This window comes from Rhizobium sp. Root1334 (assembly GCF_001426665.1).
In the GTDB taxonomy this organism is placed as follows: domain Bacteria; phylum Pseudomonadota; class Alphaproteobacteria; order Rhizobiales; family Rhizobiaceae; genus Pararhizobium.
The window spans coordinates 173015-216018 of the sequence record NZ_LMEY01000004.1; the positions used below are offsets into that span (position 1 = coordinate 173015).

37 protein-coding genes are annotated in these 43004 nt (G+C 59.7%); 15 read left to right on the plus strand and 22 right to left on the minus strand.

The annotated features are described in order from the left end of the window. Window positions 1–12 precede the first annotated feature (12 nt). Window positions 13–267 carry a hypothetical protein gene (locus ASD36_RS10085; RefSeq protein WP_060503174.1) on the plus strand — a complete coding sequence of 85 codons (255 nt, stop codon included), beginning with the start codon at window positions 13–15 and terminating at the stop codon, window positions 265–267. Between the two features lie 168 nt (window positions 268–435). Here ASD36_RS10085 and ASD36_RS10090 read toward each other — a convergent pair whose 3' ends face one another. Then, window positions 436–729, minus strand: a complete 294-nt coding sequence (locus ASD36_RS10090) for a hypothetical protein (protein WP_060503123.1) — start codon at window positions 727–729, stop codon at window positions 436–438. Between the two features lie 276 nt (window positions 730–1005). On the opposite strand from ASD36_RS10090, the gene rsgA reads away from it, so the two are divergent. The 8 genes from rsgA (at window position 1006) to ASD36_RS10130 (ending at window position 9939) form a co-directional block, all read left to right on the plus strand. Continuing rightward, window positions 1006–2028 carry a ribosome small subunit-dependent GTPase A gene (rsgA, locus tag ASD36_RS10095; protein ID WP_060503175.1) on the plus strand — a complete coding sequence of 341 codons (1023 nt, stop codon included), beginning with the start codon at window positions 1006–1008 and terminating at the stop codon, window positions 2026–2028. A gap of 152 nt (window positions 2029–2180) precedes the next feature. Continuing rightward, complete coding sequence (locus tag ASD36_RS10100; protein ID WP_060503124.1) at window positions 2181–3227, plus strand: LacI family DNA-binding transcriptional regulator; 1047 nt, start codon at window positions 2181–2183, stop codon at window positions 3225–3227. A 59-nt stretch (window positions 3228–3286) separates the two neighbouring features. After that, a complete protein-coding gene (locus ASD36_RS10105) occupies window positions 3287–4309 on the plus strand; it encodes an ABC transporter substrate-binding protein (protein WP_060503125.1) in 1023 nt (340 codons plus the stop codon). Between the two features lie 294 nt (window positions 4310–4603). Beyond that, window positions 4604–5431: an ABC transporter permease gene (locus ASD36_RS10110; protein WP_060503126.1), complete on the plus strand. Its 828-nt coding sequence runs from the start codon at window positions 4604–4606 to the stop codon at window positions 5429–5431. Beyond that, window positions 5428–6207, plus strand: coding sequence for an ABC transporter permease (locus tag ASD36_RS10115; RefSeq protein ID WP_060503127.1), 780 nt, complete (start codon window positions 5428–5430; stop codon window positions 6205–6207). Before ASD36_RS10110 ends, ASD36_RS10115 begins: the two co-directional genes overlap by 4 nt. After that, a complete protein-coding gene (locus tag ASD36_RS10120; protein ID WP_060503128.1) occupies window positions 6200–7225 on the plus strand; it encodes an ABC transporter ATP-binding protein in 1026 nt (341 codons plus the stop codon). The genes ASD36_RS10115 and ASD36_RS10120 overlap by 8 nt, the downstream gene beginning before the upstream one ends. Window positions 7226–7231: 6 nt before the next feature. Then, a complete protein-coding gene (locus tag ASD36_RS10125) occupies window positions 7232–8155 on the plus strand; it encodes a nucleoside hydrolase (protein WP_060503129.1) in 924 nt (307 codons plus the stop codon). After that, window positions 8152–9939: an adenine deaminase C-terminal domain-containing protein gene (locus ASD36_RS10130; protein ID WP_060503130.1), complete on the plus strand. Its 1788-nt coding sequence runs from the start codon at window positions 8152–8154 to the stop codon at window positions 9937–9939. The genes ASD36_RS10125 and ASD36_RS10130 overlap by 4 nt, the downstream gene beginning before the upstream one ends. A 93-nt stretch (window positions 9940–10032) precedes the next feature. Here the strand turns inward: ASD36_RS10130 and ASD36_RS10135 are convergent, their stop codons facing one another. The 6 genes from ASD36_RS10135 to ASD36_RS10160 form a co-directional block, all read right to left on the minus strand. Continuing rightward, a complete protein-coding gene (locus tag ASD36_RS10135; protein WP_060503131.1) occupies window positions 10033–11760 on the minus strand; it encodes a M14 family metallopeptidase in 1728 nt (575 codons plus the stop codon). A gap of 4 nt (window positions 11761–11764) precedes the next feature. Then, window positions 11765–12613 (minus strand): ABC transporter permease, encoded by an 849-nt coding sequence (locus tag ASD36_RS10140; protein WP_060503132.1) that lies wholly within the window; start codon window positions 12611–12613, stop codon window positions 11765–11767. A 6-nt stretch (window positions 12614–12619) separates the two neighbouring features. Beyond that, window positions 12620–13543 carry an ABC transporter permease gene (locus tag ASD36_RS10145; RefSeq protein WP_060503133.1) on the minus strand — a complete coding sequence of 308 codons (924 nt, stop codon included), beginning with the start codon at window positions 13541–13543 and terminating at the stop codon, window positions 12620–12622. A gap of 67 nt (window positions 13544–13610) precedes the next feature. Next, window positions 13611–15146, minus strand: a complete 1536-nt coding sequence (locus ASD36_RS10150) for an ABC transporter substrate-binding protein (protein WP_060503134.1) — start codon at window positions 15144–15146, stop codon at window positions 13611–13613. 42 nt (window positions 15147–15188) lie between these two features. Continuing rightward, window positions 15189–17015, minus strand: a complete 1827-nt coding sequence (locus ASD36_RS10155; protein ID WP_162246343.1) for an ABC transporter ATP-binding protein — start codon at window positions 17013–17015, stop codon at window positions 15189–15191. Between the two features lie 508 nt (window positions 17016–17523). Beyond that, the gene (locus ASD36_RS10160) at window positions 17524–18696 is read right to left on the minus strand and encodes a M20 aminoacylase family protein (protein WP_060503135.1); all 1173 of its coding nucleotides are present in this window, start codon (window positions 18694–18696) and stop codon (window positions 17524–17526) included. Window positions 18697–18834: 138 nt separating this feature from the next. Between ASD36_RS10160 and ASD36_RS10165 the strand changes: the two genes are divergently transcribed. From ASD36_RS10165 to ASD36_RS10180, 4 genes are all read left to right on the plus strand, one after another. Further along, on the plus strand, window positions 18835–19512 hold the full coding sequence (locus ASD36_RS10165; RefSeq protein ID WP_060503136.1) for a phosphoribosyltransferase: 678 nt from the start codon (window positions 18835–18837) through the stop codon (window positions 19510–19512). Window positions 19513–19895: 383 nt separating this feature from the next. Then, the gene (locus tag ASD36_RS10170) at window positions 19896–21845 is read left to right on the plus strand and encodes a PrkA family serine protein kinase (RefSeq protein ID WP_060503137.1); all 1950 of its coding nucleotides are present in this window, start codon (window positions 19896–19898) and stop codon (window positions 21843–21845) included. A gap of 26 nt (window positions 21846–21871) precedes the next feature. After that, entirely contained in the window at window positions 21872–23185 is a 1314-nt protein-coding gene (locus tag ASD36_RS10175; protein WP_060503138.1) for a YeaH/YhbH family protein, read from the plus strand. 12 nt (window positions 23186–23197) lie between these two features. Beyond that, entirely contained in the window at window positions 23198–24733 is a 1536-nt protein-coding gene (locus tag ASD36_RS10180; protein ID WP_060503139.1) for a SpoVR family protein, read from the plus strand. A 144-nt stretch (window positions 24734–24877) separates the two neighbouring features. Here the strand turns inward: ASD36_RS10180 and ASD36_RS10185 are convergent, their stop codons facing one another. The 10 genes from ASD36_RS10185 to ASD36_RS10230 all read right to left on the minus strand — a co-directional run bounded on the left by ASD36_RS10185 (window position 24878) and on the right by ASD36_RS10230 (window position 35112). Further along, window positions 24878–26137 carry a Zn-dependent hydrolase gene (locus ASD36_RS10185; protein WP_060503140.1) on the minus strand — a complete coding sequence of 420 codons (1260 nt, stop codon included), beginning with the start codon at window positions 26135–26137 and terminating at the stop codon, window positions 24878–24880. Further along, on the minus strand, window positions 26134–26976 hold the full coding sequence (locus ASD36_RS10190; protein WP_060503141.1) for a BtpA/SgcQ family protein: 843 nt from the start codon (window positions 26974–26976) through the stop codon (window positions 26134–26136). Before ASD36_RS10190 ends, ASD36_RS10185 begins: the two co-directional genes overlap by 4 nt. Next, window positions 26973–27887: a ribokinase gene (locus ASD36_RS10195; RefSeq protein ID WP_060503142.1), complete on the minus strand. Its 915-nt coding sequence runs from the start codon at window positions 27885–27887 to the stop codon at window positions 26973–26975. Before ASD36_RS10195 ends, ASD36_RS10190 begins: the two co-directional genes overlap by 4 nt. A gap of 3 nt (window positions 27888–27890) precedes the next feature. Beyond that, entirely contained in the window at window positions 27891–28661 is a 771-nt protein-coding gene (locus ASD36_RS10200; protein WP_060503143.1) for a glutamine amidotransferase, read from the minus strand. A gap of 29 nt (window positions 28662–28690) precedes the next feature. Next, entirely contained in the window at window positions 28691–29779 is a 1089-nt protein-coding gene (locus ASD36_RS10205; RefSeq protein ID WP_060503144.1) for a phosphotriesterase, read from the minus strand. A gap of 1 nt (window position 29780) precedes the next feature. Further along, complete coding sequence (locus ASD36_RS10210; RefSeq protein WP_060503145.1) at window positions 29781–30806, minus strand: ABC transporter permease; 1026 nt, start codon at window positions 30804–30806, stop codon at window positions 29781–29783. Then, on the minus strand, window positions 30803–31600 hold the full coding sequence (locus ASD36_RS10215) for an ATP-binding cassette domain-containing protein (protein ID WP_060503146.1): 798 nt from the start codon (window positions 31598–31600) through the stop codon (window positions 30803–30805). The genes ASD36_RS10210 and ASD36_RS10215 overlap by 4 nt, the downstream gene beginning before the upstream one ends. 79 nt (window positions 31601–31679) lie before the next feature. Next, window positions 31680–32621 carry a substrate-binding domain-containing protein gene (locus ASD36_RS10220; RefSeq protein WP_060503147.1) on the minus strand — a complete coding sequence of 314 codons (942 nt, stop codon included), beginning with the start codon at window positions 32619–32621 and terminating at the stop codon, window positions 31680–31682. Window positions 32622–32748: 127 nt separating this feature from the next. After that, complete coding sequence (locus tag ASD36_RS10225; protein ID WP_060503148.1) at window positions 32749–33369, minus strand: cupin domain-containing protein; 621 nt, start codon at window positions 33367–33369, stop codon at window positions 32749–32751. A 393-nt stretch (window positions 33370–33762) separates the two neighbouring features. After that, window positions 33763–35112, minus strand: a complete 1350-nt coding sequence (locus tag ASD36_RS10230) for an MATE family efflux transporter (protein WP_060510000.1) — start codon at window positions 35110–35112, stop codon at window positions 33763–33765. Window positions 35113–35540: 428 nt separating this feature from the next. Here ASD36_RS10230 and ASD36_RS10235 point away from each other — a divergent pair, with 428 nt between their 5' ends. Continuing rightward, window positions 35541–35942 carry a hypothetical protein gene (locus ASD36_RS10235; RefSeq protein ID WP_060503150.1) on the plus strand — a complete coding sequence of 134 codons (402 nt, stop codon included), beginning with the start codon at window positions 35541–35543 and terminating at the stop codon, window positions 35940–35942. A 190-nt stretch (window positions 35943–36132) separates the two neighbouring features. Here ASD36_RS10235 and ASD36_RS10240 read toward each other — a convergent pair whose 3' ends face one another. From ASD36_RS10240 to ASD36_RS10260, 5 genes are all read right to left on the minus strand, one after another. Beyond that, complete coding sequence (locus ASD36_RS10240; RefSeq protein WP_060503151.1) at window positions 36133–38043, minus strand: sugar phosphate isomerase/epimerase and 4-hydroxyphenylpyruvate domain-containing protein; 1911 nt, start codon at window positions 38041–38043, stop codon at window positions 36133–36135. Next, on the minus strand, window positions 38040–38927 hold the full coding sequence (locus ASD36_RS10245) for a shikimate dehydrogenase (RefSeq protein ID WP_060503152.1): 888 nt from the start codon (window positions 38925–38927) through the stop codon (window positions 38040–38042). The genes ASD36_RS10240 and ASD36_RS10245 overlap by 4 nt, the downstream gene beginning before the upstream one ends. Before the next feature lie 66 nt (window positions 38928–38993). Next, entirely contained in the window at window positions 38994–40007 is a 1014-nt protein-coding gene (locus ASD36_RS10250) for a TRAP transporter substrate-binding protein (RefSeq protein ID WP_060503153.1), read from the minus strand. A 67-nt stretch (window positions 40008–40074) separates the two neighbouring features. Beyond that, a complete protein-coding gene (locus tag ASD36_RS10255) occupies window positions 40075–41355 on the minus strand; it encodes a TRAP transporter large permease subunit (RefSeq protein WP_060503154.1) in 1281 nt (426 codons plus the stop codon). 10 nt (window positions 41356–41365) lie between these two features. Further along, window positions 41366–41926 carry a TRAP transporter small permease gene (locus ASD36_RS10260; RefSeq protein WP_060503177.1) on the minus strand — a complete coding sequence of 187 codons (561 nt, stop codon included), beginning with the start codon at window positions 41924–41926 and terminating at the stop codon, window positions 41366–41368. Between the two features lie 286 nt (window positions 41927–42212). Between ASD36_RS10260 and ASD36_RS10265 the strand changes: the two genes are divergently transcribed. Then, window positions 42213–42851 carry a TetR/AcrR family transcriptional regulator gene (locus ASD36_RS10265; RefSeq protein ID WP_060503155.1) on the plus strand — a complete coding sequence of 213 codons (639 nt, stop codon included), beginning with the start codon at window positions 42213–42215 and terminating at the stop codon, window positions 42849–42851. The last annotated feature ends 153 nt before the right edge of the window (window positions 42852–43004 follow it).

Here is a 43004-nt window from a genome sequence, read left to right on the forward strand (position 1 = left end):
AAAGGAATGAAGATGGCTGCGCGAGATCGCTACTCACGGAAATTGGAATGTTCCCAATGCGGGAACGCGGGTTTTGCGGAGGTTTCGGAAGACGATATGCCGAACCGCAGGACGCGCGGATTTGAAATTGACGCCCTGCCCGTAGGCTTCGAAACCGAATTTGCCTCGAGCAATCCGCGCCGCCACATGATCCGCTGCCGCTGCGGCTACAAATTCAAGTTTGAGCAGACCACCGCTTATGCGCCCGGCGGAGAGCCACGGCATTAAGCTTCGTCAAGAACTGGTCCCTGCCGCCCAACCGTATTGCCTCCGTCAGTGTGATGTTGCGCGCGCCAAAATGAACTGTTGAGCGTGGCCGGGCATGAAACGGAAAAGCCCCATTCTGCAGGTTTGCAGAACGGGGCTTGAAATAGTCGCGGCAGGAGCAGGCGACGTTTACTTGTTGGCCATCAGCCACATCTTGCCGGCCATCGTGATGCCGCGCGGATCGACGGCGACGTCATGGTCGAGATGGCTGCGCTCGAGAAAACCAAGTTCCTCGAGTTCGTTGAGGGTCGTCGTCGTCATGAAGCGGATCTTCTGCGGACGCTCCTTGAACCGGTCGGTCTTTGCGTAGGTGACCGCTGCGTTCTCATGCGTCCATTTTTTGGCCGGCTGCGGGAAGAGGTTTCCTTCCTTCGCGAGTTTCAGCCCCCGGATCTGGACCGGTGTCAATTCGTGCGAAATCATGTTCTGTCCTTGGTAGAAATGGCGAAACGTCAGCGATATGCGCCCTCGGATTGGATGGGAACGCCCGCTTGCGATAGTCGCCGATGCGTAATGAAAAGGGCCAGACCGGCCCGGATGCGCTGTCCCTAGCGGAACTTTGCGGCATTTCCCAGACAAAATTGAAAAGAATGCGGCTGCGAAACGATTGGCACCATCCGGATGCTTCTGGTATCAGCGTCTGAACTTGTTTTGAGAGACGTCATCCATGAACATGACACTGTGCCCGGGAGCGGCTGCGTGACGGAGCGGACAGACGCGGCCTTTCTGGCGTCCCATGGCTGGTCCGATTTTTTTGCCTCCCAGATCGAACGGTCCGAGGCCAGCCTCATTCCGATGCGCATCGCCGAGGTCCACCGTGCCCGACTGAGCGCGCTGTCTGCAGCGGGACCGGTCAGGCTCACTCTGGCGCACAAGACCAATACCGGTGACTTTGCCGTCGGCGACTGGATACTGGCTGATCCCCGCACCCATCTGCTTGTCCGCAGGCTGGAACGCCGGACATTGCTGCAGCGCCGGACCGAAGGCAGGCACGGTCACCAGCTTGGCGCCGCCAATGTCGATACCCTGTTCATCGTCACCTCCTGCAATGCCGATTTCAGTCCGGCACGGCTGGAGCGCTATCTGGCTCTGGCCAATCAGGCGGGAACCAACCCGGTCATCGTGCTGACCAAGGCCGATACGGTCGATGATGCAAGCACCTTCGAAGAGGAGGCGAGAGGCCTGCAGCGCGATCTGGACGTCATCGTTGTCAACGGCCGCTCCGCCGATGCCGCAGCTGTGCTCGCTCCGTGGTGCGGCGCCGGTCAGACTGTCGCACTGGTCGGGTCGTCCGGCGTCGGCAAATCGACCCTGGTCAACACCTTGGCGGGCCTCAGGCACGAAGCAGCGCAGGAGACCGGCGATATCCGCGAAAGCGATGCCAAGGGACGCCACACCACGACGGCCCGGTCGTTGCACGCCATTGCCGGCGGCGGCTGGGTGATCGACACGCCCGGAATGCGCACCCTGCATCTCAGCGACGTGTCCGATGGTATCGACACGCTGTTCTCCGAAATCACCGACCTTGCCCCATCCTGCAAGTTTCGCGACTGCACACATGATCACGAGCCGGGCTGTGCCGTCCAGGCAGCGATCAAGGCAGGCACGCTGCCTGCGGAGCGGCTGGCCCGGTGGCGCAAGCTGCTGGAGGAAAATGTCAGCAACACCCCGGTGCAGACAGGGCCGCGCGGCAACAAAGTCATCCAGAAGAAGAAATACTGAAAGACGAAAGCCTCCGTCTTCAAAACCGGTTGGTTAGCGCGTTTCCCGTAAGAGATGCTTTTCAGCCTGTATCAAGCCACAAAACCGTATCGACAACACGGGAACATTGCTGTAACAGAATTGATTAATCGATTAATCACCCGTTGGATCATATGGCCAACCCGCGCACAGGATCGAACCTAAGCCAGATTGCCGCGACACTCGGCGTGTCCGCCGCAACGGTGTCGAATGCGCTGTCGGGCAAGGGACGTGTCTCGGCCGAACTTGCTGAAAAGATCCGCGCCACCGCTACCCAACTGGGCTACATCCCGAGCCTGACCGGCCGGGCGCTGCGCACCGGCCGCACCGGCGTTCTCGGCCTGGTTCTGCCGAATATCGCCAATCCGCTGTTTCCGCAGATTGCCCAGGCGATCGAGCATGCGGCAAGCACGGCTGGCTACGGCGTCTTGATCGCCGACTCCCGCAGCGACGTCGCCTTGCAGACCGACGCCATCAACCGGCTGATCGAGCGCGACGTCGACGGCATCGTTATCGTCCCCCGGCTCGGCACCCGCATCGCCGACATCGGCTGTCCGGTGGCGGTCATCGACAGCCCTTCCACCCCCGGCAACACGGTTTCGGCCGATCACTGGCAGGGTGGTCAGACGGTCATCGAACACCTCGCTTCGCTGGGACATCGCAAGTTTCTGCTGATCGGCAACAATCCGGCCTCGAATGTGCAGAACGATCGTATCGGCGGCATGAAATCCCGCCTTCCTGCAGACGCTCATGCCGAGGTCTTCTGGATCGAAAAACACGAGCAGGTGCACGGCAAGGGAAGCCTTCTTGGTCTAACAGAACAGGTGGAGAAAGGTTTCACCGCCTTTGCCGCCGTTTCCGATCTGCCGGCGCTCCGGGCCCTGACGGAATTGCAGCGCGCCGGAATCGGCGTGCCCGAACATGTCAGCGTTACCGGGTTTGATGATCTCGTCTGGTCCTCGGTGGTCACGCCCGGCCTGACAACAGTACGTATGGATATGGCCGGGATCGCCGACATCGCCATTGCAGCACTCGTCCGTGTCATCGAGGCCGATCCGGTATCAGGCTCCGGCATCGCACGCACCGTGACGGGCACGGTCGCAGCCGAGCGGGCGAGCGTACCGATGCAGCTGGTGGTCCGGCAGACATCGGCGCCACCGCCGAATATCCACAGTGCATGACCGGTACCACCGCAAGCCCAGATAATATGAGCCAAGAAAACACCAGAAGGAGAACGCCGATGAACAAAATGCTCTTTTCATCAGCCGCCGCGCTGATGCTCACCATGGGCGCTGCCCATGCCCAGGAAAAGACCCTGACAATTTCCGTCTATGCCTTCGCGCAGGACGAGTTCAAGGAGATCGTCTACGATCCCTTCGAAGCCAAATGCGGCTGCAAGCTGGTGGTCGAAACCGGCAACAGCGTCGAGCGCCTCGCCAAGATCGAAGCCAACAAGGCCAATCCGGTCATCGACATGGCCGTGGTTTCCATGGCTGACGCGCTATCTGCCGATCGCAACGGCCTGATCGAGAAGATCGACAACACTAAGCTCAGCAATTTCGGCAAGCTCTACGACATCGCCAAGGATCCGAACGGCGACGGCATGAGTGTCGGCTATACGTTCTATGCAACCTCGATCGTCTACCGCACCGACAAGATGAAGATCGAGTCCTGGGCTGACCTCTTGAAGCCGGAATATGCCGGTCATGTCGCCTTCCCGAACATCACCACCAATCAAGGCCCGCCGTCCCTCTACATGCTCGGCAAGGCGCTTGGCACCGACACGCCGGATCTGAAGGGTTCAATTGAGGCCGTTGGCGCCAAGAAGGACGATATCGTCACCTTCTACGTCAAATCCTCGCAGCTGGTGCAGTTGATGCAGCAGGAAGAAATCTGGGCGGCACCGATCGGCCGCTTCTCCTGGGCTCCCTTCACCAAGCTCGACCTGCCACTCGGCTGGGCGACCCCGAAGGAAGGCCAGACCGGCGGCATGAACGTCATGGTTCTCACCAAGGGCTCGAAGAACCAGGATCTGGCACTCGAATTCATGGATTTCTGGCTCTCCACGGACATCCAGACGAAGCTTGCCGAAAAGCTGGTCGATAGCCCGGCCAACAAGGAAGCCAAGGTTTCCGACGAAGTTGCGGGCAACCTGACCTATGGCGAAGAAACGGCCAACAGCCTGAAACTGATCCCGTCCGCCGTGGCACTCGACAACCGCGATGCGTGGCTGTCCGAGTGGAACGCCAAGGTCGGCCAGTAACCGGTCAACACGAATGCCTCCCAAGGCAAGGGGCGCAGCGGGCGGACTCCGGTTCGCGGGCTGCGTCCCGACTGAACTTGTTGCCCATGGTGGGGTGCTGCTGCCACAGCCCCTCACCCTAACCCTCTCCCCGCTTGCGGGGAGAGGGTATGACGGAGTTTGCCGCTTGTCCTTCTCCCCGTTCTAAGGGGAGAAGGTGGCCAACAGGCCGGATGAGGGGCAGCCACCGAATATGCGTTTTTGGTAATCACCCGCACCGGGGATTCCATTTGAACTTGCTGGAGACGACAAACCATGTTCCAGAACCGGGCAGAAGCATTGGCGCTCGCCCTGCCGGCCGCGATTTTCGCGGGGCTGGTCTTCCTCGTGCCGGTTATCCTCTTGCTGTCGGAAGGTTTTCGATCGGCGGATAGCTGGAGCCTGTCGGCCTATGCGGATTTCTTCTCGCAGCCGTTGAACCGGACGGTCTTTCTACGGACGCTGAAGCTCGGCGCACTCGTCACCGTGGCAGCCGCCGTCATCGGTTATGCGACTGCCTTTGCCATCGTAAGCCTCCCGCCCGGCGCCAAGGGCCGGATGATCGGGCTTGTCGTTCTGCCGCTGATGATTTCGCCGGTCGCCCGCACCTATGCCTGGATCGTCATCCTTGGCCGCACCGGCATCGTCAACCAGGCGCTGATGGCTGTCGGCCTCAGCGACGAACCGATCCGTATCCTCTTCAGCGAAACCGCCGTCTTCATCGGCCTGTTGCAGCTGTTCCTGCCCTTGATGGTGATCTCGCTGATCAGCGCACTGGAAAACCTGCCGAAAGATGTCGTGCCCGCCGCCCGCGTTCTTGGCGCCAACTGGTTCCAGGTGTTCTGGAAAGTCATCCTGCCGCTGACCCGCGAAGGCCTGGTTGTCGGCGGAACGCTGGTCTTCACCGGTTCGATGACCGCCTATATCACGCCTGCCATTCTGGGCGGCTCGAAGGTGCTGATGCTGGAGACGCTGCTCTACCAGCAGGTCACCGTTGCCAACAATTTCGTCTCGGCAAGCGTTATCGCCTTCATCCTGATTGTCATGAGTTTTGCCGCCAATATTCTCCTGAAGCGGATCGCAACGGCGAGGAACAAGCGATGACCCCGAGACTGTTTGCCCCGATTACGCTGCTTCTGGTGCTGATCTTCCTGATCGGCCCGTTCCTGATCATCGTTGCCGCCTCGTTCTCGGCCGGTGATACGCTGGCCTTCCCGCCGCAGGGTTTCTCGTTCAAGTGGATCCTCAAGGTCTTCACCGTCGAGAGTTTTCGCGACAGCTTCGTGATGTCGATGTTCCTGGCGATCGGCGGTACGTTTGCAGCGCTTCTGCTCGGCATTCCCGCCGCCTATGCGATGTCGCGCTACAAGCTGCCGATGTCCGAGACCGTGCGCACCGTCGTGTCGGCACCGATCATCGTGCCGGGCATCATCGTCGGCCTGGCGCTCCTGCGCTATTTCGTCGTACCCATCGGTGTATCGATCACGCTGGCGCTGTTCCTTGCCCATACGGCGCTGATCCTGCCCTATGCAGTGCGTGTCGTCTCGGCCAGCCTCAACAATCTGCGCTCGGATATCGAGGAAGCCGCCGTTCTGCTCGGTTCGTCCCGGCTTGGCGCTTTCTTCCGGGTTGTACTGCCGAACATTCGCGGCGGCATCCTGTCGGCCTTCATTCTCGGCTTCGTGACCAGCTTCAATCAGGTTCCGGTTTCGCTGTTCCTGTCCGGGCCGGGTGTACGCACCCTGCCGATCGACATGCTCGGCTACATGGAGATCGTCTTCGATCCATCGATCGCCGCCCTGTCTTCGCTGCTCGCTTTCCTCTCCATCGGCATCGTCTTCCTCGCCGAACGTTTTCTGGGGTTCTCCCGCTATGTCTGACACATCCTTCCTCACCCTCGACAAACTTTCCCTCGCCTATGGCAAATCGATTGCCGTGAAGGATCTCGATCTCGAGATCCGCAAGGGCGAATTGCTGGCGCTGCTCGGCCCATCCGGCTGCGGCAAGACCACGACCATGCGCTCGATTGCCGGCCTGATGACGCCGGTTGGCGGCCGCATCAGTCTCGATGGCACCGACATCACCCGGGTTGCCGCCAACAAGCGCGCCGTCGGGCTGGTGTTCCAGTCCTATGCGCTGTTCCCACATCTGACGGTGTTCGAAAATGTCGCGTTCGGCTTGAAGCTGAAAGGCATGACTGGGAAAGAACTCGAGGCGAAAGTGGCAGCCGGCCTCAAATCCGTTGGCCTCTCGGCCTTCGCCAGCCGCAAGACCCCGGAGCTTTCCGGTGGCCAGCAACAGCGCGTGGCACTTGCCCGCTCCATGGTCATGGAACCGAAAGTGCTCCTGCTCGACGAACCGCTCTCCAATCTTGATGCGCGCCTGCGGCTGGAAATGCGCACCGAACTGCAGCGCGTCCAGAAGGAAAGCGGCGTGACGATGATCTTCGTCACCCACGATCAGGTCGAGGCCCTGGCGCTCGCCGACCGGATCGTCGTGATGAAGAATGGCGCGATCGAACAGATCGGCACGCCGGAAGAAATCTACAATCACCCGGTCTCCAGCTTCGTCGCCGATTTCGTCGGCTTCGAAAACATCTTCGCCGTCGAAGGTGGCAAGCTGACCACCGAAAATGGCGCTGTCTCCCTCGCCAGGGAACTGCCGGATGTGGCGGGTCTCGCCTGGCGGCCACGCGCAGTCTCTCTCGGTTCCGGCCCATTGACAGGTAGGGTCCGCGGCGTTTCCTTCGCCGGTGGAACGCGCGAATATGTGCTGGAAACACCTCTCGGCATCATCAAGACGGAAGTGGATGCGACCTTGCCCGCCCATGCGCTTGGCGCCACCGTTGCGTTCGACCTGCCGGTTGAAGGTGCTGCCCTCCTCAAGCGTTTCGGATAAGTCATCATGGGTGTCTGGATCGATACGGATATGGGCTTTGACGACATCGCCGCCATTCTGGTGGTGATGCGTGCGGGCATTGCCATCGACGGCATATCGCTGGTGTTCGGCAATACGCCAATGGATCAAGTCCGCCGCAATACGGCGGGTGCTGCCAAGGCTTTCGGCTGGACGGTCCCGATTCATGCCGGACGCAGCCAGCCCGTTCTGGGCGTGCTCGAAACCGCGCAGGCGATTCTCGGCGAAACTGGTATTCCCACTGCCGGACGAACGCTTCCGGATGCCGGTGATGTAGCGGACAACGATGCTTTCTCTGCACTTTGCCGCTGGCTGGAAAACAAGCCCTCGCCACGCCGCATCCTGGCACTTGGGCCGCTGACCAACATCGCCGCCCTTGCCCTGGCACGGCCCGATCTCGCCACCCGCATCGATGAACTCACCTGGATGGGCGGCGGGCTTTCACGCGGCAACCACACGGCATCGGCAGAGTTCAACGCGCTGGCCGACCCGGAAGCCGTCGCCATCGTGCTGTCGCATGGCCTGCCTTTGCGCATGGTCGATCTCGACTTTTGCCGCAAGGTTCTGGCCGCACCCGCCGATATTGAGCCGGTACGGCAGACGGGCGGCGCCAACGCCGCGCTGCTGGCCGATATGCTCGCCGGTTACATCGATATCGGCGTCAGCCGCGGCCGGCCGGCGATGGCAATCTACGATCCCTCCGCTGCTGCTGCCTTTGTCCGCCCCGACCTCGTGACCTTTCAATCCGCCCGGATCGACATGGAGCTTGCCGGCTCACTCACCCGCGGCCGCACCGTGGTGGAAACCCGCGCCAGCCATGGTGTCTTCAATGCCGAATTCGCCGTCGATTGCGATGCGGAGGCAATCAAGGCGATCGTGCTGGACGCGCTGCGCTGGGAGGCCGGTAAATGACAAAACCTGCAGCACCTCAACCCGCCGACCTCAACGAGGCCGGCCTGCGCGCCCGTGCGGTCGCAGCTGCGCGCGGCAATGCCCCGTTCGACACCCTGATCATCAATGGCACTCTGGTCGATATGGTGACCGGCGAGTTGCGGGCGGCGAATATCGGCCTCGTCGGACCGCTGATCGCCAGTGTCCACCCGACAGGAGCGAGGACCGACGCGGCGGAGATCATCGATATCTCCGGCGGTTTTATTTCGCCCGGCCTGATCGACACGCATATGCATATCGAAAGCTCGATGGTGACGCCCGCGACGTATGCCGCTGCTGTTCTGGCCCACGGCGTGACAACGATTGTCTGGGATCCGCACGAGTTCGGCAATGTCCACGGCATTGCCGGAGTGCGTTTCGCCGCCGATGCCGCCAACGCATCGCCGCTGCGCATGATCCTGCTTGCGCCCTCCTGCGTGCCCTCAGCGCCGGGATTGGAGCTGAATGGCGCCGATTTTGATGCCGGCGTGATTGCCGATCTGCTGTCCTGGCCGGAAATCGGCGGCATCGCCGAGGTCATGAACATGCGCGGCGTAATCAACCGCGATCCGCGGATGAGCGCCATCGTCCAGGCAGGCCTTGCCTCGGAAAAACTGATCTGCGGCCACGCGCGCGGACTGAACGGTGGTGATCTTGCCGCCTTCATGGCGGCAGGCGTCAGCTCGGACCACGAGCTGACATCTTCAGCCGACCTGATGGAAAAGCTGCGCGCCGGCATGGCGATCGAGTTGCGCGGTTCCCACGATCATCTGCTGCCGGAGTTCGTTGAAGCCCTGAACCGGCTTGGCCATTTGCCGCAGACACTCACCCTCTGCACCGACGACGTCTTTCCCGACGACCTGGCAGACGGCGGAGGCCTTGACGACGTTGTGCGGCGCCTCGTTCGCTACGGCCTGAAACCGGAATGGGCGCTGCGGGCTGCCACGCTTAATGCCGCACAACGGCTGGGGCGTTCCGATCTTGGGCTGATCGCGGCAGGACGCCGCGCCGATATCGCCGTGTTCGACAATCTCAGCGACTTCAACGCTCGCATCGTCATCGCCAATGGCATTGTTGTTGCCAGGGATGGTGAGATGCTTGCAGATATCGCAGCGTCCGACCCATCGGTGCTTGAGCATTCCATGAAGATATCGCCGCTGACAGCCGATGATTTTCGTGTTGCTTCCAGCGAGACCAAAGTCCGGATCGCCACAATCGACCAACCGCGCTTTACCCGTTGGGGCGAAGCGGAAGCAGAGGTACGGGATGGTTTTGTCGTACCGCCTGAGGGCACGACCCTGATTGCTGTGGCGCATCGCCACGGCCGCAGCGACGGCCGGCCGCGCGTCGGCTTCCTGCGCGGCTGGGGCGAATGGCGCGGCGCATTTGCCAATACCGTTTCCCATGACAGCCACAACCTCACCGTGTTCGGCAGCGATCCGGACGACATGGCGCTTGCCGCCAATGCGGTGATCGCCGCGGGTGGCGGCATGGCCGTCGCATCCAGCGGAGTGGTCAAGGCCATCCTGCCGCTGCCGCTTTCGGGCCTGGTCTCGGATGCGCCGCTCAATGATGTGGCCCGGGATTTCGCGGATGTTCGCGCTGCGATGGACGATATCGTCGACTGGCAGCCGCCCTATCTCGTCTTCAAGGCCTGTTTTGGGGCGACACTTGCCTGCAATGCCGGACCGCACCAGACAGACAGGGGCATTGCCGATGTCGAAACCGGTATGCTTATGGAAAGCCCGATCCTGACCAAGGCATAGTCGCCCGCCGCGACCGCTTCCACCAACTCTTGGCGGCATTTCGGCCGGGCATGAGCAGCCTCATGTCCGACCATGCTTCGCCGTCAGACGGGATCAGCTGACCGAGACGATATCCTGCCAGGCCATATACGCAGACAGGACCAGTTCCATCTGAGCCGTATGACCTGCAATGAACTCTTCGCCGTAGATGGTCTCGTCCGGATATTCGGTGATCAGGGTCATCGGCACAGTGTGGCGATGATCGACTGAAATGAGGCAGGGGAAACCGTTGATAATCCGGAAGCCCGTCTCACCGGCATGAATCTCATAGAGTGCGATCTGCCTGTCGTTATACGCCAGTAGCCCGGGCACCTCTCCGAGATGCCGCGTCACCCGGTCGAGCAACGCCTCCGACTGGCTTTCCCAGTCAGGATGATGGCGAACGATCAGAAAAAAGCCTTTCGGCAGGGTCCAGGCGGCAAAACCACGCGGCACATAACCCGATAGCGGCCGGGTCCACTCATGCGAGGGATAGCCGTGCAGATTCACATGCAACTGCGCGCCGCTCAAATCCTGTGCCTTGAAGCGGATTTCCTTTTCGTTCACATGCCCGGCCGCATTTTCATATGTGCGGTACTCGAGGTCGTCACCGAGCGCGGTGTACCGGGCGGCGTGATGCATGTGGCGCGGGTTGTCGCGGCGCAAGCGCTGGTGCACCGCATAACCATCCGGATTCTCAAGTGGCGAAATGGTGAAATGCGCGCCCTTGCGCTCTGCAAGCTTGGCCGCGGCACGCAAAGCGCCGACGATGCCGGTGGTCTCATTTGGGTGCTGACCGCCGCTGATCATCACCGCGGCATCGCTGCCGGCGACATAGCGCGCGAAAACCGTGCGGCCGGACCGGGTGCGGGCATCAAACCCCTCCCCGCCGATCGCCTCCAGCTGGACCGCCACTTGGCCAGCGGCCAGCGGCTCGCTGGCGGTATCGATCGCCTGCGCGGCACCGTCGAGGAAACCGGTCGACAAGGCGCGGGTGGTTATGCTGAGCGTGATGGCACCTTCGACCTGCACGACTTCCGGCACGATCATGCCGGGCCTCAACCCCCGATCGCCCAACGGCCGGCCGGACTTCATCTGGAAAAATTCGAGAAGCGAAAAATACAGGTCCTCATGAAGCGCTTCGCGCAGGCTGACCACCTCATCGCCAATCGCCAGCGGCTCGTCGCTGGACGGATGACCAATGCGGATGTTCAGCTCTTCGAAATAGGGTTCGTCCTGGCCCCAGTCATAATCAGCGATCGCGGATATTGCAGTTTCGAATACCACCTCATAGTCCGTTTCCAGCCGTTCGCCGATCGTTTCACCAGCGCGGCGCAACCAGCCGGTTGGCGAGAGATTGGTCTGCCCGGTGCGATCCTGATGCACCCGGTTCGGCGCAAGAACAGTAACGGATTGCTCGATGTCGGCACCCGTCAGCACCACCTCATAGAAGAACCCGCCGTCTGCGCGTGGAACAAATGCAATCTTTGCCTCGCCGACCAGCGCGCCCAGCGGATAGGTCTCCAGCCGGAAGCGGTTGTCAGATGCCGCTGGGTGGACCGGATAGCGGATTTCAATGGCCTCGACGCCTTTGAGATCAACCTCTTCGAGAAAGAAGGACAGCAACGGCTTGTAGGCGCTGCGGATGCGGGCCGTGATGCCTCTTTCCGATAACGCGCGTTCAGCCGCGGCGCGGCTTTCACGGTCGTCGAAGGTCCAGGCCTCAAAACTGTCGCCCGGGACGGCGCGCGCCGCCAACTGATCGAGTGTGCGCTCAAAGGATTTCTGCAAGATCACGGTCATCGGATTACCTCGAAGTTCTGCCGGTCGGGTCAAGGCTGTCGCGCAGCCAGTCGCCGAGAATGTTCAGGCCAAGCACGGTCAGGAGGATCGCAAGGCCCGGGAAGACGCTGACCCACCAGGCGGTCTGGAGATACGTGCGGCCATCGGCCAGCATGCCGCCCCAGCTCGGGATGGTTGGGTCGACGCCAAGCCCGAGGAAGGTCAGGCTGCTTTCCAGAAGAATGTTGTTGGCGACGTTGAGGGTCATGAGCACGATGACCGGCCCGATCAGGTTCGGCAGCAGGTGCTGAAAGATGATGCGCCAGTCTTTGACGCCGATCGCCCGCGCAGAGAGAATAAATTCCCGCTCGCGCAGCGTCAGCACCGAACCGCGGACCACGCGCGCATATTGTACCCATTGCGAAACGATCAGCAGGATGATCGTGTTGGTCAGGCTGCCGCCAACGATGGCGATGAAGGTGATCGCCAGCAGGATGAACGGCATGGCGAGCTGCAGGTCGGCAAAGCGCATCACCAGCATATCCCAGAAGCCGCGATAATAGCCGGCAATCAGGCCCATCAGCACGCCGAAGATCACCGCGCCGATTACCGAGGTGAAGCCGACCAGCAACGAAATCTTGCCGCCAGCGACCACGCGCGCCAGCACATCCCGGCCGAGCGGATCAGTGCCCAGCGGATAGGCGGCCGTGGTGAAGGGCTTGGTGAGGCGCGCGATCAGGTTGATCTTTTCAGCGCCGCCGGGAAACAGCACGTCGGATAGCAGCACCGCGAGGCAGATGATCAGCGTCAGCGACGCACCGAGGATGAATTCGAGACTGTAGAACTGCGACAGGCGGGAGGATTTGGTGGCCATCGGCGATTACTCCGTACGAATGCGCGGATCAACGAGCCCGTAGGCAATGTCGACCAGGAGATTGACGCCGACGATCATCAGCGACAGAACGGTGATGACGGCCTGCAGGACAGGATAGTCGCGGCCCGAAACCGCGTCGAAGGCAAGCGTGCCCATGCCCGGCCAGTTGAAGACACGCTCAACGACGACGATGCCGCCGAGAAGGCCGCCAAACTGCAGGCCGAAATAGGTGATGAGCGGAATGGCACAGTTGCGCAGTGCATGCTTGTAGAGCACCGTCGTTTCGCTGAGCCCCTTGGCGCGCGCCACCATGACATATTGCGATTTTAGGGTTTCCAGCATCGAGGTGCGCACCAGCCGGACATTGGTTGCCGTCAAGATGATGCCCATGGTCAATGCCGGCATGACGTAACTCGCCCACCCCGACATGCCGCTTGCCGGCAACCAGCCAAGTGTCACCGCAAAGAGCAGCACCAGCATTGTGGCAAGCCAGAAGTTCGGGAAGGAAAGGCCAACCAGTGAGAGGATGCGGATCGCCTGATCAGCGGCCTTGCCCTTGGCCGTCGCAGCCTTGATGCCGAGCGGTATGGACAGCGCGATCGAAACGAACATCGAGATGAACGCAAGCAGCAGCGTGGCCGGAAGCGCATTGCCGATCAGGAGCGAGACAGGGGTTCCTCCGGTAAAGCTGCGCCCGAAATCGAGCGTCACCATTCCCTTGAGGAAATTCAGATATTGCATGATGAACGGCTGATCGGTGCCCAGCGACGCACGGATGCGCATCAGGTCCTCTTCCGTCATGCTGCCACCGCCCTGAAACATCATCAGAGCAGGATCGCCGGTCAGGCGGATGGCAAAAGAGACCACCAGCGTGATGGCGAAGACGACGAAGATCGCCTGCAGCAATCGTTTGATAAGGAAACCGGCCACGTTCGTGATCCTTGAAGGTAGGGGAAAACGTGCCGCCCGCTAACCGGGCGGCACAGAGGTCTTCAGATTATTCGACGGTGACGTCGGTCAGCTTCAAGCGGTTGTCCGAAGGAGCAACAAAGCCCTTCACCCGCTTGCTGATGCCGTAGATGGCGTTGCTGTTATAGAGCGGCAGCTCCAGAGCGCGATCGGCGGCATAGCGGCCAACTTCCTTGAGGATCTTTTCCCGCTCCGCGCGATCCGTCAGCGGACGCTGCGATTCCAGCAGCTTGTCCATCGTCTCGTCCTTGTCGTAAGGATTCCACTTTTCGCCGGAGTGATACATCGCATAGGCGGTGTTGTCGTAGTCGAACGTCCAGCCGCCCCATTTCTGCTGGAACATGGCGCCCGTCTTGCCCTGCGGAATGATATCGTTGAGCAGAACGTTGGTTTCGTAAGGCTTGATCGTCGCGGTGATGCCGACCATCTGCAGATAGCTGGCGATAACCTGGGCAACCTCGTTCATCGTCGAGTCATTGCCGCGGATATCGATCTGCAGGGCGGCACCCGGCTTGACTCCGGCTTCTGCGAGAAGCGCCTTGGCGCCTTCCGGATCATAGGCAACAGCCTTCAGGTCCGCGTCGTAGCCGAAAGAAAGGGCGCTCTGGAAGCTGACGATCTCGGAAGCCTGACCGGCCAGGATGGACTGGACGATGGTTGTGCGGTCGATGGCCATGATGATCGCTTTACGCACCTTCGGGTCGGCGGTAATGCCATCGCGCGTGTTGAAGCGCAGCGCATCGACCGTCGGCCCCGGAACGCTGACGACAGCAAGGTTCGCATCGCCTTCGATCACCGGAATCATGCCGATCGGAATGGTCGGCGGGATCACCAGATCGACGCGGCCTGCCTGAAGCTCTGCAACGGCCGTCGCGGGTTCGGTGATGAAGCGGTATTCCAGTTCGGAAAGCTTCGGCGCGCCACCCCAGTAATCCGGGTTGGCTGCAAGCTTGATATCGACCTTGGGTGTATAGGAGACGAACTTGAACGCGCCTGTGCCGACAGGATTAAGGTTGAAATTGTCCTCGCCCTTTTCCTGAATGTATTTCGGCGGAACAATCATCGCACCATAACCGGCAAGCTTGGTCAGCAGCACCGGATCGGGCGTCTTCAGCTTCATGTCGACGGTGTAATCATCGATCACGTCAACGCTTTCGATGCTGGTATAGTTTGAGCGCTGCGGTCCCTTGGCACCCTCTTCGCCGAGCAGGCGTTCGAAGGTGAACTTCACTGCCTGGGCATTGAAAGCTTCGCCATCATGGAACTTGACGTTCTGGCGCAGCTTGAAGCGGATGCGCTTGCCTTCGTCCAGCTCTTCCCAGGATTCAGCAAGACCGGGCACGAGCTTGAGATCGGGACCACGATAGGTCAGGCCGTCGAAGATATTGGTCGAGACGGCAGCCCACTGTACCAGGAAGGTGTCGATCGGATCCCAGCTGCCGGGGTCCTGCGGGCTCGAAATCGTCATCTTACCGGCAGCCAGAGCCGGGCCGGCATAAATGGCTGTAGCCGACAGGGCCAATGCCATAAAGGTCGTTGTCAGTCCCCGTTTGATTGTTTGCATATCGCTGTTCCTCTTCAGTTGCTTGCAGTTTTTTCGCAGGTATCAGGCCACCTTTGCGACGAAGTGGCCCGGATCGATTTCCTCGTGAACGAGAATAGCTGGCTCATCGCCGACGCGGTGAACCGGATTGGGTATGTCGCCGGTGATCAGGGTGCTTTTGCGCTCCCTGTTGGGATCGGCGACAGGAACGGCCGAAAGAAGACGGCGGGTATAATCGTGCCGCGGTGTCTCGAATACTTGCTGGCGGCTGCCCATTTCCATGATCTGGCCGAGATACAGCACCGCAACGCGATGGCTGATTTCCTCGACCACCGCCATGTCGTGACTGATGAAGAGATAGGCGAGACCGCGCTCGGCCTGCAGATCCATGAACAGATTGATGATCTGCGCCTGGATCGACACGTCGAGCGCCGACAGCGCCTCGTCGGCGATGATCAGCTTGGGCTCGGAGGCGAGCGCACGCGCGATGCAGACGCGCTGACGCTGCCCGCCGGAAAACTCGTGCGGATAACGATCCGCATGGGCCGACGTCAGGCCGACGCGCTCAAGCAGTTCGTCAACACGCCGGCGCACGGCCTTTGTACCCAGGATCAGGCCATGTGTGTTGATCGGCTCGGCGATCGAGAAACCAACCGTCTTGCGCGGATCGAGCGAGGCAAAGGGGTCCTGGAAGATATACTGGACATCCTGGCGCAGACGAAAACGTTCGGCCTGCGACATCGATGAAAACGGCTTGCCGTTAAACGCGATATCGCCTGCCTTAGCAGCCTGCAGCTGCTGGATCGTCCGGCCAATGGTCGACTTTCCGGAACCGGATTCGCCCACAAGCGCCAGCGTCTCGCCCGGATAGATATCAAAGCCGACTTTGGATACCGCGCTGAGACGGTGGGTTACCTTGCCGAACAGGGACTTGCGGATATCGAAGCTGACAGACAGGTCCCTGACCGAAAGCAGTGGCTTTTCGTCATAGCGCGCGGTGTCCTGCACGCGCTCCTCACCGACAATCACCGGCGCTCCATCGCGCAGCACCGTCACCGGCATGCGTTTGGGGAACGCTTCCCCAGCCATGCTGCCAAGGCGCGGTACCGCCGCCAGAAGCGTGCGGGTATAGGGATGCTGCGGATTGGCGAATATCTCGCGAACCGGGCCTTCCTCGACCTTCTGACCCTTCCACATGACGACGACATCATCTGCCATCTCGGCGACGACACCCATGTCGTGCGTGATGAAGATCATGCCCATGCCGAGTTCTTGCTGCAGGTCCCGCATGATATGGAGGATCTGCGCCTGGATCGTCACGTCGAGCGCAGTTGTCGGCTCGTCCGCAATCAACAGCTTCGGCCGGCAGGCCAGCGCCATGGCAATCATCACGCGCTGGCGCATGCCTCCGGAAAGCTGGTGCGGGTAGCGCTTCAGAAGCTGCTCGGAATCCGGCAGGCGAACCATATCGAGAAGCCGCTTTGCCTCGGCCATCGCCGTAGGCTTGTTCATGGCTTCGTGCAGCAGAAGAACTTCGCAGATCTGCTCGCCGATCGTGAAGACCGGGTTCAGTGACGTCATCGGCTCCTGGAAGATCATGGCAATCTCCTTGCCGCGAATGCGCCGCATCGCCTTCTGGGAAGTTTGAAGCAGATCTTTTTCTCCAAACAGGATTCGGCCTGTCGAGAATGTTGCACCCATCATGTCAGCAAGACGCATGACTGCCAGCGACGTAACAGATTTACCTGAACCGGATTCACCGACGACGGCCACGGTCTTGCCGGGCGCGACGGAGAAGGACAGGTTTTCGACCACGCGGTTCACGCCAAAATTGACCGTCAGGTCTTCGACCGAAATCAACACTTTGCGATCAGTCATCGGCATCGTCATGTCAGGGCCTCCGGCTGCTCTTGCGCCATGGGGTGAATGAAGCGGCAGGCTGCCGTGGTGAAACGCGCATGATGACGGCACCGGCAGGCTGGAAAGAACCAACACTCCAAAATACCCTCCCCCAAAACGTCGGTGGACGCTACTGAATGTGAACAATCATGTCCAGAGTGTTGAGCAATAAATACATATCGCCCTACATTCATGACGAGAATGTTGATTAATCAAAATTTTCGTTTGGTGCGCCCGGTTCTGGCCGGAAGAATGGCCAGCACGAAGGGCTGCGCGGGCGACAGCGAGGCGGCTGTCATGAGTGACGCCAGCAAATGTCCATGAAATCGTAAATCGCCGACAGCCCTACAGGAGAGATGGAGACTGCCCGCTCGCCTCCGGCAAGCTGGATGCCCCGATTGAACGGGGCCAGGCCGGCGAAGGCACACAGCAGGCCTCACGCCGGAAGACTGCGCGTCGCCGCGTTATCGATCCTGAAGGATCAGCCGGAAACAAAAGCTCAGGCGGGCGTCAGTTCCTGCTCGACCAGCGTCGCCCAGAAAGCAACGCCGGGTCCGATCGCCTCATCATTGAAATCATAGGCAGTGTTGTGATGCAGGGCGCCATCGACCGCCGGACCATTGCCGAGCCAGACATAACAGCCCGGAGCTTCGCCGGCGAAATAGGCGAAATCATCACCCGCCGTAGATGGCGGAAAGGCGGTTCTGAGTTTGTCGCCAAAGACTGTGCCGGCCGCCTTTAAGGCACGCGCTGTCGCGTCCGCATCGTTGACAACGGGCGGGATACGGCGCTCGAAGCCACAATCAGCGGCAATGCCGTACATCGCTGCGGTTCCGCTCGCCAGACGGCCGATTTCGGTTTCCAGCTGATCGCGCACCTCAGGCGAATAGGCCCGCGCAGTCCCGCCGATCGCGACAATATCGGGAATGACATTGAGCGCCTGCGGATTGCCCGCCTGCAGCGAGCAGGCGCTGACCACCGCCGGCTGTAGCGGATCGATAACCCGGCCGATGATCGTCTGCAGAGAGGCAAGAAAGGTTGCGGCAGCCGTGATCGGGTCCTTGCCCAGATGCGGCTTGGCACCATGCGTCCCGGTACCGCGGAATGTCACGCGCCAGCTGTCGGAGGAGGCAAGCTGCGGCCCGGCAACCACGGCCATTTCATCAGTATCGAGGCCCGGCATATTGTGCAGGCCGTAAACGGCATCGCAGGGAAATCGCTCGAAAAGACCATCCTCGACCATGCGCCGGGCACCGCCCCGGCCCTCTTCCGCCGGCTGGAAAATGAAATGCACCGTACCGGAGAAATTGCGGGTTTCCGCCAGATAGCGCGCAGCCCCCAGCAGCAAGGCCGTGTGACCATCATGGCCGCAGGCGTGCATCTTGCCATCGACCGTGGACTTATACGGACGCTCCGCCGTTTCCGGCATTGCCAGCGCATCCATGTCGGCGCGAAGCCCGATGCTGCGGGTGCCATTGCCGATCTGCAGCGTTCCAACCACGCCGGTGCCGCCCAGTCCGCGCGTCACGGTGATCCCGGCCTTTTCCAGAAGATCCGCAACGATGGCGCAGGTTCGCTCTTCCTCGAAGCCAAGCTCGGGATGCGCATGCAGATCGCGGCGCAACGCAGTGAGAAAAGGCAGGTCGGCAGTCAGCATTTCGGGCAGGCGCATTGGCAGGCAATTCCTTGAGGCGTGAGGGTCCGTTGTTTACCGGGGCTCCACAGACTTCCCCTGGACGTTCTTCCGGTATAGAGCAAAACCACAAGAAACCGAACACCTCCCTCACAGTTTGGCTCAAAGGAAGACGCCGTGCAGCCGCATGACTTCTGGCAGGAAATCCATCCCGCAAACACGTTCGATCCAGACAAGACCCACAAGGATTTTTATCCGGCCACCCTGATGGATGGGCGTCAACTCCGTCTGCCAATCCGCCCGTTGTCCGATGGAACCCATGCTCTGGCGTCGCTGATCGTCAATCAGGCGAGCTTTCCGGTGCAGGATGTGCTGGCGGCCCAGCTTGCCGAAAAGTTGAAACCGTTCCGGCCTGACGTCATCGCCGGGCTACCGACGCTCGGCCTGACGCTTGCCAGCGCCGTCGCGCGGGCGCTGGGCCACAGCCGCTATGTTCCGCTCGGAACCTCTCCGAAATTCTGGTACCAGGCCGGTCTGTCGGTGCCGATGTCTTCGATCACCACGCCAGACCAGACAAAACGGCTCTATATCGATCCCCGCATGCTCCCACTTCTGGAAAACGGCCGCGTTGTTCTTATCGACGACGTCATTTCCAGCGGCACATCCATCGTTGCCGGTCTTTCCCTTCTTGCCATTGCCGGCATCGAACCGGTGGCCATCGGTGCCGCCATGCTCCAATCACGCCGCTGGGTCGACCGATTGGCGGCCTTGGACAGCCGTTGGCCGGAGAAGACCACCGGCGTTTTCGAAACACCGTTGCTGTCGAAAGCGAGCGAGGGAAGCTGGAGCGCTTAAGATACCCCTGTGGCCAGCAGGGCGTGATCGGATTTCGCAACACCTACCAGGGTGTGAAACAAAATTTACTTCCCCGAAAGTTGTGAACATCACGGAACGTATGATGGTTGTCGGCACTATTGTGTTACGCTGGGCGGGAAGAATTCGGAACGATCATCAAAGGCGGTGATTCGGATCTGAGCGAGGTGCGTGATCACCCGTGCGCCCTTCGGCAAGGATCCAGGATCCGTCGGTCCCGCCCAAAGGGTGCGGCCATCTTCGTTGTCAGATTCTCAGCAGTAACAATTATTTGAAGGAACTATCGAAGCAAGGAAACGTTAATCTCGTTGAGCGAGCCGATAGGCAGCGATCCCGTCTCAACGAACCGGCCGCGGGAGAGCATGATGCAGAACACCCAGTCCGATGTCTTTGATCTCTTTTCGGAGATTTATACCAGCACCGCGCAGGAGGAGATCAGTCTCCAGGAGTATCTGTTCGCGTGCCGCGACGACAAAAGCATGTACGCCACTGCACAGGAGCGCATGGTCGCCGCTATTGGGGAGCCCAACTTCGTCGAAACCAGCGCCGACGAGCGCCTTGGCCGCATTTTCTCCAATCGAACCATCAAGGTCTACCCGGCATTTGCCGATTTCTACGGAATGGAAGACACGATCGAGCGGATCGTCGGTTATTTCCGCTATGCGGCACAGGGCCTGGAAGAGCGCAAGCAGATCCTTTATCTGCTCGGTCCCGTCGGCGGTGGCAAGTCCTCGCTGGCCGAACGCCTGAAGAAACTGATGGAAATGCGGCCGATCTACACATTGATGGTCGGCGGCCAGATCAGCCCGGTATTCGAATCGCCTCTCGGCCTCTTCCATCCCGAAAAAATGGCCGATCTTCTTGAAGACAAATACGGCATTGCCAGACGCCGACTGACCGGCATGATCTCGCCTTGGGCCACCAAGCGCCTTGACGAAGTCGGCGGTGACATTTCGAAATTCAGCGTCGTCAAGCTGATGCCGTCGCGCCTGCGCCAGATCGGCATCGCCAAGACAGAACCCGGCGATGAAAACAACCAGGACGTTTCCTCGCTGGTTGGCAAGGTCGATATCCGCCAGCTCGAAAATTTCAGCCAGGCCGATCCCGACGCTTATTCCTACAGCGGTGGCCTGAACCGAACGACACAGGGCCTGCTCGAATTCGTGGAAATGTTCAAGGCGCCGATCAAGGTTCTGCATCCGCTGCTGACCGCAACCCAGGAAGGCAACTATAACGGCACCGAGAATTTCGGCGCCTTTCCCTATCAGGGCATCGTCGTTGCCCATTCGAACGAGTCCGAATGGCTGCAGTTCAAAAACAACCGCAACAACGAAGCCTTCCTCGACCGCATTTTGGTGGTCAAGGTGCCCTATTGCCTGCGCGTTACCGAAGAGCGGCAAATCTACGACAAGCTGCTGCGCGAAAGCGAACTGGCCAAAAATCCCTGCGCGCCCGAGGTTCTGGAAAGCCTCAGCCGTTTCACCGTTTCGACGCGGCTCGCCCCGCATGAAAACTCGCCGCTCTACACCAAGATGCGGGTCTATGATGGCGAGAACCTGAAAGACGTCGATCCCAAGGCGAAATCTGTTCAGGAGTATCGCGACGCTGCCGGTGTCGATGAAGGCATGAACGGCGTCAGCACCCGCTTCGCCTTCAAGGTGCTGTCGGAGACTTTCAACTACGACAGCAAGGAGATCGCCGCCGATCCGGTGCATCTGATGTATGTCATCGAACAGGCGATCAAGCGCGAGCAGTTCCCCAAGGAAACCGAGGCTGCCTATCTCGATTTCATCAAGTCGGAACTCGCCACGCGTTATGCCGAGTTCATTGGCCATGAAATCCAGAAGGCATATCTCGAATCCTACAGCGAATACGGCCAGAACCTGTTCGACCGCTATATCGCCTATGCCGACGCCTGGCTTGAAGATCAGGATTTCAAGGATCCTGACACGGGGCAGATTCTCAACCGGACAATCCTCGACAATGAATTGTCGCAGATCGAAAAACCGGCCGGCATCGCCAATCCGAAGGATTTCCGCAACGAAGTTGTCAAGTTCACCCTGCGGGCGCGGGCCAAGAACAATGGCCGCAATCCGTCCTGGATGAGCTACGAAAAGCTGCGTGAAGTGATCGAAAAGCGGATGTTCGGTCAGGTGGAGGACTTGCTGCCGGTGATCAGCTTCGGCTCCAAGAAGGACAGCGCCAGCGAAAAGCAGCATGCCGAATTCGTCCATCGCATGATCGAGCGCGGATATACCGAGCGGCAGGTGCGCAGGCTGGTGGAATGGTACATGCGCGTCAACAAGGCGGGGTGAGACATACCGATGTCTGGGGGTAGCCAATGCCGAATTTCATCGACCGCCGTCTCAACCCGAAGGACAAGAGCCTCGGGAATCGCCAGCGTTTCCTGAAACGCGCCCGCGAGGAGCTGAAACGCTTCATCAAGGATCGCGTCAAGACCGACCGGATCGCCGACGTGGATTCAGGCCACGCCGTCCCCATGCCGGCACGCGGCGCCAGCGAGCCGACCTTCCAACCCGCCCGGGGTAGTGGCGACCGGCAATATGTCCTGCCCGGCAACCGCGATTACATGCCGGGGGATCGTATCGACAAACCACAAGGCGGCGGCGGCTCGGGCTCGGCCGCCGGAAGGGGGCAGGACGAGGACGATTTCCAGTTCCTGCTGTCACGCGAGGAGGTGCTCGAACTGTTTTTCGAGGACCTTGAACTTCCCGATATGGTCAAGCTCAGCCTGAAGGAGGCCGTCGCCTTCAAACCCCGCCGCGCGGGCTTTGCGACAAGCGGCTCGCCGACCAATATCAATGTCAGCCGCACCATGCGCAACAGCTACGGACGCCGCATCGCCCTGCATCGCCCCAAGCGAAACACGCTGGAAGCATTGGCGCTGGAAATCGAAGAGCTCGCGGCGCAAACGGATCCCGATATCGTCCAGCGTCAGCATCTGGCCGCCTTGCGGGCGCAGCTCGACATGCTCGAACGGCGGCGGCGGCGCATCCCCTATGTCGATCCCGTCGATATCCGTTTCAACCGGTTCGAACGGCAGCCACTGCCCAACGCCAATGCGGTGATGTTCTGCCTGATGGATGTCTCCAGTTCGATGGGCGAGCGGGAAAAGGATCTCGCCAAGCGCTTCTTCGTGCTCCTGCATCTGTTCCTGAAACGCCGCTATGACCGGATCGACATCGTCTTCATCCGCCATACCGACGAAGCGGGAGAAGTCGATGAGGAGACATTCTTCTACAGCACCCAGAGCGGCGGCACTGTGGTCTCCACCGCACTTGAGGAGATGCAGCACATCATTCAGCAGCGTTATCCGGCAAAGGAATGGAACATTTATGCCGCCCAGGCATCCGATGGCGACAATGTTTCCCGCGATTCGGAACGTTGCGCCTCGATCCTCACGTCCGAGCTGATGCGGCTTTGCCAATATTACGCCTATGTCGAAATCATCGATGAGCGCGAGAGCGAAATCTTCGGCTCGACCGACAACGGCACCTCGCTCTGGCGCGCCTATCGCACCGTCGATGGCGAGTGGCCGAATTTCCAGATGACGCGGATCGCCCGGCCGTCCGATATCTACCCTGTCTTCCGAAAACTTTTCGCCAGGCAGCCAACCTTGCAATTTCGTAGCTGAACGGAGCCCCGCATGGCAAAGAATGCAGGCGCAAAACTACTGTTTCACAGCTCCGACTGGAATTTCAAGACGTTGTCGCGCGCCTATGACGCGATCGAGACGATCGCGATCGATGAGCTCGGGCTCGACGTCTACCCCAACCAGCTTGAGATCATCTCGTCAGAGCAGATGCTTGATGCCTATTCATCCGTCGGCATGCCGCTGATGTACCAACACTGGTCGTTCGGCAAGCGCTTCGTCTATGAGGAAAACGGCTATCGCAAGGGGCACCACGGCCTTGCCTACGAACTGGTGATCAATTCCAATCCCTGCATCACCTATCTGATGGAGGAAAACACCATGGCCATGCAGACCCTGGTGACCGCTCATGCGGCCTTCGGCCACAATCACTTTTTCAAAAACAATTACCTGTTCAAACAATGGACCGATGCCGGCGCCATCCTCGGTTATATGGAGTTTTCGAAGAAATACATCGCCAAATGCGAGGAAAGGCACGGGACATCCGCCGTCGAGGCCATTCTCGATTCCGCCCATGCGCTGATGGATCAAGGCGTGTTCCGCTATCGCCGCCCACCGCGCCTATCCTCGAAGAAGGAGCAGGAGCGGGCGCGCGAACGGCTGGAATACGAGGAACAGACCTACAGCGATCTGTGGCGCACGTTGCCGCGCGCCACGGAACGCCCGGATCAGGAAGAAGCCGAACTCGACGCTCTTGAGCGGAAGAAGGTTCTCAATCTGCCGGAGGAAAATCTTCTCTATTTCCTGGAGAAGAACAGCCTGATCCTGGAGCCATGGCAACGGGAATTGCTGCGTATCGTCCGAGTCATCGCCCAGTATTTCTATCCGCAGCGCCAGACCAAGGTGATGAATGAGGGATGCGCCACCTTCGTACATTACACCATCATGAACAGGCTGTTCGACCAGGGCAAGCTCAGCGAAGGCTCGCTGCTGGAAATGCTTCACAGCCATTCCAGCGTGGTCTTCCAGCCGCATTTCGACGATCCGCGCTATTCCGGAATGAACCCTTATGCACTTGGATTTGCAATGATGCAGGACATCGAGCGCATCTGCAATCAGCCGACATCCGAGGATCGTGACTGGTTCCCGAGCATTGCCGGCAGCGGCCAGTGGCGGGAGACCCTGCTTGATGCCTGGGCAAACCACCGCGACGAATCCTTCATCCTGCAATATCTGAGCCCGGCGCTGATCCGCAAATTCAGGCTGTTCCAGCTAACCGATGAAGCGGACAACAAATATTGCGAGGTCGCGTCCATCCACAACGAACGTGGCTACGCCGAAATTCGCAAAGCACTGGCCAGCAACTACGACGTCGCCGCCAACCAGCAGGACATTCAGGTGGTTGATGTCGACCTGCTCGGCGACCGGCAGTTGCGGCTGCAGCACGGGATAAAGAATGGCGTCCTGCTGGAAGAAACCAGCCGCGACGCCACGCTTCGGCATGTACGGCATTTGTGGGGCTACGGTGTCAGCCTTGCGGGCGTGGACGGACAAACGGGGGCTGTGCGTTATGAATGCTCGACCGCCTAGCTTGCCTTACCGCCGCCCCTGCCCTGTCCCTGCGATCTCTTCTCCTCAACCCCAAAAGTCCAAAGGGCATTTGCGAACTGACCGCAGAGACATAACCGCAGGCAAGGTCGCCCGCTGTTTTCAAATCGAGGAAGATAGCCAGCATTATCGATCGATGACGACCGTACCTGTCACTTCCAGCGTGGATTGAAGCAGCATCTGAGCGCCCGCAATGCAATGTTCCGGCTCGACATACTCCGCCTCATTGTGGCTCAAACCATCTCTGCAAGGCACGAAAATCATGGTGGCCGGGGCAATGCGCGCGATATAAAGCGCGTCATGAAAGGCGCCCGAAACCATGTGCTTGGCCGCTAGTCCGAGATGGCGGGCAGCGTGTTCTACGCTGTTGATCAAAAGCTCGGAGAACTGAGCTGGGCTCATATCGAATGTCTTGCGAATATCGACCGTGCAGCCGTTCGCCAAAGCTGAAGCCTGAAAGGCCCTCACAATGCGCGCCTCGATCGCGTCGAGGTTACCGGAACTAGGATGGCGCAGATCGACGCTGAGGCTGACAGAACCTGCAATGGCATTGACGGAGCCAGGATAGGCAGCGATCCTGCCCACAGTGAAGCGGGCGTTTTCATCCTCGGGCATGATGGTCGCATAGAGGCTGTGCAGGGCCGCGTTGGCGGCCACCATGGGATCGCGGCGGAACGACAATTGTGTTGTGCCAGCGTGCGCTGCCTGCCCCGAAATCGTAATCTCGAACCAACGCGTTCCCTGAACACCTGTGACGATCCCGATCGGGATATCTTCCTTTTCCAGGGACGGACCCTGTTCGATATGAAGTTCGAGGTAGCCGGCAATAGGAAATCCAAGCGGCCGCGTTTCCGCTGCAGGCAGGTTCGCCAGGGTCGCGGCCAGTGCGTCACGCCACAGCACCCCATCGGTCCCCTTGATGTCATCCCAATCTCCTGGAATGTGGCCCAATGAAAATGCCATCGAGCCCATGGCGCCCGGTGCAAAACGGCTGCCTTCTTCATTGGTCCAAGCAACGACTTCGATCGGCACGTGCGTTTCTATGCCAGCATCGTCCAGCGCCTCCAAAACTTCAAAGGCAGCAAGCGTTCCGAGTGCGCCGTCATAACGGCCGCCGGTCGGCTGGCTGTCGAGATGGCTGCCGATCAGAAAGGGCGGCAGCTGGTCATTCTTGCCGGCCCGGCGAACAAACAGATTAGCCAACGGGTCCTGAAAGACACGAAACCCCCGTGCCAGGGCAAGGTCCGCCAAAAGCGCACGAGCGGCTTGGTCTTGCGGACCAAGCGCCTGCCGGTTGACGCCGCCTGCGGGCGTGGCGCCGATTGCTGCGAAGTCATCAAGCCTCTTCAGCAGACGCGCACCGTTGATCTCCACCGAAGGTTTCATTTCTTCAGCCCGGCAATGAAGGCAGTAACCCGCGCTTTCTCAACCTTGTTCCACCAGACGCCGTCATATTTCAGCGAGCTTGCGACAATCACGCCATCGACAATATCGAGGATATCGCGGGCATTGTCCGGCGTGACACCACTGCCGACCAGCGTCGGCAGGCCAGCCGCTTCCTTGATCAGCCGGATATAATTGAGATCGGCCGCATGGCCGGTCCGCTGGCCAGTGGCAATCACCGCATCGGCATCGAAGAATACGAGATCCTTGACCTGTTCTTCCACCGGCCGGTCGGCGACGATCGCGTGTGCTCCATGCTTCACATGGGCATCGGCAAAGATCCTTATGCCGTTGGCGCGAAGCTTTGCACGGTAGCGCATGGCGCGGGCCGCTTCGCCTTCGATAAATCCTTCATTGGCGACATAGGCATTAGCCCACTGGTTGACACGCACGAAGCCGGCACCGCTGGCACCGGCGATGGCAAGCGCCGGAATGGCTGCGTTGGCCAGGACGTTGATGCCGATCGGGCGGCCGAGTTCGCGGCGGATACGATCTGATATTACCGACATATAGGCGGCGGTTTCGGGGCCGATATCATCCGGTTTGGAAAAGGGAATGTCGCCGTGGTTTTCGACGATGACACCATCGCAGCCACCTTCGAGGTAGGCGCGGGCATCCTCCAGGCCTTGGCTGTAGATGTCCTCGATGGCTTCACCATTGTAACGCGGGGCACCCGGTAGAGGTGCGAGGTGCACGACGCCGATGACAGCTTTGCTACGGCCGAAGAGGGACGTAATCGCATTGCCGGTGGCAGGACCGACTGGCTTTGAGGACTGTGTCATGGGTGTTCCGTTTCTAATGTTTTGATGAGAGCTGATAGTTCTTTGGCCGTTGGACAGGAGGAAAGCGTTCCAGCCCGTGTTACCGCCAGCGCGGATGATTCAACTGCGATGCGGATGGCACGCAGTGGATCAATTCCCTTTGCCAAGCATCCTGCAAAGATGCCGCACAGCACATCGCCGGCGCCGCTGGTATCGACCGCCGAAACCTTCGGAGCTTCGATATAGACCGCAGCCGCGTTGATGCCGGTCAGAAGAAGGCAGCCTCTGGAGCCCAGGGTGACGATCACCCGGCGCGCGCCGGATTCGATGATTTTAGCGGCAGCACGAGCCGGTTCGCGAGAGCCGGAGATGGCTTGAGCTTCCCCTTCGTTGACAATGACGAAATCCACGTTTGTGAACTCGGGCTGCTCACCCGCCGCCAGCGGGCTGGCATTCAAGATTGTCGTGAGACCTTTGGCCCGTACAGCCTGCAGGCAGGCGCCGGTCACTGCACCCGCAAGATTGCCCTGCACGACCAGCACGTCGCCCGGCGCGATCGTATCGAGCAGTTTGGTCTGCGCGAGAGGATCAAATGCCAGAGCACAGGAGACACCGCTCAGGATGATATTTTCACCGACAGCATCGACGGCAACGGTCGAGCGGTCGGTCGGCAGATCGAATTCCGTCAGGCAGGCGATAGCAATCTCGCCTGCCAGCGTCTCGCGGATCCAGGCGCCATTGGCATCCGTGCCGATTGCGGCCCAGAGCGTGACAGGTGCGCCGGTGCGTGCTGCGGCTACAGCCTGATTGGCGCCCTTGCCGCCGAGGCCGTCGGCATGGCTCACCGCATTTAACGTCTCGCCCGCTTGCGGAAGGCGGTCGAGACGGAAAGTCGTGTCGATGCAGGTATTGCCGACGACATGGACGCGCATGGCTCAGGCTTTCGCCGTTGCCCAGGCAAGCATCTGTTCGAACAACGTCTTGTAACCCGGCCAGGCGATGAAGCTCGACGGCAGCCAATGCGGGCCGACGTCGGAGGTCCAGGCCACGGTGCGGCCCTTGCCGTAGGTGCCGGTTACCAGCAGCGGCTGCGAACCGTACTCCGTCGAGACTGTTGCCAGAACCTCGGCGCCGTCCTTGACCGTCACTTCATTATAACCGAGCAGGACCGGCCAGTCCGTGCCAAGCCCCTTGAGGATCGGATGGCTTTCCTTGCCGGTGACAACAGGCGCAAAGCCTTCCGGAACCTCGATACGGTCATCGACGGAAAGGCAGGAAACGGGAAGTACTTCTTCGACCGGCGTCCGGTGGTAGCGAGCGCCACCGTTGATGCCTTGGAAGCTGTAGTAGCCGCCGAACATCAGAAGGGCGCCACCGTTGCGCACATATTCGCGCAGCAGGCGAAGACGGTTCGGTGTGGTCTTCGAGTGGATCCAGGTGTCGGGATGCAACAGCAGCGTGTTGGCCCCGATATCCGACAGGATGATTGCATCATAGGCGGACAGCGCTTCCAGCGATTGCGGGAAATCACGCTGGGCCTCGTGGGCGGGCATGAACTGAACATCAAACGGGCTGTCCTTCAGCGCGGCGAGCAGCTCGTCGGCGCCCGTGTGATAGGTGACCGTCGGGAACTGGTCGAACCCCTTGATGTGGGTGGCGGTGGAAACCCAGGACTCGCCGGCGAGAAGGACTTTGGACTTGGACATGAAAACTCCTTGGACTTTATTGTCAGCGCTCAGAGAACACTGGAGAAAACGGATTTCGGATTGTCGATCAGCATTCGGTCGATGGCAGCCTGATCAACCCCGTGACGCTTCAGGCGCGGCAGGAAATGCTTCAGGATGAAGCCGTAGCCGAAGCCGCCGTAACGGGTGAGCATGATTTTCAAGAACACGTCCTGCGAGAGCAGAACGCGGTCGCCGTAACCCATATCGATCAGCGAACGGATCGCGCGGGCGTTCTGCTCGTCGGACGGCGACTGGGCGTCCTGATCGGCATAATAGAAGTCCATGCCGATCATATCGTATTCCAGAAAGGCCCCGCGCTCGGCCAGCGCCTTCTGATAGGGCAGATCGTCATGGCTGGGGTTCATGTGGCAGAGAACTGTATGGCGCAGGTCAGCCCCCTCCTCCTCGACGATATCAAGAACCTCATGCGCCAGCCGCTCCCAGCCGGGCAGATGGATGGAGAGCGGCACGCCGGTCAGTCTGGAAGCGCGGGCCGCTGCGCGCAAGGATTTGCGCTCTTCGGAGGTAAAATCCTTGCTGACGCCGATTTCGCCGATGACACCCGCCATAACCTCCGGCTGGCTTACACCGCCACCGACATCATTGACGATGAACTCGGTGACCTCGTCGACATCCATGGCTTTGAACCAGTCCGGATGGCTGAATTCGAGGTAGAAGCCGGTACCCATGACGATCTTGAGACCGGACATTTTCGCGATGCGGGCAAGCTTGGCAGGCTCGCGGCCAATACCGATATTGGTGGTATCGACGACCGTGTGGCCGCCCAATGCCTGAAACCGCTTCAACTCCGACAATGCCAGATCGCTGTCATCAAGCGAAACGTTGTCTCGGTTCATGTAGGGGTTCATCCGCAATTCGCCGATGATCTCCATGCTAACCTTCTGCTCGCCGACGGCTTGAGCCTCCGGATGGCAGGGGCAGCGCCAGGACTTGGCGCCATCGAGCAGGATGTGCTCGTGCATCAGGGTAATGCCCATCCCGGTAACCGGCACCGGCCCGAGAACCGTCATCACCGTTCCCGTTCTGACACCAATCTCCGCCCGCTCTCTGGGCGTTGTCTCAAACAGATGATCCATCTTACTTGCCCCGGACAGCGCCGCGGAAGAGACGGAAGTTGAGCCAGACCGCAATCAGGATGATCGTGCCCGTAACGATCGGCGTCAGGAACGGCGACATATGGGCAAGGATCAAACCATTGGCGATGACCGCAACGGTCAGAGCGCCAAGAACCGTACCGACAACAGTCCCCCGCCCGCCGAAGAGGCTGGTGCCGCCAAGCACCACGGCCGCGATGACTTCAAGCTCGAAACCCTGCCCTGCGTTGGACGATCCCGAACCGAGGCGGGCGGTGACGATGATCCCGGCCAGTGCCGCGGCTGTGCTGGAGAGGATATAGACGAACATCGTGGTAAATCGTGTGTCGATGCCTGCACGGCGCACCGCTTCGGCATTGGCACCAATGCCGGTGACATAGCGGCCAAATGGAGTTTCGTTGAAGACGATATAGGCGATCAGCAGGACCACAAGGGCGATCAGCGCCGGCACGGGAACGCCGAGGAACCAGGACCTGCCGATGACGGTGAAAAAGCTCGCCGGATCGACCGGGATAGAATAGCCGCCGGTAATCAGCAGCGCCAGACCACGGATGACCGAAAGCCCCGCCAGCGTGACGATGAAGGCCGGAATACGCTCATAAGCAATGAAGAAGCCGTGGATGGCGCCAATGATGACCCCAAGCAACAGCATCAGGAGAATGACCAGTGGCCATGCGAGCCCCGCCTGCAATGCCGTTGCCGACAGCGTGGCAACCAGCGCCAGCACCGAGCCGACCGACAAGTCGATGCCGCCGGTGGTGATGACGAAGGTCATGGCGGCAGCGACGATCAAGAGCGGCGCCGACTGGCGGATGATGTTCAGCAAGTTCGGCGCGGTCAGGAAGGCATCGGTGATGACCGAAAAGACAACGCAGACGACGAGAAAGAACAGGGCGATCGACACGACGCTGCCGTTGGCCAGCAGCTTGTCCCAAAGTGTTGCCTTGCGCAGGCGGGACGGTGAGACGTGAGAACCGGCATGCCCGGTTTGGGTTGAAGGCATGCTCATGCGGAAACTCCGGTTTCGTTGCCGTGCCGGGCGGAACGGGCTGAAAATTTGCGCCCGACGATCAGGTTGACGACTTCCTCGATGCTGGTCTCACTGATCAGCCGTTCGGCGACATTGCGGCCTTCGTACATGACCTGGATGCGATCGCAGACCAGGAACAGGTCCTGCAGGCGGTGGGTAATCAGAATGACGCTGACACCGCGGGCGCTAACCGTTCGGATCAACTCCAGCACGGCTTCGACTTCCGCCACGGCAAGCGCTGCCGTCGGCTCGTCCATGATGAGAACCTTGGGTTCGAACGAAGCCGCGCGGCCGATGGCGATTGATTGACGTTGGCCGCCCGACAGGTTTTCGACCTTCAACCGGGTATCGGCAATGACGATGCCGAGACGATCGAGCATCTCGCGGGTAAGCCCGTGCATCTTCTTGTTATCGAGAAACGGTACGCCGAGAATGCGGCGGCGCGGTTCGCGGCCAAGGAACAGATTGCCGGCCACATCCACCGTGTCGCAGAGAGACAGGTCCTGATAGACCATCTCGACATGAGCGGCGCGTGCATCGGCTGGCGATGAAAAGGAAACGGCCTTGCCGTCGATCTCGATGGTGCCGCTGTCTGGAATGACGGCGCCTGAGAGCACCTTGCTCAGCGTCGACTTGCCGGCGCCATTGTCTCCGACCAGTCCAAGGACCTCGCCGGGCTTCAGCGTCAGCGAGACATTGTCCAGCGTCTGAATAGGATTATAACGTTTCGAAATACCGGTCATCCGGACGCGGTAAGGTGTGCCGTCGGTCATGATGGGTTCTCCCCGATTGCCTGAACGGGCATGGCCAGCTTCCTCAAACCGGCCATGCGGGATGATGCGGGAAAAACCCTTACTTGAACATGTCCTTGAACTGGGCAACGTTCTCCTTGGTCACGATCGTCACCGGAACATTGATGATCGGCTCGATGGTTTCGCCTTTCTTCAGCTTGACCAGCGCTTCGACGGCAGCCTTGCCTTCGCCGGCAGGGTCCTGCTGAACGACGGCGGTAACCCAGCCTTCTTCGATGCCCTTGACGGCTTGCGCGGTCAGGTCCCAGCCGAAGATCTTGACGTCCTTCTGGCGGCCCTGGCTTTCGACAGCCGAAACGGCACCGATCAACTGCGGCTCGCCGGTTGCGTAGATCGTTGTCATGTCGGGGTTGGCGGTCATCAGGTTCTCGGCAGCACCCAGCGCAATGTCCTGCTGGTTCTGGCCGTCAACGGTGTCGAGGAAGGTAACAGCCTGACCGCTATCGGTCACAGCCTTCTTGAAGCCGTCAAGCCGCTGGTTCTGAATGAAGGAATTGAGCGCACCGATAATACCGGTCTTGGCCGTGCCGGACATCTCCGTCTTTACGTATTCGGAAAAGTACTTGCCAATGTCTTCGCCAGCTTTGGCATTGTCGACGCCGATAAAGGAAATGTTATCGCCTTCCGGGATTTGTGCATCGATGGCGATGACCGGAATGCTGGCAGTCTTGGCCGCTGTAATGGCAGGTTTCACGCCATTGACGTCGATGGCGACGAGAATGATGCCATCGACCTTCTGGGTGATGTAGTTTTCGATCGCGTCGTTCTGTGCGGCAGGCACGTTGTTGGCGTTGAAGATCACCAGCTTGGCACCGGCAGCATCCGCAGCTTTCTGCGCACCGTCATTGATCTGGTTGAAGAACAGGGCCTGCTGATTGATGGTGACGAGCGCAAATGTATCTGCGCTGGCGGAAGCGACACCGACAGCCAACGTCATGACGACGGCGGCAGTGCTGCGGATCAAAAGTTTGGATAGGCGCATTCGGGTTCCCCTTGTTTTCGGAAAGGCCCGTAGCCGGGCTCATCAAGCGCTTGAGCGCCAGGATATAATTCAAGAGACTTGAATTTTTGTCAAGTCTCTTGAATTTAACTTTTCGAGGGGAACTTACTCAGAATGTGGCTGGTGTATTGACCCAGAAGATGCTGGCGCGCTCACGGCCGGTATTGCGATAGTGGTGCGGCAGTTCGGAATTGAAGACGAAGGCATCGCCGGTCGCAAGCATGAAGCTCTTGCCGTCGACAATCAGTTCTATTTCACCGGCAAGCAGATACCCGACCTCTTCTCCGGCATGCTGGATGGGACCGGCGCTTTCACCCTTCTCCTCGATGTGATGGATATTGCACTGAAGCAGATGCCCGGCCGAATAGGGAATGATCCGCTCCAGCGAAATCCCCTCGCCGCGACGCAAAGGGTCAAGCGCGATCAGCGGCCGCGTACCGGCGCGGAAGATGATTCCTTCCTCTCCATCGGACTCCTCGAACATCCAGCCAATATTGGTATCCAGTGCGCCAACCAGACGGTGCAGCATCGGCAGAGACGGCGATGCCTTGCCGTTTTCAATCTTTGACAACAGGCTTTCCGAGCAATTGGCTGCGTCGGAAAGTGCCTTCAGCGTCATACCCCTGGTTTGCCGTGCAAGCCGTAGGCGGATGCCCAGACGGACTGGATTGGCGGTTTGAGCATCGTCATCGATGTGATTTGCCGCCGTCAAATCAAGCCCTTTTTTCATGCGATTTTTGTCTTCTATTGCTAGGAGCGGGAACACTCGGATATTTTCACGAGGGAACCATCTACCGGCTTGCCCGTCGTGACCAAGCTCACGAATACCACTTCCCTTTCATCGCAATCAAGTCACTTGAATATTCAATATGGATGAATCTTCGGCTCGGCTTCAAGGTGGTTCTTCTCTGGAGCAGAGCGCCGTACCGGCAAACATGTCGCGGCGCTCAAGGTGCAAATGCGAATTGAGCTACAGATAGTGGTCAGCGCCGGGGACTGAGCCGCTTGCACAATCGCTTCATGGGATCCGTCCATCCCTTCAAACATCGGCCTTGCCGGCCTGGAAGTCACGGCGATGCGACGGGCAGGAAGCCTTTGAATGGGTGAGGATGCCGCCTGTCGCCTACGCGTTGTCTTCTCGTATCCGCACAAGCCGGAAAAACCGTGCTGGCAGAATGATGGCACTCATGGAAAGACCAGCGGCAAATCCAATCCACACGCCCAGGGGGCCTACGGACGTGTGAAAGGCCAGGAAATAACCCAGGGGCAGGGCCAGCAGCCAATAGGAAACGATGGACACAGCAGACGGCCACTTGGTGTCGTTCAGCCCACGCAGAGCCCCCAGCCCGGTGGACTGCAATCCATCCACCACCTGCATTAGCGCGACCACGATAAACATGCTGGACGCCAGTGCGACAACAGGCGGGTCCCTGCTCAGCAATTCGGCAATGGAGCGGCCCGCAAAGATCAGCGCAACCGTGGTGGCCAGCATCCACAGCGCCACAAAGCCAAAGGTTGCCATGCCGATAGGCCGGAGCCGTTCCGGCTGCCCCGAGCCATCGGCCTGTGCGATGCGGATAGCAACGGCAGTCGCCATTCCGAGCGGCAGCATGTAAAGGGTCGCGCCAATCGAGTTGACGATCTGGTTGGCGGCGAGCGCGCCTGCGCCAAACCAGCCGAGCATGAAGGTTGCCATTGCGACGGCCCCGGCCTCGGCGAGATAACTGATCCCCAGCGGCAACCCCTGTAAGAATTGCTGCCAGACACCTTTGCCCGTGACCACCGCCCGCAAGCGGAAACGGCGCATCGCCAATGCCCGGCGCCAATAGAGATAGGCAGCGGCAAGGGCGATCGTCTCAGCCAGAACACTGGCGATACCCGAGCCGAGAATGCCAAGAGCCGGTATGGGGCCGAGACCGTAAATCAGCAGATAGTTCAGCGGCACATTGATCGCGACGCCGAAGAATGCAAACCCGACCGCCAGCCAAGGCCGGTCCGTGGCGTCAAGCAGGGACTTCAGCACCAGAAAGACCGAAAAGGGCAGCATGAACAGCGCCATCGGCACCCAATAAAGCCACGCCTGCGTCTCCGGCAGGCCCATTACCCGCACAATCGGCATCAGCGCCAACATGATCGTGGCCGCCAGAGCGCCGCATATCAGCGCCGTCATCATGCCATGACGGACAGCCGAGCTGACCATCCGGGCATCTTTCGCCCCAAAGCCGCTGGCCATCGATATGCCGACAACCGAAATCACCCCGTAAAGCATCGCCGTCAGCAGCATATGAACCGCCATGACGAGCGAGACGATGGCCAGAACCTCGGTTCCAAGCGGCGACAGCATGATCGTGTCAGTGATGCCAATCAGCGAGCTTGCCGATAGTCCGAGGACCAGCGGGACAGACAGCTTTATCAGCGAAGGCAACTCGGAGATGATACGGCCAAAATGCAGTTTCTTGTCAGACGGGGCCATGAGCCTCTTCTATCCTCGGTTAGTAGTGCTTCCGCGATCCTCTTCGGCGAACGATATCCGAGCGAATCTGCAACGCATCGCGCGCGGCCACTTCACTATCAGATTTCAGCTGTTTTCACTGCCTCATAAAGAACCCAACCGGCCGCATGTTCCCGTGAGCAACGACCAGCGTAAGCGCCAGCGTTTCTCACCGTTCGCGTCTGCGAATGTCCATGGCAACTACGTCCTCACAGGACATATCCGATCAGGCAAAAGCTGAGACAAGACCGATTTTCGCGCGCTTTTGCGCCTTGGCGAGCAGCAATATACTCCGGCACCAATGTAAGAAACGGAAACACTTTGTGACTAAGTGCTTCCGAAATCAGCTGTTTTTGACTTGCCGCGCGCATGCGCATGAAGGATATTGCTCCCACGTCAAGGAAGCGATCATGATTAGAATGATACAAGACCCGGCTGAACTTTCCGGCGAAGACATTACTGGAAAATATATTCTGCGCAGGCTGAACTACCACTGGTTCGCCTACGGCAAGGCCGCTATCGTGACCGCCTGCAAAGGGACAATCCTGCATCTAGAGCGCGAAGAGACGGTTTATTCCGAGCGCTGGGCGCGCCGCGCCTATAGCGGTAACGGAAAGAGATATCCCGGCGGGGTCTGCCCGATTTCAGCGGTTGCTTGCGTTTGCGACACAGCGGATGAGGTGAATGCCGTAATCCAGCTGGATGTGGAAGCACAGGATGAATTCTACCAGCTGATCGCCAAGGCCGATGCCAGGGTTCACGCATTGGCCTCGTCATCGCAGAACAAATTGTATCTGGCCGCGGCCGAGTAAGGCCGTTGACACAGAGTATCCCGCGACCGTTTTTTGAACCGGTGCGGCATTCGGCCGGACACTCTTCTTTTCGAAGCCCTTTCCCACATCGGGCGAACATCCTGACGGCTCAATCGAGTTTCAGACCGGTCTCTCGTACCCCGCGGGCTACGTCGTCCTTCCTGCCCCTTAGACGGCTTCCTGATCCGGGTCAGTGTTTTTGCCACTCCCTTGCAATGACCGGCATGCCATCGGGCCGGATCTGCTTCTTCAGCGCAGCGATGCGGAAGATCGCGTTGGCAGCACCATAGCCGCGATAGCCGCGCCGTTCGACGATCTCGAAGAAAAAGCCCTCGCCGTAGGTGCCACTGTAGAGCTGGAAGAACTCGCCGTGCTCGTCGCGATCGTAGAGAATGTTTTCCGCCTTTAGCCGCTCGCTCAACTCGGGTTCGAGGCCGAAGCGGGCTTCGACATCGTCGTAATAGTTGGGCGAAATGTGCAGCGGCCGGAAACCATTCCGTTTCAGCGCTGCAGCCGTTGCAAAGATATCATCCGTGTTGAAAGCCAGATGCTGGATGCCCGAACCGAACGTTTCGGCGATGAAGTGGCCGGCAAGCGTGCGCCGGTTTTCCGCCCCATTGAGCGTGATGCGCAAGCTACCTGCCGCATTCTCGATGACCTGGCTGCGCACGACGCCTGCCGGATCGATGATATCCACCATCGGTGTCTTTTGCGTCTCGAAAATCGAGGTGTAGAACAACAGCCAGGTCAGCATTTCTTCATAGGCGACAGTCTGGGCGATATGATCGATGGCACGCAGATGCGCCGGCTGGCTGTCATCCTCATTCGCGACAGCTACGAAATCGATGTCCCAAATGCGGCCAAGATCAGTCTTTTCATCGAGCAGATAGATCAACCCGCCGCCGACCCCACGAATGGCCGGGACTTCCAATTCTCCAGCGCCAACCGGCTGGCTGAAGGATTCAGCCCCAAGCGCCACCGCCCGGGCCATAGCCTCTTGCGCATCATCCACAATGAGTGCCACTGCATAGGCCGATGGCCCGTGTACCGCATAGGACGCATTGGCAAAGCCTGCACGCTCGGTATTGACCAGCAACCGGATATCGCCCTGGCTATAGACCGTCACCTGCTTGGTCCTGTGCCGCGCAGTGTTGCGGAAGCCAAGCGTGCGAAGAAGCGCGATAAGGTCCGTCGCAGCGGTTTCATCGACAGAGAATTCCACGAAGCCGATGGCCTTCACCGGCGCACGCCCCGGCATGTCGGCAACAGTAAGCCCCGAAGCATTTGGATTGCGCCGGACGCGGTCACCAAGCGTAATCAGCGAGCGGTAACCATCGGCCGCAATCGCCTTTGCAGACCCACCACGGAACTGGTCATTGAAGATTTCCAGCGAGAAGTAACCATCATAGCCCGTCTCAGCGATCGCGCTGGTAAAGGCCGTGACCGCCAGATCGCCTTCGCCCGGCATGTTGCGAAAGTGGCGGCTCCAGTAGAGCAGGTCCATGTCAATCAGCGGCGCGTCTGCCAGCTGGACGATGAAGATTTTCTCCTTGGGGATGGAGCGGATCGAATTGATATCGATCTTGCGCGACAAGGTATGGAAGCTGTCGAGGATCAGGCCGATGTTCGGGTGGTCGGCGCGCCGGACGATTTCCCAGGCATCCCGATGGTCGAAGATATGTTTTCCCCAGGCAAGTGCTTCGTAACCAACCTTCAAACCGCGCTTGGCAGCCCGCTCGCCGAGTTCATGAAAGTCCGCCGCGGCCCGGTCGATGCCGCCGAGCGACACCGGCGACACGTTAGAGCAGACCAGTACAAGGTCGGTACCGAGCTGCTGCATGATATCAAACTTGCGCTCGGCACGATCGAAGGTGCGCGTACGATGCGGTTCCGGCATGCCCTCGAAATCGCGGAAGGGCTGAAAAAGCGTGATCTCCAACCCATGATCACGTACCATCCGCCCGACATCCGCCGGGCTGCCATCAAAGGCCAAGAAATCATTCTCGAAGATTTCAACACCGTCAAAGCCTGCCTTTGCAATCGCAGCCAGCTTCTCCGGCAACTCGCCGCTGATCGATACAGTCGCGATGGAGGTCTTCATTGCAGATCCTTGCTCGGCCGGCTGCCGGATGTCAGATTGTCGAAATGCCGCATCATCCGGTAGGCATCCGGCTCGCGGCCCGTGAAGAGGCTGAACGCGCCGACGGCCTGGAAGACGGCCATGCCGCCGCCGTTCAGCACCCGGGATCCCCGAAGCTTTGCCGTCTTCAGCAGCTCGGTTTCCAAAGGAAAATAGACGATCTCGGCCACCCAATGGCGAGCTGAAAGCAATTCCGGCGCAAGCGGCATACCCGGATATTTCGCCATGCCGGTCGGGGTCGCATGGATCAGACCGGATGCCGATTGCATCGCCACCGCGAGGTCACCGGATGCCTCAATCGTAGCTTTGGGAAACAGCACCGACAGGGACTGCGCCAGATGAGTTGCCCTTTCCGGATCCAGATCAAACACGGTCAGGTTCTTCAAGCCTAGCGACAGAATAGCATAGGCGGTGGCAACGCCAGCGCCGCCTGCTCCGATCTGAACTGCCGACTTGAGATCGGCATCGGGCAAGCCGCGCCGAAAACTTTCGGCGAAACCCCACCAGTCGGTGTTGTGGCCGTATCGCCGGCCTCCCTTCAGGACGACGGTGTTCACGGCGCCCAACGCGCGTGCTTCGTCTGAGAGTTCATCGAGATGAGGAATGACCAGCTGCTTGCAGGGATGGGTGATATTGAGACCGCTCAAACCTTGCTGTTCGGCCTGACTTAAAAGTGCGGGCAGACTGTCCGGTGTCAGGCCGCGCTGGGTGAGATCGATCAGTGCGTAATCGTAGGCAAACCCCTGCGCCGCGCCTTCCTGCATATGCATCGCCGGTGTCAGCGAAGCCTGGATGCCCGAACCGATCAAGCCGGCCTTTAAGGGTTTCAGACGTGTTTCGACCATTGCAGCAGGTTCCGTAATTGTCAGAAAAGATGGGCCGGCCCACCTCAAGGCGGGCCGGCGAAGGCATTACTGGCCGCGGGCAGCCGCAAGCTCCTTGAAGAGCAGCGACACAGTGTCGGGGCCGATTTCGCCGCTGAACTTGTCAACCAGCGGCTTGACGGCATCGCGCAGCTTCTGCGTCTCTTCCGGGCTGAGTTCGGAAACTTCCATGCCGGTGGCCTTGATTTCGGCCATGGCTTTGGCGTCCACTTCGCGCGAGACCGTGCGCTGATAGTCGCGGGCTTCGATCGCCGCCGACTGGATGACAGCCTTTTCCTCGTCGTTCAGCTTGTCCCAGAAGACCTTGCTGATCAGCACGATCTGCGGATTATACTGGTGACGCGTCACCGTCATGTACTTCTGCACTTCGAAAAACTTGGCGTTGAGAATGTTGGCCGCCGGGTTTTCCTGGCCGTCCACAGTGCCGGTTTCCAGCGCCGTGTAGAGTTCAGTGTAAGGCAGCGGCACGGCATTGGCGCCGAGGCCATTGAACAGCTCGATCGGGATTGGCGATTGCAATGTGCGGATCTTCAGGCCCTTGATGTCTTCCAGCTTGGTGACCGGATGACGGTTGTTGGTGAGATTGCGGAACCCCAATTCCCAATAGGCAAGGCCAACGAGGCCGGTGTCGGGCAGCTTGTCTGACAGGCTCTTGCCGAATGGCCCGTCCATGATCTTGTCGGCCTCTTCGCCGCTGTTGAACAGGAATGGCAGGTCGACAGCGCCAAATGCCTTGACGTTGCTGGCGAGAATACCGGCGTTGAGCACCAGCATCTCGACGACGCCGCCCTGAAGCGACGAGACCGTCTGCACGTCGCCACCGAGCACACCGCCCGGGAACAGTTTGACGTCGATCTTGCCGCCGCTCTTTTCCTTGACGATCTCGGCAAATTTTTCCATGCCGGTAACCTGCGGATGGCCTTTGTTGTTGGCGCTCGCAAATTTCAGCGTGGTTTCGCGGATTTCAGCCGATGCAGTCCCCGCCAGCAGCATGGCGGGCAGAGCGAGCCCCAATGCCAGTTTCATCATCTTGTTCAACATGCTTTCCTCCCAGATTTTGGCCGGTGGTTCCCGGCCGGTTGAATGGTTTTCAAAGCGCTCCTCCGCCTCAATGCCCGAACCATGCGACCGGCGCGGTCACCAGCTGCGGGAACAGAACGAGGAGGAAAAGTACGATCAGCTCGGCGATCAGGAAGGGCATGACACCCTTCATCAAATCCTCCATCGACAGCTTGGACACGCCGCAGATGACATTGAGCACCGTGCCGACAGGCGGCGTGATCAAGCCGATGGAATTGTTGATGATGAACAGGACACCGAAATAGACCGGGTCGATGCCCGCCTGCTTGATCACTGGCATCAGCACGGGCGTCATGATTAGGATCGTCGGGGTCATGTCCATGGCAGTGCCGACCAGCACGATCAGCACCATGATGGCGATCAGAAGCAGCGTCTGGTTGTCCATCAGCGGCTCCAGCAGCGCGACCAGATCGCCGGGCACATCCGCAACCGTGATCAGCCAGGCGGAGACGGCAGCACAGGCAACCAGGAACATAACGATGGAGGTGATCTTTGCTGCCGCCACGAAGACGTGAAACACACGCGACGGTGGCAGTTCGCGGTAGACGACCATGGCGACGAACAGCGAATAGACGGCGGCAACAACGCCAGCTTCCGTCGGTGTAAAGACGCCGAATTTCAGGCCGAAGACGATAATCACCGGCAGCATCAGCGCCCAGATGGCATCGACGAAGGCTTTCATGCGGACTGCGCCACTCTGCCGGGGCGGCAGCGCGAACTGCTCCTTGCGCGCCACCAGCAGCCAGGTGACGCAGAGCGCCAGCGCAATCAGCAACCCCGGAACGATCCCGGCCAGGAAGAGCTTGGTGATCGATACGCCGCCGATAACCCCGTAGAGAATGAAACCGATCGAGGGCGGGATGATCGGACCGATGACTGAAGCGGACGCCAGGAGACCGCCAGTGCGGGCCGGATCATGGCCGGATTTCAACATCATCGGGTAGAGCAGTGCGCCGAGGGCTGCAGCATCCGCCACCGCGGAACCTGAAAGGCTGGACAGGATGCAGGCAGCAAAAATTGCCACGAAACCCAGCCCGCCGCGCACATGGCCGACCAACGCCATGGCAAGGTTGACGATGCGGCGCGACAGGCCGCCAGTATTCATCACCTCGCCCGCCAGGAGAAAAAAGGGCACGGCCATCAACGGAAAGCTGTCTGCACCATTCATGACGTTCTGCGCGACGATCTGGGCATCGAAAATGCCCATGTACATCATCAGCGCCACGCCGCTGATGATCAAGGCGAATGCGATCGGCACACCGAGCGCCATGGGGCCGAGAAGAGCGCCGAGGAAAATTGTCAGGGTCATGGCGCTCTCCTCAGATCTTCGCGCCGGTGACGGCTTGTGGTGCTGGGTGATCCTCAAGAGGCATCTGCTCTTCGCTGTCACGGACGAGTTCGGCGGTGGTCACATCGATGCGGCCGGTCGCGACACAAAACATGTCCCAGAGGATGATCAGGAAGGTGGGGATTCCGAAGGCGAGGCCCGCGCCGTAAAAAAACCCCATGGACAGGCCGGTTGCCGGCATCGTCGCCGGCAGGTTGATCAGCATTTGGGTCCAGCTGCCGCTGATCATCAGCGCGGTTGCCAAAAGCATCAGCCCTTGCCCTGCCAGAACGGCCAGCTTTGCGCCGGTGAGCGGCAGGCGTTTGATCAGCGAATCGACGCCGAGATGGCCGTGTTCGCGCATGGCGACGACGGCGCCGAGGAATGTCAGCCAGATGAAGAAGACCCGGGAAAGCTCTTCGGACGAGGTGATACCCTGGTTGAAGGCATAGCGCAGCACGACATTACCGAACACCAGAATGACCATGGCGGCGAGCAGAAGGGCGATGATCACCTTCAGCACAAAAAAGTAGAATTCGATAATGCGTGTCATGCCTGTCCTCCCGAGATGGATTCCGCCGATGGCGATGTTTGGCGTGCGCTGCATCAGCAACGGCTGCACATTATCGTAACGGGATATCCGTGCCGGTGCCTCCTCCTCAGGGACATTCGGCGTAATTACAAAATGTACGAACTGGTACGTATGTCAATAGGCATCTATTGAAAGCGGCCTGCAAGCTGACTATGAGTTGATGGGCATACCGGGTAGCCGGATGCAGATTCCCGTGTTGGAGACACGCGGACTGGGCGAACGAGGCGCCGGGAGGGAGCGGCGAAGCATGGCAAGCAAGGCTGAAAACGGCAGGAAAAACGATCCGCAACGCACCCAGGAAAATATCCTCGAGGTGGCGACGGAGGAATTTTCCACACATGGTCTCGCCGGCGGCCGCGTCGACGCCATCGCCGAGCGGACCCGCACGTCCAAGCGCATGATTTATTATTATTTTGGCAGCAAGGAGGGACTCTACCTTGCCGTTCTGGAGCGTTCCTACCGCAAGATCCGCACGCTGGAAGCGGACCTCCAGCTCTCCAATCTGGAGCCGGAGGAAGCCCTGCGGGTGCTGATCTCGACCACCTTCGACCATGATGAAGCGCATCCGGATTTCGTCCGGCTGGTCAGCATCGAAAACATCCACCACGCCGCCCATATGCGGCGCTCGGAGGCAATCCGCGACCTGAATGTCTCTGTCATCGAGACGATCGCCGGCGTTCTGGAGCGCGGCGTCAACCAGCGCGTTTTCACCCGCCAGGCCGATCCGATCGACATCCACATGATGATCAGCGCGTTCTGCTTTTTCCGCGTTTCCAACCGCTATACGTTCGGCTCGATCTTCCGGCGCGACCTCTCCGAACCCGGCACGATCGACCGTCACCGGGCGATGATCGCCGATGCCGTCATCGGTTACCTGAAAGGTTGAACCCAGCCTTGCTGATATCTGCGTGTCTCATGGCTGCCGCTTGCCGGGCTTTGGCTTGTGGCGTTATCATTGCCGCTTGTGTTTTGTGGCCATTAACGCACAAAAGCCCGTGTCATTTCTGATCACGGGCTTTTGTTTTTTGTTTGGTTGCGG

Coding starts and splice junctions, on each gene's coding strand:
- ASD36_RS10090 (WP_060503123.1), bottom strand. CDS start 729: ATGATTTCGCACGAATTGACACCGGTCCAGATCCGGGGGCTGAAACTC.
- ASD36_RS10110 (WP_060503126.1), top strand. CDS start 4,604: ATGTTCCAGAACCGGGCAGAAGCATTGGCGCTCGCCCTGCCGGCCGCG.
- ASD36_RS10190 (WP_060503141.1), bottom strand. CDS start 26,976: ATGACACAGTCCTCAAAGCCAGTCGGTCCTGCCACCGGCAATGCGATT.
- ASD36_RS10215 (WP_060503146.1), bottom strand. CDS start 31,600: ATGACCGACGGCACACCTTACCGCGTCCGGATGACCGGTATTTCGAAA.
- ASD36_RS10240 (WP_060503151.1), bottom strand. CDS start 38,043: ATGAAGACCTCCATCGCGACTGTATCGATCAGCGGCGAGTTGCCGGAG.
- ASD36_RS10135 (WP_060503131.1), bottom strand. CDS start 11,760: ATGACCGTGATCTTGCAGAAATCCTTTGAGCGCACACTCGATCAGTTG.
- ASD36_RS10150 (WP_060503134.1), bottom strand. CDS start 15,146: ATGCAAACAATCAAACGGGGACTGACAACGACCTTTATGGCATTGGCC.
- ASD36_RS10200 (WP_060503143.1), bottom strand. CDS start 28,661: ATGTCCAAGTCCAAAGTCCTTCTCGCCGGCGAGTCCTGGGTTTCCACC.
- ASD36_RS10245 (WP_060503152.1), bottom strand. CDS start 38,927: ATGGTCGAAACACGTCTGAAACCCTTAAAGGCCGGCTTGATCGGTTCG.
- ASD36_RS10105 (WP_060503125.1), top strand. CDS start 3,287: ATGAACAAAATGCTCTTTTCATCAGCCGCCGCGCTGATGCTCACCATG.
- ASD36_RS10195 (WP_060503142.1), bottom strand. CDS start 27,887: ATGCGCGTCCATGTCGTCGGCAATACCTGCATCGACACGACTTTCCGT.
- ASD36_RS10205 (WP_060503144.1), bottom strand. CDS start 29,779: ATGGATCATCTGTTTGAGACAACGCCCAGAGAGCGGGCGGAGATTGGT.
- ASD36_RS10185 (WP_060503140.1), bottom strand. CDS start 26,137: ATGAAACCTTCGGTGGAGATCAACGGTGCGCGTCTGCTGAAGAGGCTT.
- ASD36_RS10170 (WP_060503137.1), top strand. CDS start 19,896: ATGCAGAACACCCAGTCCGATGTCTTTGATCTCTTTTCGGAGATTTAT.
- ASD36_RS10230 (WP_060510000.1), bottom strand. CDS start 35,112: ATGGCCCCGTCTGACAAGAAACTGCATTTTGGCCGTATCATCTCCGAG.
- ASD36_RS10255 (WP_060503154.1), bottom strand. CDS start 41,355: ATGACCCTGACAATTTTCCTCGGCGCTCTTCTCGGCCCCATGGCGCTC.
- ASD36_RS10085 (WP_060503174.1), top strand. CDS start 13: ATGGCTGCGCGAGATCGCTACTCACGGAAATTGGAATGTTCCCAATGC.
- ASD36_RS10265 (WP_060503155.1), top strand. CDS start 42,213: ATGGCAAGCAAGGCTGAAAACGGCAGGAAAAACGATCCGCAACGCACC.
- ASD36_RS10175 (WP_060503138.1), top strand. CDS start 21,872: ATGCCGAATTTCATCGACCGCCGTCTCAACCCGAAGGACAAGAGCCTC.
- ASD36_RS10115 (WP_060503127.1), top strand. CDS start 5,428: ATGACCCCGAGACTGTTTGCCCCGATTACGCTGCTTCTGGTGCTGATC.
- ASD36_RS10180 (WP_060503139.1), top strand. CDS start 23,198: ATGGCAAAGAATGCAGGCGCAAAACTACTGTTTCACAGCTCCGACTGG.
- ASD36_RS10130 (WP_060503130.1), top strand. CDS start 8,152: ATGACAAAACCTGCAGCACCTCAACCCGCCGACCTCAACGAGGCCGGC.
- ASD36_RS10225 (WP_060503148.1), bottom strand. CDS start 33,369: ATGAAAAAAGGGCTTGATTTGACGGCGGCAAATCACATCGATGACGAT.
- ASD36_RS10235 (WP_060503150.1), top strand. CDS start 35,541: ATGATTAGAATGATACAAGACCCGGCTGAACTTTCCGGCGAAGACATT.
- ASD36_RS10155 (WP_162246343.1), bottom strand. CDS start 17,015: ATGACGATGCCGATGACTGATCGCAAAGTGTTGATTTCGGTCGAAGAC.
- ASD36_RS10140 (WP_060503132.1), bottom strand. CDS start 12,613: ATGGCCACCAAATCCTCCCGCCTGTCGCAGTTCTACAGTCTCGAATTC.
- ASD36_RS10260 (WP_060503177.1), bottom strand. CDS start 41,926: ATGACACGCATTATCGAATTCTACTTTTTTGTGCTGAAGGTGATCATC.
- ASD36_RS10160 (WP_060503135.1), bottom strand. CDS start 18,696: ATGCGCCTGCCCGAAATGCTGACTGCCGACCTGCCTTTTCTCACTGCG.
- ASD36_RS10210 (WP_060503145.1), bottom strand. CDS start 30,806: ATGAGCATGCCTTCAACCCAAACCGGGCATGCCGGTTCTCACGTCTCA.
- ASD36_RS10125 (WP_060503129.1), top strand. CDS start 7,232: ATGGGTGTCTGGATCGATACGGATATGGGCTTTGACGACATCGCCGCC.
- ASD36_RS10220 (WP_060503147.1), bottom strand. CDS start 32,621: ATGCGCCTATCCAAACTTTTGATCCGCAGCACTGCCGCCGTCGTCATG.
- ASD36_RS10100 (WP_060503124.1), top strand. CDS start 2,181: ATGGCCAACCCGCGCACAGGATCGAACCTAAGCCAGATTGCCGCGACA.
- ASD36_RS10250 (WP_060503153.1), bottom strand. CDS start 40,007: ATGTTGAACAAGATGATGAAACTGGCATTGGGGCTCGCTCTGCCCGCC.
- ASD36_RS10120 (WP_060503128.1), top strand. CDS start 6,200: ATGTCTGACACATCCTTCCTCACCCTCGACAAACTTTCCCTCGCCTAT.